Genomic DNA, 41995 nt, shown 5'->3' with positions numbered 1-41995 from the left:
TTTGTTCCTGTTCTTTTTCCCTAATGTTTTATGGTATCAATTTTTTGCGTCCGGCTTCCGGCTGCTTTTTGTATTTGGTATCAAAAGGTCGTTCTGCAGGGTGTGCCAGGAATGATAATTCGGTATCATTTCATCATGCCATGTTTACCCATCAGTGCCGGAACTCCGAAAAGTACGGTATCAATTTCTTTCCCTATAGTTCTTATTGGGTTAGACAACAAGACGCATTAAAATGTATTCTCAAAGTGAGAATGTATTTTAATTTGCGTCATGTTTCCGCTTCTGCAATGCTTACTAAAGTGGAGTTACCTAAAAGGTAGTGGAACTTTACTAAGGATTGCAGAAGGGATAAAGAAACATACCTTAGAAGGGTGGGTGGGTTTACCGATAGCAAAACTATTGGAGCGTAACAAAGTGAAGCGATTAAGCCTTTTTGGTTCTTTTTTGGCGTTTGAAAAAAGAACTCCCCCCAATGAGGGGGGAAGGAACCTTTAAGCAACCTTTGTATTTTTCTCTTCTTCAACTTCTTCCACATCTAGCCTTATATTTAGATGCTGGGCTATGAATTTACTACCTTTAATAGCATCTGCCAATACAGTAAATAAAAATTTAGGTTCTTCTTTTATTGCTTTGCACCATGATTTTAAATAAGCCGCATTTTCTTCTCTGACGGTTACAGAAATACCCAAATATACACCAGACAAAGCCGATATTAATTCTGCTACAAGTTCTTCACGCCCATAATTGAATTTATCATTTTCATAAAATCCTTTTCGATTTAGTCTATTTTTAACACCTGTACTATGTCCCATTTCATGTAATTCTGTACCATAAAAACTTTCTCCGTCCTTAAATTGGCTCTTTAAAGGTAAAGTAATGCTATCATTTGATATTGAATAAAACGCACTATCACTAGAAACCGTTTGAATAGGACATACCCAATTTTGATTCTTATTCATTTCATCAAGTATTGGATTTACATACATTTCTTTCTCTTCTTGTGGCTGTTCCTCTCCTGAAAATTTAGCCTTTAATATATCCCATCTATTGGGATATTTTTCCGCAAAGTTTGTTTGGTCTAAATTAAAAACTTGGAAATATTTTGTATAAGCTGCTAAACGGTATTCTTTTTGTTCTTCTTCTGATAATTTGTTATATTCATCATATGAAATTTTTTCATTTGTCTGACGATGATAAGCACAAAATAATGTATAATAAACAGGAAAAGCAACAGCACCTTTTAGAACATTAATACCTTCGTTTCGTGCTTGATTGAATGTCAAAAAAACAGGAGTTTGATAATTATATTTTTCACACAAAAAATAAAGTAAAAAAGCGTTTCCACCACTATAAGTACGACCTGTTAAATTTTGTGGTAAAAAGTTCTGTTTAGAGTTGACTTTAGAGAACCAAGGTTTTTGCCAATTCATAGACAAGCTTTCAATTTTTTCAACCATAAGGTTTACAAACTTCTCTGCATTTTTATCAAAAGTAGATTTCATAATTTTGTTTGCTGTTCTTTATACTGGCAGCCAAACCAGCTTTAAAAGTTTATTTATCTCTTTATTTTCAATACTCAAAGATAGTAATTTTCTATAAATGTCGCAAATAATAAGACAATTATTTTTGTTAAAAATAGTTTATAATCGGCTGATTTTTAACGTATTATCTTTTCCCTAAAGTTTTATATATTTTGGGTGAGAGATAAGGTTTTATAAACGGAATATTCCCTTTAGGGAACATGAAGTCTATAAAACCGAATATCCAATGCCTTGCTTTTGTAGGTGCTTCATAGAAGCGGTGAAAAAAGCAAAGCATTGGATATACCTTAGAAGGGTGGGTGGGAAAATGCGTTAGGGATTGCAGCGGAAAGCCCACAGCGTAGCGAGGACTTGCAGCGAAAAGCCCGACCTGAAAGGTAACGCCCTATTTATTTCTTCTATTCATCAATCTTACTTTTTCATAACGTAAATACCTATACAAAGTAGCCTTACTTCCAATGTGTAAAATTCTACATATTTCATCTATAGAATAATCCCGATTTTCATATAAACGCTTTGCTGCTATAGCTTTTCTCTTTGCATCTTCCGATAACCCTATAGGTCGTCCCGTAAGTTTCCCTCGTTCTTTTGCAGCTTGTAATCCAGCCCTAGTTCGTTCTACTATTATTTCACGTTCATATTCAGCCAATGAAGCAAAAATTCCAAATTGACATCTTCCTAAAGCACTATTAGTATCAATACCATCAACTATGCTTTTGAATGCAATTTTTCTTTTCTGCAAACAATCAACTATATAAACTAAATCTTTCAAAGAACGTCCTAATCTATCTAGCTTCCAGATAACAAAAGTATCACCTTCTCGCAAATATGCAAGGGCTTTATCTAATTCGGGTCTATCCTTTACTCCTGATACTTTTTCCTCAAATATAAGTTTGCATCCGGCTTCTTTTAAAGCATCTAGCTGCAAATCTAAATTCTGTTCCCTCGTTGAAACACGAGCGTAGCCTATTATCTCCATTTTATTTAAATCCAAGTTTCATAAATTCAACTATTCGCGAAACTATTTTAAACTAGGGCTTTCCCCCCTGTTATTACCTCTAGTACTATTATAAATCAAAAGTACAGAAAAAGGGTCGATTAATGAAACTTTTAAATTTAAGAATATGAGTTATTCACAATTTATCATGGCTGTATTTGCCATTTATGTAGTTTACTACGCTGCAAACATCCTGTATGATGCTTTCCTAAAGCAAAGCAAAACCAATACAGGTGAAGAAGAAGAAATTATTTCAATAGGAGAGGAAGAAGAAATACCTCACAAAGTTGTAGATGAAGATTTTGAAACAGGCTCATACGAAAAAGAAGATGAAAAAAAAGAATCTGAACAGAATTATGTATCTGTAAATGAATCTATTGAAATGGAAGTTGAAACACAAGGTATTCCAATGGAACAACTTCTTGCTAAAGGGAAAAGCATGTTTTCACACGTAAATTTTAACAAATAAACAACTAATTTTTATTCAAATGAAAAAGTTTTTTTCAAAAATTGCTCAAAGAGCATTCGCTTTAGCCATTAGCATAATGGTAGTAACTAACACTTTTGCACAAGGTGCTGCGGGAATTGATGCAGCTAGTTCTGAACTTGCAACCTACATGGACCCCCTAGGAAACATGATGATGATACTAGGAGGTCTAGTAGGATTAGTTGGAGCAGTGCGAGTTTATTTAAAATGGAACTCTGGTGACCAAGATGTACAAAAGGCTGTTATGGGCTGGATGGGGTCATGTATCTTTCTGGTTGTATCAGGTGTTGTCGTAAAAGCATTCTTCGGAATCTAATATGTCGAAAGAGTATCCAAGTTACAATGTATATAAGGGGCTACAAAAGCCCCTTATTTTCAAAGGATTTAAAGGCAAGTTCATATATATCGGTGGAGCTTGTATTATTAGTGCTTTACTTTTATGTGCTATTGTTTCTACTCTGGCTTCTTTTATGTGGGGAGGTATAACTCTTGTAATAGTTATGTTTGGAGGGTTAGGAATAACATCGCAATTACAAAGAAAAGGGCTTCACAGGAAAGATAAACGAAAAGGCATATATATAGTATCACGCACTTTTATAAGAGATAGAAAAAAATAAAGCTTATGAAAAAGAAAAGTGAATTTGAAGCTCCTTATATTGGTATTGAAACAATAGACAATACTCCTATATTCTATAACCGAAGGGGCGACTATTCTGTTATCATTAAATGTGAAAATCCTATAATACAGTATTCAGCAGATATGGATGCTTACTATGATTTTCACCACTTATTTACTAATATCCTCAAAGTATTAGGAACTGGATATACAATACAAAAACAGGATATTCTATGTAAAAAATCATTTTTACCACCCCAGAATAGGAAGAACGACTATTTATCAAATCGTTATTTTGAACATTTTAAAGGACGAATATATACTGATATTTCTACTTATCTTGTTATTACAGGAGAAGTAGAAAGGTCTAAATTCTTTTCTTTTGACCCTCGAAGGTTTGATACTTTTATTAGAAACATCACAAAAGTATTAGGACTATTCGCTAACAGAGGAATAAGAGCTAAACTATTAAATGAAAATGAAATAGAAATATATATAAAAAGATTTCTATCTATCAATTTCAATCAGCAAACAGTAAGCCTAAAAAATATCAAAGCAAGAGAAGAAAATCTTATAATTGGAGAAAAAAACGTACAGTGCATTTCTCTTGTAGATATTGACGAAGTTAATTTTCCTTCTGTTATAAAACCATATAAAGAGGTCAATATTGGGCTAAGGTTTCCTGTTGACTTACTCTCTTTTTTGCATGATACACCAGGTATAGACACAATTATCTATAATCAAGTAATAAATATTCCAGACCAACGAAACGAAGCAAACAAATTAGAAGGCAAAAAGAAAAAACATAAAGGAATGCCTGACCCTGCAAATGATTTATGTGTAGAAGACATAGAACGAGTGCAGTCGGATATTGCCAGAGAAGGGCAAATGCTTGTATATGCACATTATAATATAATTCTTGCTGGTCTTGATGATATTAGTAAGGCTATCAACTATGTTGAAACATCTCTTTTTGATTGTGGCATTATTATTAATAAACAATGCTTCAACCAATTAGAATTATTCGAATGTGCACTGCCAGGAAACGCAATCAACCTAAACAGTTATGACAAATTTCTAACAACTTCCGATGCTGCAATTTGTCTTTTGTTCAAGGAAAAATTACAAGTAACAGAAAACAGCCCTTTTCTTACTTATTTTACAGACAGACAAGGATTGCCTGTTGGAATAGATATGTCCGGGAAAGAAGGTGAGAAAAAATATACAAATAACTCCAACTTCTTTGTTTTAGGTCCAAGTGGTTCTGGTAAGTCTTTCTATGTCAACTCCAAAGTAAGACAATGGGTTTTAGATAACACTGATATTGTATTGGTAGATACAGGGCATAGTTATTCAGGAATGTGCGAATACTATCATGGCAAATACATTACTTATTCTGAAAGCAAGCCTATATCTATGAATCCTTTCCGAATTACTGAAGAAGAGTATAATGTAGAAAAGAAAAACTTTCTTAAATCATTAATTTTCCTGATATGGAAAGGTGCAAATGGTGAGGTCAAAAAGCAAGAAGAAGAAATTATGGATATTACCATAGAAAAATACTATTCTTTCTACTTTCATCCCTTTAATGGTTATTCAGATGCGGAAAAAGAAGCCATACGTGAAAATTTACTACTCGAATTTCAAGTCAATGAAGAAGAATTTGAAAACGAAAGGGAAAAAGAAGAACGCAAGATACTTTCCGAAAAAATAGAGAAATTACAGCAACTAGTAGAAAAAGGAGAAGGCGGAGAAAAAACCAACGCAGAAAAAGCGATACAAAACATTCTCATCGAAAAAGGCTTTACACGCCAAGAGCTTGATAATCCTGAAACTAGATTACTTTCTATAATAGAAAGACGAATCCAGAAGAAGGAAGATATATTGAAAGAAATAAAAGTTGAAAGCTTATCTTTTAACTCTTTCTACGAATTTTCCCTACGCATTATACCTATCATTTGCAAAGAGAACAAAATTGATTTTGATATTACTAACTATAAGTTTCTATTAAAAAAATTCTATAAAGGAGGACAGTTAGAAAAAACTCTTAATGAGGATTTTGACACTTCCCTTTTTGAAGAACCCTTTATAGTTTTTGAAATTGATGCAATTAAAGATGACCCTGAATTATTTCCAATAGTAACCTTAATTATTATGGACGTTTTTATTCAAAAAATGAGATTAAAAAAGAACAGAAAGGCATTAATAATTGAAGAAGCATGGAAAGCCATAGCTAGCCCTATGATGGCTGGCTATATACTCTATTTGTATAAAACAGTTCGTAAATTTTGGGGTATGGCAATGGTTGTTACTCAAGAACTGGAGGACATAATTAGTAATCCTGTAGTCAAAAACTCTATAATCAGCAACTCCGATATTATATGCCTATTAGACCAAAGTAAATTTATAGACAAATATCAAGAAATAGCAAATCTTTTATCCCTAACGGAAGTAAATCAAAAGCAAATATTTACCATAAATCAACTTCCCAATAAAGAAAACCGTAATCGGTTTAATGAAGTATTTATAAAAAGAGGAAATTATGGAAATGTATTTGGAGTAGAGGTTTCTCTACACGAATATTTCACATTTACTACAGAACGAATTGAAAAAGATGCTGTTGGATATTATCATATCATTTATGGTAGTTTCCAAACAGGATTGGATAATTTTATAATAGACCTAAAATCTTCCAAATTAAAAAATATGGATTGGGTTTTACAAGTCAATAAGGTACTAGGGTATCACTCCGATGATGGAAGCCTAAAAGATATACTTAACATCATAGGGGAACAACCATTATATAAGTATATCCTAGATAAATACAAATGGATTACAAACCGTTAAAGATAATATCATGAAGAAAATCCTATTTATTTTAGTGGTAGCATCTACTTTAACCCAAGTTGCATATTCGCAAAAGGCAGTCTTGGATATAACCTGTATGGAAACACTTATAGCTAATCATAAGGTGCAACATACTTCTTTCTCTAAAGTGAAAGAGAATGAAGCTCAAATAAGCCTTATACAAAAACAAATCAGTGAAAAAATGGTTCAGATTGAATTTTTCCAAAGCAAATTTTATAATAGCCTAAAATCTGTAGAAGCCATCATAAAAACAGGAAAAGATATTATCTACTGCACTGATATTGCAGCAGATATTGGTAAATATCAAAAACAAATGGTTGAACTTGCTGTAGGTGACCCGGCTTTATTATTGGTGTCAGCAAAAACAGAGCTAGAATTAGTAAATCGCACTGCGGATTTGACACAATACATTTATCAGGTCGCTATTGTCGGGACAGATGTAAACCTTATGGATAATAAGCAAAGAATAGACTTGCTTAAGTATGTTATTAATGAACTAAGAAACATGAGAGGTATAGCATACGCTGTATGCCGACAGATGAAAACAGCAAAAAGAAATGGAGTATTACAAACATTAGCTCCGGGGGTATTTAAATACAAAGATAATCGTTCAAAATTAGTTGATGATTTATTACAGAATTATAAAGTAAAACCTAAAAGATAATATGAAAAGAGTGCTTTTATTTTTTTCCCTAATGTTGATTATTGGTACTTCTAATACCTATTCCCAAATGCCTGTAAAGGATAAAGGGAAATGGAGCGTGCTTAATAATATGGAATTTATGGATAGAGTACGACTACAACCAGAATGGTATCATTACTGGATATGGTATAAAAAGGTTTTGGGTATTAAAATTCCTTTGCCGGGCTTAGGGTTACACGACAAATACGGGAAGGAAGATAGACGTAATTTCCAGTTACAAGAAATTCCCATGATGGCAGCCGTAGAGTACAATAAATCAGAAACAGAAAAAGAAGGGTATAATGTTGATACCATATATAGACAGGAACTCTTCAAATTTGGAGATAAAGAAATTGATTATCAATATACTTTAACTAAAAATCGTAGAAATGATATTCTTAATGATATAAATAAAAAACTTGTCGAATATTCTTCTAATGGCGGTAATAAAGAACATGTTGAAGTTATAACTGATGAAGTTACTAGAATAAAAAAGAACATAGATATAATCCATGATTCACATATGAGTAACTCTAAAAAAAGGGAAGCCTATTTAGATTTTGATAAAGAACTAATAGAGGTTCTTTCATTAATAACAAGATTGAATAATATAAATAAAACAATAATGAGCCATGAATGAGTTAATAGATAAATTCTTATTTGAATTATTTGATGGACTAAGAGATAAAACAACTGTTCTATTCGGAGAATTTATTGCGGATGCACAAGCATTGGCAGCAATCTTTATGTTGTTATATTTTGGAGTAGAAAGCTTCAAAATGATGAGTGGAGATAAAAAATTAGAGATTATCCCGTTATTGCGTCCATTCGCACTGGGATTGGTTCTTATGTTCTGGATTCCCTTTATTAATCTAATCAGTTATCCCGGAGAGTTATTAACAGCACGAAGCAAGGCTATGTTTACGAATCAGATAGAAGAAGTAGAATTACTTTCTCGTAATAGATATGCACTCATTGATAGCGTAGCAGTAGAGTTATTACATACTTCATTAGAAGTTGAAAGAGCCGAAAATGAAGTTAAGGATAAGAAATGGTATGATTTTAGTATAGACTTCTCAGCTATTGGAGACAAGATAGCTGGATTATATGTATATGTAGTCGCTAAGGTTAAAATGATAATGTTTAATATCATTGAATTTATTGTCGTTACTTTTTGGCAAGTATGTACCTATTTTGTCTTTTTCCTACAAATCATATTCACAGGAATATTAGTTATTCTTGGTCCACTAGCTTTTGCATTCTCTGTTTTACCTGCATTTCGGGATGCTTATATACAATGGATAGCTCGTTTTGTCAGTGTTAGTTTATATTCATGTATTGCATATATAGTATTATCAATTTCTTTAGTAGTAATGCAATATGGGATAGAAAGAGAAATTGAAATTTTAGAATATGCGCTTAGAAATGAAGCTGCATTTGTCATGTATGTCGGAATGACCTCTGGAGGTGTCAATAGCTTCCTTCTTACAGCATTACTTGGAGCATTTGCCATGCTTACAATACCTTTTGTTTCTACATGGATTGTAAGTACAACTGGAGTAGGGCAAGCAGTAGGAGGCATGGTTGGAGGAGCAGCCATCGCAACCAAAGCTGTAGCAGCTCCGGCTACAGGTGGAGCCAGTGCAGCTATGTAAAAAGATTCATTAAATTTTAAATTCACATAATCATGATTATTAAAAACTTAGAAAATAAAATCAAATTAGCCGGAATTTTATCCATTGGCTGTTTTGCAACTAGTATAGTTATTTCAGGTATGGTACTAGCCTTTTGTTTCTCTTTAGTAAAAGCTGAAAGAAAAAAAATATATGTTTTGGATAATGATGTCCCTGTACTAGTAAAACAAACTGGTACAGAAGTCAACTTGGAAGTCGAATGTAAGAGCCACATAAATCTATTCCACACTTTATTTTTCACATTACCACCAGACGATGAATTTATAAAATACAACATGGAAAAAGCCATGTATCTAATTGATGATAGCGGATTAAAACAATATAATAATTTAAAAGAAAAAGGATATTTCAACACCATATTAGCGAGTTCTGCAACAGTAACAATTATGACAGATAGTATCAAGGTGGACATGAACAACCTATCTTTTGAGTACTATGGCATCCAACGTATAGAGCGAGAAACCTCTATTCTAAAAAGGCAACTTGTAACTACAGGGAAATTAAGACAAATTCCACGTACTGAAAATAATCCTCATGGACTTATTATCACAGATTGGAAAACGATACTAAACAAAGACCTAGATTATAAAGTAAAAAAGAATTTCTAATGAAACTGTTTAAACATAAAAAGAATGATAGAAAAGAAAGTATCAAGACTAAAGCCGAGCAAGCTACAGTTGTTCTTCTTACTAAAATATTTCAAAAGTTCGGAGTTAATAACGCTTGTGAACGCTTATTGGCGTGGGCTGATATACACCGTAAAGCTATGTTTGGAATTACGATTTCATTCCTTTCTTTCGTCACAATTCTATCATTAGTAATGCGTCCAGAAAGAAAGCCAATGCAAGTTTTCAACGAAGAAAAAAGCAAAGTACAAATTAACATTGATAGTACCCTACAAAAAAAACAAGTAGGAGTTCACGACTTGTTAGAAGTGATTAAAATGCAAAATGAAATTAATGAGCTAAGAAAAAATGGGAAATTAACTCCAGAAGACACTATACGAATAAAAAATTTATACAATAAATTAAATAAATAGCGTATGAAACAGATTGATATTAAAAAGCCTAAGTACATCATTCCGATACTCATCCTACCTTTTATTCTAGGGATAGGATGGCTAGTTAAGGATATGATAAACTCTGCCCCAGCAGAAGAAACTACATTAGTAGAAACGGAAGAATTAAATCTTGATATTCCTGATGCTAATTTAGAAAAAAGAGAGATAAAAAGTAAATTTGAATCACTCAAAGGAGCTTTCAATAAATCTTCTGATTATTCATCAATACAAACCATAGATAAAGAAGAAGAAGTTAGCGAAATTGAAAGTTCTGGTTCTCTTTACTCCAATGATGAAATAAGGCAAATTGACAGTTTAAATCAAGCTTCTAGAATCCGAGAAAAGGAATTGGAACAACAAATAAAAGGATTTCCTACTATAGATGAATCAAGTCAAACAGAAACTAGGAAAGCTCCTGAAAAATCCAAGATGCAAGAAGAAATGGAGCTTTTTAAAATGCAAATGGCTTATATAGATTCATTACAAAATCCACGTCCTAGAACACCTCAAAAAAAACAAGATGAAAAGCCAAAAGAAAAGGCTATAGAAGTTGTAAAAGCGAAAAATCCCGCAGAAGTATATTTTAATACTGTAGGGAAAGAACAAAAAACTTCACTAATCACAGCTATATTAGATGAAACTTTAAAAGTAACAGATGGTAGCCGAGTACGCATACGGCTTCTAGATGATATAATGATTAATGACGCTCTTTTAACTAAAGGCACTTACCTATATGGGAATGTATCTGGCTTTAAAGCTCAAAGAGTACACATTAATATTTCCTCTATAATGGTTGATGGCAGACAAATGAAAGTAGATTTATCTGTATATGATAATGACGGACAAGAAGGTTTCTTTGTTCCTTCATCAGCTTTTAGAGATTTGAGTAAAGATGTTGGAGCGCAAATAGGAAGCCAAACTATACAAATGAACAGCCAATCAGAAGGAGTAGAACAATTCGCTTTAGGTGCTTTACAAGATGCTTACCGTAGTACAACCCAAGCTCTTTCCAAAAACATCAAAAAAAACAAAGCCAAATTAAAATATAACACACAAGTTTTTTTAGTAAACAACAAAGATAAAGAACAATAATATGAGAAAGATTTTTATTGCATTATGCACAATGGTTTCTGTTATTACAGGAAATGCACAGAACACCCCTATTGGAGAAAACATCGAGCTTGCAGGTGAAAACCCAGAAGAACTAAAGGTTATATACGTCAACAAAGATGTTTCAACGCATTTTATAGCTATGGAAGATATAAAATATGTTGATATATCAGTCAATGATATTGTTGGCGATATTCCTACTGGTAACTCTCTTAGAATAAAGCCCACAAAAGAAGGAGCTAGTGGAGTTATCACCATTGTTACAGAAAGATTTTTCGTACAATATATGCTAGTATATAGTAGCGATTTAGCAAAAGCATACACTCGCTTTAATATCCCTTATGCTGATTTACGTAGCTATATGAATCCAGAAGTGAACTTAACCAAAGCACAAATGTATGATTACGCACATAGAATGTTTATTTCAAAAAATAAATTCTATGATGTTTCCAGTAAAAGTAACCTAATGAAAATTGTACTAAACAATATCTACACATTAGATAAGTATTTCTTTATTGATATTTCTATGATTAATAAAACAAAAATACGATATGATATAGACCAAATACGCTTCAAAATAGAAGATAAAAAACAAACAAAGGCTACTAATTTTCAATCTATAGAAATACTTCCATTGATGCAAGTTAATAAGAATCTTGTTTTCAAGAAGAACTATCGAAATATTTTTGTCTTTGAAAAATTTACTTTCCCAGACGAAAAAGTTCTTACCATAGAAATATCTGAAAAACAGATTTCAGGACGTACTATAACATTAAGAATTGATTATGCAGACATTCTTCATGCAGATGCTTTTACTGAATAAAATTTTACGATTATGAAAAGAATAGCATTTCTTGTTATCACCTTATTTTTTTCCCTAAAGTCAATGGCTGGTGATGGTGATAAGTTTTTTAATATTTCAGGAGGTTGGCAATGGAAAAATACCGTCAATGCAGTTGTAGGGCTGGAGTTTGAAGGTAAATATCACAATGCTTATGAACTATATATTGATTTAGCTACAGCATATGATAAATGCCCGGTATGTAATAAGGTATGCTCTGATAGTTTCTGGAGCTATAAAACATTCGGCATAGGTGCAGCATATAAACCTACAATCTCACGAGGCAAAAACAGTAATTTAAGATGGCGGTTTGGAGCAGATTTAGGAGCTAACAGAAAAGGGTTTCAGGCTTCCATTGATATAGGTTTAGAATATAGCTATTCATTTAGAAATGGAATGCAAGTCTTTGTAATGCAAAAAAATGATTTTGTCTTTTGGACACGTGACCATTTCCGAAATGGATTATTAGTAGGTGTCAAATTTCCAATAAATAATTAAGTATGAAAAAAATATATATAATTCTATTATCCATTATAGGGGTAATATCATCATGTACAAAACACGAAGATATTATAGACACATCATTACAGCCGGGTAGTATCTTATGTAGTGATGGAAGTATAGTGCATCCCTCACTTTTTTCACCCAATGAAAAAGAAGCCATTGGAGTTGTATTTTGGTGTAATGATGGGAATAATCCTGATATAAAAGAAACCGCTTATGCCGTTTCATTAGAAGATTTAGAAGAAAATCCTTTAATAGATACAGACGAGGATATAGCTAATGTTTCGGAAGATGAAAACAGCTTTGATGGAGCAGCTAATACTGCCGCAATAATGAACTTTGCTATAAAAGATAGTTTAGCTTATCCAGCAGCTCAAAAAGCTATAGAATACGCACCAAAAGGTGTTACAGGTTGGTTTATTGGCTCTATCGCACAAAACAAAGCAATCTCTAATAATCTTGAAAAGGTATATTCTTCTTTCTCAATCATTGGAGGAACGCACTTTGATGGTTGGTACTGGAGTTCTACAGAAGATGGAGCAGGAAAAGATACTCCTAAAGTGTTTGCACTAATTTCTTCATTAACAAAAGGAAGAGCAACCAGTACAAGCAAAAGAAATTCATTTAAAATCAGACCTATTATAGCAATAAGATAATCATGAAAAAGAAAATAATTATACTAGCAGCCTTCGTTGTTACATTTTTTACCGCATGTACTTCAACGCATATGATAACTTTCAGTAACGCTGAACTAAGCGACAAAGAAAAAGACATGATAGAAAATAATAGTAACTATTCAACCGCTTCAATAGTTGGTGGAAGTGCAAAATTAGTTAAAGAGGAAAGAGATAAAGCTATCCAAGAAAAGATAGAAGCTAGAAGAAATAAACTAAAAGCTATTGATGGCTTATCAATCTCCAGCTATAAAGATAAAAATGGAAAAGAACAGTTTAAAGCAACAGCTCAAAGTGAAATCCTATTCAAATTTGATTCATATGAATTAAATGAAGAAGCTCAAAAAATGCTTTCTGACTTATGTAATATCATTAGTGAAATACCCAATACTAAGATTAAAATAATTGGGCATACTGACAATATAGGAGAAAAACAATACAATATCATACTTTCTAAAAATAGAGCAGCAGCAGTAGGAAATTACCTTAGAACCGCTGGTATAGAAACAAACAACATAACAGAAGATGGAAAAGGATATAGCGAACCCATTGCAGACAATACAAGTGAAGCTGGACGTGCTAAAAATAGGAGAGTAGAAATATTTATCACAAATGATGAATATTAAAAAGAGAGATTTCTATTAACAAAGACCGGGAGGTAAAACTCTCGGTCTTTGTTTTATAGTCTGGAAAGAAATTGATACCGTACTTTTCGGAGTTCCGGCACTGATGGGCAAACATGGCATGATGAAATGATACCGAATTATCATTCCTGGCACACCCTGCAGAACGACCTTTTGATACCAAATACAAAAAGCTGCCGGAAGCCGGACACAAAAAATTGATACCATAAAACATTAGGGAAAAAGAACAAAGAGAAAACACTATATATAAATAATATATGAATATATAATATATGAACCTATAAACATATAATATATGATTAATATACTCCACTTCCAGAAAGAGCAACACGAAGAATCTTCTTTTCCCTAAAGTTCTTTGTGTCGTTTCTCTCTATATCTGAATACAGAAAAACGGCTGCATCATAAAAGAAACGATACCGACACCATTCAGGAACTATCGCCCATCAGCAAAAGGATTGCATCTAATTGATACCTTTTCTGCCTGCACTGGAGAGAAACCGGGAAGGTATTTGATACCGTACTTTTCCGGGTTCTGCCCGGCATGGACGATAAGAGAACATTATTATGATACCAAAAACTTTAGGGAAAAATAAAACTTCGGCAGTCTATAAACCTAAAACCATTTTTAACAAAAATAATTGTCCTATTATTTGCGACATTTATAGAAAATTACTATCTTTGAGTATTGAAAATAAAGAGATAAATAAACTTTTAAAGCTGGTTTGGCTGCCAGTATAAAGAACAGCAAACAAAATCATGAATATCTTAAGATTTCTTTTAAGTAGCTTTTTATGGGCTATGGGTGGAATTTTTGTATTAGCAATCTATGCGTATAGTGAACTAGTCTATTTGATTTTTATTTGCATTGCAATAGTAGGATTAACCATCTACTACAGAAAATCCATAATAAAAATGTACGCAGAAATCTTTAATGAGTTAGGAATCAATAAGTATGTTATACAAATTAAAAATCTAAAGAAATACAAAGAACCTATTTACAAACTAATCAATACAATAGGTCTATGATGATTGTTTTTTCTCTATCTTTGCTAAAGACATCAGCAAGATAGCTATATAAAATTAGAAAATAAATAGTTATGGAAACTAATCAAACATATCAAAATGAACTTGGTTCGGCTATGCTCCCATTTGTTATGAGAGAATTGGTTGATACAGTCATGAAAAGAAAAACGCTACCTTTAGAAGATGCGTTATACTATATATATTCTTCCAATTTGTACAAGGCATTATTGGACGAGAATACAAAACTGTGGTATTCAAGTACATTATCACTTTATGAAGCATTAGAAAAAGAGAAAACAGAACAGAAGAAAGTACAAAAGGACAATCCAAAGATATTGCTTTTTCAAATGTTTTGTGCTGAAAATTACAGGGAAACTAAAAATATAAGTGCTAAAGAAACTCTTTTGCTGTTTTCCAATCATGGCATTTTTGAATTTCTATATGAAAATTTTGAAATGCTGCACACACAAGATACAGAGTATATATTAGATACTATAATAACTTATATCAATAAAAAGGCATGAAACTATATCACGGCTCAACAGTTACCGTCAAATCCCCTAATATACAGAAAGGGCGTAAAGCTACTGACTTTGGAAAAGGATTCTATACGACAACTAATTTTGAACAGGCTAAGAAGTGGGCAATACTCAAAAGAAATCGGGAACATGGTAAAAAAGCGGTCGTTTCAGTTTATGAAGTCCCCGATAATATTCTTGATAGAGAGTTTTCAGTCCTTCGATTTGATGGGGCTACAAAAGAGTGGCTGGAGTTTGTAGTTAATAACCGCAGAGGAAAAGGAAAAAACAGCTATGATTTAATAATGGGACCCGTTGCCAATGACCAGTTATATGCAACAATCCGGCTTTATGAACAAGGTGTTGTTACGGCTGATGCAGCGATTGAAATGCTAAAGACCCATAAGCTTTTTAACCAACTTTCATTTCATACAGTGAAAGTTATTCCATTATTAAAATTCACAGAATCTATTGAAGTATAAATCATAAAACTATAATGAACCATGAATAAAGAAATGAGCTTGGATGTTGCGCTCGACATTATCGGGACACTCCGCATGATGAAGATAGATGAAATATCAGAAGAGAAGGATGAAAACAGAAAAAAAATACTGCAAAAAGAACTTTCTGTTCTCAACACAGAAGAAAAAATAGCAAATGGATTGTTGCAGTTTGAAGTTTCTGAAAATGTGCGCTTATCAGTCATGGATAAGATACAAAACTATTACGCACCTAAATTGAAAGCATATTATGCAACGCTATGAAGTAGAAGCCATCTTTGAACAAAAAAAAGATGGCTTATTTGAGGACATCAATATATCATCACAAAAGCCTATTGCTATAATCTTAGGTGGACAACCAGCTTGCGGAAAAAGCACTCTTATAAATGTTGCAAAGAAAGACCATCCTAACTTAGATTTTCTCACTGTTAATGGTGACCTTTACAGACAGTTTCACCCCAATAAGGAACTAATAAAAGACCCTATTAAATACCCCATTGAAACCCAGATTTTTTCTAGCGTTTTTACAGAAAGACTAATAGAAGAAGCCATTAAACGGAAATGCAATATTATTATAGAAGGAACTATGAGAAATCCAGATGTACCTTTAAAGACAGCACAAAAATTTAAAGATGCAGGATTTAGAGTTGAAGCATATATTATTGCAGCCCCCAAGGAGTTTACCCAACTAGGACTTTACAACAGGTATCAAGAAGAAGTACTAAGTAAAGGACAAGGACGATTAGCCGATATTGATTCACATAACAAAGCCGTAAATGGACTAATGAAATCTGCAAATCAATTATACAGTGATAAGGCTGTAGATAAGATTTCTATCCACACCTACTTAGCGAAAGAAAGAATTAAAGATTTCAATCTAGTAAATGGTGAATGGAGTTGCAAAAGTATGCCATCTATTTTTATAGATGAAAGTCGTTCAAAACAGATGAAGAATAAAGAAATACTTAACACTAACATTCAAAGAGGAAAAGAGCTTATTGAATCCGTAACGAATCCTGAAGTAAAAAAAGGAATGAAAGAAGCTCTGTCACAACTTCAATCTTCACTAGAAAAAGTTCAAAGACAAGAAAAAGGATTAAAAAAAGGTTTCTTCTGATTCTTCCAAAAAGAGAGGACTGGCTTTTCCAATCCTCTTTTTCTATTTATTTGCGTCTTAACTCATTATCTATTTGCTGTGAAATTTGTCCTTTAACGGTTCTGATTACCTCATTAATATAATCAAGAATTGGCTTAGGGTCTATAGTTTTATCTTTGTATTCCATTTGAAAATGTAAGTGTTCTCCTGTGCTGCGCCCGGTACTTCCACTAATGCCTATTGGTTGCCCAGCTTCAACAGCTTGTTTCGCATTTACAAGCACACTGTATAAATGCCCATAGATAGAAGTAAAATCACCATGACGCACTTCTACATAATTGCCCAACCCTTTATTTTTTCCTGTTTTTACAACCATTCCCGGCATTATCGAATAAACATAGTCGTTGTTGCCTTTAAGGTCTATCCCTCTATGATTTGCTATTTTTCCAGTAAATGGGTCTTTTCTTTTACCATAATGGGAAGTTATCACCATTGAATCAATGGGCAAAGATAAATACCTTCTTTGCTTCCAGTATGCAAGTCGTTCTGTAGTCAAAGCATCATTGACGACAACAGCCTTTTCTTTTTCTTCTATCAATTTATTTTCTGTCGTTGCTAATACAGGTTCCGCTTTAGGAATATCCTTTTTCTGTAATACCGTATTAAACTGACAGTAGCCATTCACTGAAAAAAACAATGAATAAGTAAAAAACATGATAAATTTATTCTTCATATTGATATTTTTATTACTTTTGAGCAAAAATATACATTACATGGATAAAAAGCAAGCTATTTTTAATGAAAATGATATTCCATATAAAGAATTAGAACTAATAGGAATATCAAAAAAACAGATATGGTCTTTGGATAAGGCAAATATCACAGCTCTATTATCTGGAAAGAGAACCAGTTTACTAGACCTTTCTTTTCACGATAATAATGGAGAAGAAATAAGTATGAAAGGAAAAATAAGTTTGTACTGGAAAGATAGCAACAATGCTGGCGTTAAAGTTCATCCAGTCAGACCAGAAATAATGAATGATATAAACCTTAAACCAAAGGAGTTAGAACGACTTCAAGATAACGAGATAATAACAAAAACTATTAACAATGAAAAATATCTCGTACAATTAGACCCTGAAACAAACGAATTGCTTAAAACAAAAATCAAAAGTATTTCAATACCTTCAAACATAAAAGGTGTTGAGCTGGATAAGCAACAAAAGGAAACTCTAAAATCAGGTAAGGAATTAATTTTGAATGTTGACAAAGAAAAAATTGCCATAAGATTAGATTTAAATAATCCAAGAGGAATAAAATTCCTAGACTTCGAGCAGAAACAGAAAATAGCTTATGACCGGCATAACCCACAAATTATAGGAACTATTCATACTGATAAAAACAGAAATGAATATATAGAATACATGAAAGGACAAAAAACAACACTTGGAAATGAATCGCAATCTAAAGTAGAACATAAATTCAAATTATAAAATGGAAGAAAAGAAAAAATTTGAAGCTTTGCAATATAGTTATGAAAATGCCGGACAATTCCGAGCAATAGCAGCAATTCTTGGATATTCAGAAGAATATCGGAATGGTGATATTACCTTTTCCAAAGGTAATGAAACATATACTTATCCACTGAATACACTTAAACTTGGCAATTTAGGAGATAATAGAGAATCTTTATTAGAGCAATCTAAAGAAAGAATAATCAGTTTCTTTGATAAAGAACAAGCTAGCAATAATTTCCAAGAATATAGCCAATATTTACGAGAAAACCACAATGTTGCAATTATAAAATGGGATGATATAAAACAAGGTACTAACAAGAATGAAGGATATAAAGACGGATTTACAGTCATTGACCTTGAAAATAAAATTGCATATAAAGGAGAAGACCTTTATCGATATGCTTATGAACAAAACCAAACCCTAGATGGTAAAGGTTCATATGTTGATATAGACTGGAACAAGTTTAATGAAGTAGGAGTTAAACCGGAAAATTTAAGCCCCGAAGATATTGCAAACATCAAAAATGGGAAAAAAACAGGTATGCTAAATTTTTCCATTGAAGATACTCCCGGTAATAGAACACTTCTAGACAATGAAAAAGTGTCTTATAAAACAGAAAATGGAAAACTCCATTTTGAGGGGAAAGCAACAACTCTTAAATATATAACAGCCGAGAATACACCTGAAAATAAATCTAAATTAAAAACCAACGAAATTGATTTCAAAGAAGAAGGTAAACGCATCAAAATTGATGGTATCAATGCTAGAAAACTAGCAATCGCAGCTATTACAGTAGTTTACCCAATCGCTGGGATTGCTATCTTGCTCATTCCTAAACGACAAGAAATAAAAAATGATTTATCCTTTACTAAGGATGAAATAAAAGCCCTAAAAGCTGATAATGTCGTAGTAAAGACTAATTCAAAAGGAGAAAGAACATTGCACCAACGTGACAAAGATACTAATGAGATAGTATCAATAAAAGCAAAAGACATTCATATTCCCCAAAAACTTGGAGGAATAGAGCTTACTCCTATGCAGCAAGAAAATCTCAAAAATGGAAAAGAAATTACCATTGTAAACGAGGAACTAAACAAAGCTGCAAAAGTAAAACTAGATTTGAATGCCAGAAATGGATTATCAATCAAAGATGCAAATACTATAGAAATTAAAGCGACTGAAAAGAAAGAACAAACAATAGGGAAAGAAAGATATATATCTGATAAAGAAAGATTAGAGTTTGTAGCCCAAAAAGGAGCTAAAGGGATTGATGAAATTTTTAAAGATAAACCCACCGAAATGGCTGCCTTTTTAGAGAAACATAAACTTTCTAAAGATTATGCTTCTTACAAGGAAGTAGAAAAAACATATTCCAGCTCTAGGGAAGCTACTAAACAAACTGTCGGAGAACAAATATCTACCCAAATGGATAAAATAGATAGTTCTATTAAAGCAACAGCGAAGCAAGAAGCATCTATTCTCGGATATGGTAGAACCTACGGAAAAAATAATGATACTCCAACAATGAAACTATAATATTATGCTAACATTTGACGATTATAAGGCTAAAATATCCATCATTCAAATACTTGAAGATTTAGGATATAAACAAGACATTAGCAAAGGAAAGGTTTCGCCTGTTTTTAAACTGACAGACGGAGCAGGTAACAAGTTGGATGAAATCATCATCAAGAATCCTCATAGTGTACAAGAACACTACTATGATAGGAATTATAAAGGTGGAGATTTAATTCAGTTCATCAAAAATCATATTAACGACTTCCCACAATTCCAACATCAAAATACATTTGTGCGAATCAATATGATTTTAGGACATTACGCAAATGAGCCTTATAGTCCTAAATATGAAGCATTCAAAGTTGTAAAAGCAGAAAACAAATCTTTTGACAGAGATAGATATAAAGAATTTCCTACTACACTCGCTGATTTAAGATTTCTCACAAATGAAAGAAATATAAATCATCAAGTCGTAGAAAAGTTTCTACCATTTATCACAAGGGTTAAAGACTTACAAGGAAACGGCAATTATTATAATATAGGTTTTCCCTATATTAATCCAAAAGATAAAGACAACAAAGTAACAAATTACGAATTAAGAAACTATGGATTCAAAGGAATGGCTGCCGGAGGTGATAAAAGTAACTCGCTTTGGATTGCTGATTTTTGCCCACACCCCCAAATGGCAAAACATATATACTTTGCAGAATCCGCTTTAGATGCTATGAGCTTCTATCAGCTCAATGCTAACAAAATCAAATTAGAAGAAAGTGTTTTTTGTAGTGTAGGAGGGTACATTTCAGTTAATCAAATAAAAAACACTTTATTGCGATACCCACAAGCTAAAGTACATACCTGTTTTGATAATGATTTAAACGGTAATTTGTATGACATTAAAGTGTCTGGAATCATTAGTAATACAGAAATGACAATAAAAGAAAATAAAGATGATGTGCTGTTTAAAACTAAGGGTAGAGAATTCACTATTAACAAAAATGACGTTTCACTAGAAAGTTTTAGGGAAAAAAGCAAAATAATAGCTCCTATGATTTCTCATAAAGCAGAAAAAGCAAAAGATTTCAATGAAATTCTAATGAAACAACATGAACAAAAAAAAAGTATTAAGTTATGAATGATGGAACAAACATAGCTTCTGATGATATTATATTAAAGCCTAAATTCCGATATTGGTTAATGAAGAATTTCCTTTTAATCACATTAGCGATTTTCGTATTCATTTTTAGTAAATATATAAGAGAACATGAATTATTAAAATTTATCAGTGGAACGATATTAGTATTGTTGATATTTATAATTTTCTACAGATATATTTCAATGTTACTTTGTACAAAATGGATTATAACTAGAGAGCAAATAAAAATATATCAAGGAGTGCTTTCAAAAAGGATTAACTACATAGAATTATATCGTGTATATGATTATGAAGAAAAGCAAAGTTTTATCCAGTCTTTAATAAACAACACCAATATCTACATTTATTCTGGCGATAAATCAACACCAGAACTACTGATGAATGGTCTTAAAGCTAATAGTGATATAATTCAAACCATCAGAAATAGAGTAGAAGAACAAAAAAAGAAAAAAGGAATATATGAATTTACAAACAGATAATGATATGAAAAGAGTGCTTTTATTTTTTTCCCTAATGTTACTGTTAGGCAACATAAAAGGACTAGCACAATCTATTGTCATTGACCCGGTAATGATTGGAACATTGGTTTATTCCCATCAGGAGCAACAAGGTGTATTGAAAGACATACAAAGTGAGGAAACAAAAATCCGCAACTTTCAAATTTTAATCCAACAAAAAATGAATCAAATTCAATCCTTACAGGAGAAGACATACAACTATCTTTCTACAGTTAATGCAGTTGTGAAAAATGGAAAAGATATTATTTATGCTTCAACCTTAGCTAGAGACATAGCTAAATACCAATCCGAAGCAGCTAAATATGCAGTTGGAGACCCTAAATTATTAACCATAATTGCAAAAACAGAGTATGAGCTTATCAGTCGAAGTGTAGATTTAATGATATACATAAACAATATAGCATTGCAAGGCGGTGAAAAAAATCTTATGGATAATAAGCAAAGGATAGATTTATGTATTCATGTGGTCAATGAACTTAGACGAATGCGAGGACTTGCATACGCTGTATGCCGACAAATGAAATCCGCTAAAAGGGCTGGAGTACTAAAAACACTTGTACCCGGACAATTTAAATATGTAAATAGTGGGAAACAAAAAGTAGATAATATTTTAAACGGTATTAAATGGATTAGTAAAGGAGGATATTAAATGGATAATGATACAATCAAAGATTTAGGCTTATGCCCTATTTGCCAGAAAGGACACATAATGAAAGGCAGTTTAGGATATTCCTGTAATTACTTCAAAAACATGAATGACAAATGTACATTTAATATTTATCATTCATATTGGGGAAAAGAGATTACAGAAGAAATAGCCAGGCAATTAATAACAACAGGGAAAACAGATATATTTCATGACTTCCATAATAAAAAAGGAGTTCCTTTTTCTGCATATCTGACTATCGAAAATGGAATCGTTATTCCTTCTTTCGTAAATGAAGTATTAGAAACTCCGTGTCCTGTGTGTGGTAGAGAAATTGAAATTTTACTAAATGGATATGCTTGTAAAGGGTATTCACAAAAGGACAAGGACAACAACAGAGTTTGTAACCTCTATATACCCAAAACTATTGCACAAAGAGAAATACCATTGGAAGCAGCAGAAATACTTGCCAGAGGAAAAAAAACACCGTTTATGACTGGATTTAAATCAAGAGAAGGAAATGATTTTTCTTCACGGCTGGTTCTAACAGAGAACTTAGATATTTCTTTTGACAATACATTGTGTAAGTGTCCTAAGTGTGGAGGAAACTTATATATAAACAAAAAAGCCTATAATTGTTCCAACTATAGAAATGAAGCCATAAAATGTGATTTTGTCATTTGGCGTGAAATGTCAGGACGTTCTATAACTCCCGAAGAAGCAATAGAACTTTGCGAGAAAAAAGAAACACCTGTGTTAACTGGATTTCATGATAAAAACGGGCAACCGATGGAAAGAAAGCTTGTACTGAACGATGATTTTAAAATAAAACTAATATGAAAATAGAATTTATAATTTATAGCCATTTTTTTAAAGAGAGAGGAATGAAGGTAAAGGGTGATTGGAATTTTCCGCATCTTCCAAGGATAGGCGAAGAAATTTCACCTCACATTATAATGTTTCAGAATGAATTTACCTATCAAAATTTATTAGAATATCTAACAGATGAAGCTAAAAGTGATTTTAATAAATTCAATGATGGTGAAGATGATTTAGAAGGGAATTTTAAAGCATGGGTATATGATGTTATCTGTGAGGTCAATATAGTTGAATCAATACATTATAGACCAGATACAGAAGACTATACCCAAATTATTCCTGAAATTTGTTTAAGTGATTTAAGTAATTAAATATTATTGATATGCAAATGAATAAGACTGATTTAATCAAAATGGTTGCTGAAAAGGCAAATAAACCAACAAAAGAAGTAGCAGAAATAATTGATAGTTTTTTCAAAGAATTATCTCAAAATCTAAGAGAAAAAGATGTTTCTATAAAAGATTTTGGTACTTTCAAAAAGATTATTCAGCCAGCTCGGATAGCTAGAAATCCGGCAACTGGAGAACCTGTAGAAGTTCCAGAAAAGGAAGTTGTTAAATTTAAGCCGTCCAAAAATATACTAAACATGAAATGGCTATGATAGAAATAAACATCCATATTCCTATAGATGGTGTGAACAATATTTCTATACCAATCCAATTACCTGTAGTTCCAAGGGTTGGAGAAAAGATTTATCTATCTGACAAACAAATAAATAATTTGATAAGTCTATTAGAAGAAGAATATTACCACAATCCACAAACAGAAGAATGGAAAGAATCAATAAGACGGTTCACCAATATTGAGGAAGTAGCATATAATGCTGCAAATGGAACGATACACATTGAATTATCAACTATTTAAAAGAAACAATATGAAAAAGTATTTATCATTAGTAATGATTGGTTTAAGCCTTATGTTGTCTGGATGCAATAAAGACGATAACAACGACCCTGATACTCCACCTACAGGAGATACAGGAAAAGTACGTTATGAAGCTACCGTAAGCGACCCAGAAAATTTCAAACTTCTAATACATTATACAGTAGGAGTAGATATTTCTTCCGAAGCTCCCGAAGAAGCTGCCAAAGAAACTATTGTAGAAAGTCCATTCACATTTGAGCAAGAAGCCAAACAAGGAACATATTTATGGCTATCTGCCTACCCTATACCTAAAGATGAAGAAAACCTTGAAAATTTACAGCTACCTAAGACAGTCGAAGTAAAAATTTTTATTGATGATAAGCTGCATAAGTCTAACAGTGGTGAAAATTATGCAATGGTTCAACATATATTCGGACAGGAAAATTACCAGTAGAATTGATACCTTTTCTGCCTGCACTGGAGAGAAACCGGGAAGGTATTTGATACCGTACTTTTCCGGGTTCTGCCCGGCATGGACGATAAGAGAACATTATTATGATACCAAAAAATAAAAACCAATACCACTCTCACTGCATAAAAGAGTGGTATTTTCATTTGAATTAATAAAATGAAAGACCAAAAAAGATTATTACACAAGTGCCTATTAGAAGACATTCCAGCTTTTGTAATATGCGGAACAGATATTTGTTCCGTCCAAGCAATGGAAGCATATTACCAGATAGCAGTAGAAAAAGGTTGCAATAGCAATTTTTTAGAAGACTTGAAATTAGCTATAGAAGATTTCAAGGCTTTTCAATGTGAGGAACCTGAAAAAGTTAAAATACCCGATTAAATCATGGAAGAAAGCAAAGAATTACAAAAACTATATGGATTCATGCAAGCATTCATTTATATAACTGTTTGCATAGAGATTCTACTATTTGTTCATTTTCCCTTTAGTGAACAAATTATGCCCTTATTATCAAAAATGGCAAAAATTCCTATCTATTCTAATATTCTTTATAGTAAACTATTTACATTCTTTATTATAATGGTTACTTGCATTGGAACACGTTCAAAAAAGGATTTAGAATTAGACCCGACTAAACAAATCATTTTTCCTTTAATCTTTGGATTCATAATGTTCTTTGGAAGTATATGCTTTCTTTTCTTTAAAGAAAAAGGAGAAACTAGTTTAGAATGGTATAATATAGCTTACATTATACTATCAATAATTGGAGCGACATTAATAAATTCAGCTCTAGATAACATTTCCAAACGTATTAAATCAAACTTTATGAAAGATAGATTTAATATAGAGAATGAAAGCTTTGAACAATCTAAAGACAAGGTAGAAACAGAATTCTCTGTCAATATTCCGATGAAGTTTTTCTACAATAGAAAGTGGCATAATGGGTGGCTGAATATATGTAACTGTTTTCGTGGAACTTTCGTAATAGGAACGCCTGGAAGTGGTAAATCTTTTTCTGTTATAAATTCTTTTATAAGACAACATTCAGCTAAAGGATTTGCAGAAGTTGTTTACGACTTCAAATTTCCTGAACTTGCCAAAATTGCATATTATAATTATCAAAAGAACAAGCAATTAGGAAAAATACCAAGTAATTTCAAGTTCAATGTCATTAATTTTTCTGATATTGAATATAGTAGAAGAATAAACCCATTGAAACGAGAATATATAGAAATCCTAGCAGATGCAACAGAAACGGCAGAAGCATTATATGAGAGTTTACAAAAAGGCGACAAAGGAAGTGGAGGTAATAGCGATTTTTTTAAAACATCAGCAGTAAACTTGTTAGCAGCTTCTATTTATTTTTGGTCTAGATACGAGAATGGCAAATATTCAGATTTACCGCATGTACTGGCTTTCCTTAATCAAGAATATGACGTACTTTTTAAAGTCCTCTTTTCCGAACCTGAATTAAAATCACTAGTTTCCCCATTTGAAGCTGCATATAAATCAGGAGCAGTGGACCAATTAGAAGGACAGATGGCAAGTCTAAAAGTACAGTTATCAAGACTGGCTACTAAAGAATCTTTTTGGGTATTTAGTGGCAATGATTTCAATTTAAAAGTATCAGATAAAAAAGACCCTAGTTATCTTATCATTGCAAATAACCCTAAAACACAAAGCATGAATAGTGCTTTAAATGCACTTATCATTAACCGATTAACTAGACTTGTCAATACAAAAGGTAACTACCCTACTTCAATCATAGTAGATGAATGTCCCACATTATATTTTTATCAACTTGCAACACTACTTTCTACTGCACGTAGCAATAAGGTTTCAATTTGTTTGGGATTACAGGAACTACCGCAATTAGAAGAACAATACGGCAAAGCTACCGCAAAAACTATAACTTCTATTATAGGTAACACTTTATCCGGGCAAGCTAAAGCTCCTGAAACTTTAGATTGGCTACAAAAACTATTTGGAAAAGTTAAGCAAGTAAAAGAAGGTGTTACTATCAGAAGAAACGAAACAACAATTAATATGAATGAACAAATGGATTTTGTTATCCCGGCATCCAAAATATCTTCATTACAAGCTGGTACATTAGTAGGGCAAGTTGCATTAGATTTTGGACAAGAAGATAATTTTCCAACAGCGATGTACCATTGCAAAACCAATTTAGATTTAAAAAAAATTAAGAAAGAAGAAGAAGCCTACAAAGAACTGCCAAAAGTATATAACTTTGGGACAGCAGATAATAGAGAGAAATTACTGCAAAAAAACTTTAAGAGAATATACGACGAAGTAGAAACAGTAATAGAACAATATGTATAACATTACATTACCAATTTTAGGCACAAGGTTAAAGCAAATCCGAGAGCATATAGGATATTCCCAAGCTCAATTAGCAGAACAGCTGAACTGTAAACAAAATGCGATTTCAAATCTTGAACTAGGAAAAGGGGGCAGCCTAAAACTTTTATTTCAAGTGCTGAATTTTTATTCTAACTATGTTTTTATAGATTTAATATTTAGTGAAAAGTTTTATCTGATTTCTAATACAGAAGAAGATGAAGCGCAAAAAGCCAATTATAATTCTGTTATAATAGAAATTATAAGACAATCAGAAAAAAACTATGAGGATGCTATGTCAAACGCTAAAAAAGAGCTAGAAGCTAATCTTCAAAAAGCCATCAATTTATTACAGCCCTAATAAAATAAAAGAGAGTACAAAATACTCTCTTTTATTTTCCAATATTACTTTAAAGAATTTGTGATACCTATTCTTTTGGAGTTCTGGCACTGATGGGCGTATATAGCATGATGAAATGATACCGAATTATCGTCCCTGGTACACCCTGAAGAACTCCTTTTTGATACCAAATACAAAAAGCTGCTGGAAGCCGGACACAAAGAATTGATACCATAAAACTATAGGGAAAAAGAAGAAGGACAAAATGCCATATTATATCTTGAGTTCAAGTTATAAATGCAACTTTTAAAGAAAAGGATTAATAGCTGCATAAGTAATATTTTTTTCAGAGAGAAAAGAGAGACAATTCCCTCTGTTCTCTGCTGAATGGATAAATGTTACTATCTTTGTTTTTATTGTCCGTCCAAAGAAATAAAAGTTGTAGATGAGTAAACATATAACCGAAAAGCAAAGGTATGCAATTTCTAAGATGTTGCAAGTTCCGATGAGTAAAAAAGATATAGCTGAAGCTATTGGAGTTGATAGGAGTAATATTTATAGAGAAATAAAACGCAATTGCGATAGTCGTAGTGGAAAATACAACCCTGATCTTGCCCAAAGAAAGGCAGATAAACGTAAGGTTGAAAAGAAGCGAAAGGAGGTATTTACACAAGCTATGAAGAAGCGTGTAAAAAAGCTTCTACGAAAGGACTTGAGCCCAGAGCAGATAGTGGGCAGAAGCCAAGTAGAAAATATAGCTATGGTATCTCACGAAACTATATATTGTTGGATATGGCAAGATAAACGACAAGGTGGGGATCTTCATAAATCTCTTAGAAGGCAAGGACGCAAATATTCAAAGCGTGGTTCTAAAAACGCAGGTAGAGGATTTATTCCGAATAGAGTGGAGATTGATCAGCGACCTTCAATTGTAGAGCAAAAAGAAAGATTTGGTGATTTAGAGATAGATACAATTATTGGAAAGAATCACAAAGGTGCTATTCTAACCATTAATGATAGAGCAACAAGCAGAGTATGGATACGTAAGCTATCAGGGAAAGAAGCCATCCCTGTAGCAAAGATTACAGTATGGGCATTACGAAAAGTAAAAAACTTAATACACACAATAACGGCTGATAATGGAAAAGAATTTGCAAAACACGAGGATATAGCACAAAAATTAGATATTAATTTCTATTTTTGTAAGCCATACCACTCTTGGGAGCGTGGTGCCAATGAAAATACTAACGGTCTTATCAGGCAGTATATCCCAAAGGGTACGGACTTTAGTGAAGTAACCAACAAGCGTATTAAATGGATTGAAAACAATCTAAATAATAGACCTCGTAAAAGACTTGGATACCTCACACCAAACGAAAAATTTAAACAAATTATTAATATGAATTCCGTTGCATTTGGAACTTGAATTCAGCAAGAAATAAGTAATGATAAAAAATAAACTGCCCGTAAGATACACGGGACAGCATTTTACTATAGATAAAGTGCTGATAGATGATGCAATTAAAATTGCGAAAATAAATGAATCCGACACTGTTATAGATATTGGTGCCGGAAAAGGATTTTTGACTGTTCATTTAGTTCGTCAATGCACAAATCTAATTGCAATAGAGAATGATAAATCGCTATTGTCCATTCTAAAAAACAAGTTTTCTAACAACACGAATGTCAAAATTATTGATTGTGATTTTAGATGTTACACCATACCAAAAAGAAATTTTAAAGTTGTGTCTAATATCCCTTTCAGAATAACTTCTGAAATTTTAAAATCCTTGATGTTTGATAGTGTTGAGCATTTTATGGGTGGTTCATTGATAATGCAACTTGAACCTGTCCAAAAGTTATTTTCAAAAAAAGTTTTCAATCCATATATTGTGTTTTATCATACTTTTTTTGATTTAAAACTTATGTATGAAATATCTCATGAGAGTTTTTTGCCACCACCAAAAGTCAAGTCAGCACTTTTAAAGATTGAAAGAAAAAAAATGTCAATAAGTTATGAATTGAAAAGAAAATATCTGAATTTTCTCACTTTCTTGTTGCAAAAACCCGATTTGCCAGCCAGAACTGTATTAAAGACAATATTCAGAAAAAGTCAAGTCAGAGTTATTGCTGATAAATATGGAATAAATCTTAATTGTCAAATTGTTAGTTTGGCTGCAAAACAATGGGAATGTTGTTTTTTGGAAATGTTGGAGAGAGTTCCTGAAAAAAACCATCCCTCTTAATTGTTAGTTGATTAGAGTCTGATTCAGTAAAACAAAATTATTTTTTTTACTGAATCAAGATTAACTGTTTAATACACCATTTTAGTCATTAAGTAACTTCTATTTTACTTCCATGTAATATCCACAGGATTGCGTCTCGGAATAGAAGTTATTTTATAACTTGAATATCCAAATAGCATTGGACAAGCCGCTTTACGTTCTTCTGGTATTGATAACAAATCCTTTAATGGTTTATAATTGTCTATAGCCAACTTTACGAATCCAGCCCAACATGTACCGATACCAAAAGCGGGCGCAGCAATATCAAAATGAGTCAAAGCAATAATTGCTTCGGTAGGGTCATCAATTGGCTCAATAGGAACATGTGCAAAAAGTAAATGGGGAGCATTATGGCAAATCAAATCCAAACCACTATCCCAAGTTGAAATTATTGCAGGTACATAATCTGCTAGAGGATGTGATGTGTTTTGAATAGTTCGCATCCAATCAACGGTTAAACTTGCAACACGATTTACCTCTGATGGTTTATGAATAACAATCCATTTTACTGGTTGTCCATTCCCTCCAGATGGAGCATAACGGGCTATATCAATAACTTTAGCAATTAACTCTTTATTAACTGTCTTTGAAGAATAATGTCTCACAGAACGTCGACTTTTTATATACAATGCTATATTCTGTGGTTCAATCTGACTATCCAAAAAAGACGTATTAATTTTTTCGTCAAGAAGGAAATCTAAGGTAAGAGCCTTCTGTGCACAAAAAGACTCACAATGACCACATTTTAAACAATAATCCAATTTTTCTTCAGGTATGGTTGGATAATTTAAGGCTGTCGATTTATCAATGATTCCCATTACACATACAGTTGCGCAAGTATTGCATTTAGAACATGTTTTTCTGTCTATAAGAATTTGTGGCATTTTTGTCTCCTTTAAATTTTATTCATTAATACTACTTGTTTGAATCTGATTGTCAAGCTATTTAAATGCAATGAAGTTTTTTAAGCTTGTGCATAACGGCTGGGGGTGTGGCAAGTGTGGGAGAGCGTGTTACGTTTTCGTCCCCCGACGAAAACGCCCGAGCGGGCGAAACCGCTCCGAAGTTCCAATGTCAACCCACATTGGCTACACCCCTTGTTACAAGCTGCCATTTTGTATTAATTTTTGTCCATTAGATTCTTTCATTAAGTTGTCCCAATCAAAAGGTGTTTTCAAGTATGATTCATCATTTCCACCAATAGGTTCAAAATTCTTTAATACCTTATCTTCTCCAGTGGGAAAGTTATTATCTTCGTAATATTGATTCTCAATAAATAAGTTTTTTAAACTTTCTATCAAATCTTTATCGAACCTGTCAATATAATCTAAATATCGGATACCATGAATACAATACTCCTCATTAGCTTTAATCTCTTTCCCTTTCAATGGTTTTTCTACAATCATATAAACCTCAATCCCATTTAAGAAATCATCGGTTACCTTAATTTTTGTCTTATTCCCTAATTCAACTTCATTATTGGAATTCAAATAGTATTGCAAATCAATTCGAGCCTGATAATCATTTGTATAATTTTTATTCAATCCCTCATATAGCACTTCAATAATGCTTTGATAATGATTAAATGCATCCTTTCTAGCTTCAATAGGTGATAAATTGCGAAACTCTTTTCTTGTATTCACATAAGCATCTGAAAAATCAATACCTTTTAACAAATTATCAAGTTTGTTACCAATTTTTCTTCTCCAAAATTTTGATTCTACTACGTAATGTATATAAATAATATGAATATGTGATTAATATCCTTCACTCCCCGAAACCCAGAAAGAGCAACACGAGAATCTTCTTTTCCCTATGTCCATTTCATAAAAATGATACCAGTATAATAACAAATACTTATAATATGAAAAGAGAGCATCCAAATACATACCTTTTAACAATACAATCGAAATCAATCTATCCTATCTAATTCTATTATAGCTACTTTCTCTTTATCTGGACTTGCTTCATTTTGTATAAGAGTTATATGTTTTTGGGTATAGCTTTTAATAACCCAAGGAGCACCACCTAAATATAAAGCATTGCTATTAAATATGATATATTTTCCTTCTATTTTGTAAGTAATATCAATTTCATCGTAACTTTCCCAATTTACTTTCCCCGATTGAGTATCTATAAATTGCATACCTACTCCCATATTGGGAACTACCCAAGCATCACAACGACCTGTACCACGCCATGAGGTTTGATATAGTTTTTGGGGAGTAAGTTCTCCTATTTGTACCTCTGGATTTTTATCATCACAACTTGTAAAACTTATGTTTACTAAAAATAATGCCCAAAGCATTAATAAGCAAGATTGTTTAAAATAATGTACCATGTATTAAAATAGATTATATTAATATAAATACCAGACTTCAAAATTACAATCCTATAATTGTGTATAGATTTGCTAATGTTGCTATTGAAATCTGTTTTTCTACTAAATTAGAAGCCCATGAACTAAGACCATATACTTCCAGCAAACTCTCATCTCTTTCATCTGCAAAAAATGAAAAACAGAGTTTGGTAGTTGGGTCGTATAAATATTCCATATTAGTTGCCTCATGATAGTACTTACAGAAACCTTTTTCATTGAAGTTCTCCAAAACCATACATAGCGGAGAACGCATTTGAGGATTAATACGCTTTCTAGTATTATAACTTATCTGAATATCAGAGCTGAAATACCTTGATATTTCTGCCGATATAATTTGGGCTTTTTTGATAAAAACATTATCATCTTCATTTTGCCTTAATTCCGCATCCGTAGCATTACTTTTACTCAATACTATTTGGTCACCCTGTCTTGTTGTTAACACAGCAGCTACATCATATAAACTTTCTCCCGAAGCAGATGTCTTTGTCAATACTCTTGCAATCGTAATAGACGGAGTATAAAGTCTTGTAACAGGAAGAAGAATTTCCTTAGAAGTATCATCAAAACGTCTTTGAAAGTTTCTTTCCAGTACAAAATCCGACATTGGATATAATCCTTCTTCTATTAAATCAATCACTGTATGATTTTTTGAATCATTTAATGATTTTCTCCAAGATTGCAAGTTTATATTTATGTCTTTAAGTGCCATTGTAGTATTCACTACACCTGTTTCATCTTGAATACCACCCAATGTTTTTACACGTATAAATATATCTTGTCTTTTGTAAACTGTAGAATCAAAAGTACCATCCTTTCCATTAAATCCGAACGACCCATTAAGTGAATCACCTTTATATACAAGTGAAGCATTAATATTTTTCTCTAAGGATTTAGTTTTCTGTTCAACATTCGTATTTGAATCCGCATTACCCATATATTGCGCAAAAGCTCTTCCACCTGTATAATAACCAACAACAACAAAATCTCCATATGAATCAATGATAGATGATATAGGAGAGGTATATAAATTATTAATAAAAGACCTTCTTAAAAACTGCCTTGCAAACACTTTATTAGAACCATTGGAACTTAACAAGGTAAATTTGCCATGAGCAAACAATATATTCATTTCCCCATAAGCTTGTTCTTTTGATTCATTAATAAAAGTTCTAAATGTTTCGGTTGTCGTTTTCTTTTTCCCTATAGAAAAAAATCCTAGATTTAAAGAAAATCCACTTTTCACAGTTTTACTTATTGATGAAAAATGCGTATAATTATTAAAATCATAATAAGCAAACGATGACTGGTCGTTCCAGTTAGGATAATTTTCATCAATATATGATTCATCATATTCTTTTAGAGATTCAATATCAAGTATGGAATGCGTAAAGTTATCAAAATCACTTGGTATATAATTCCCCTTAAGCAATTTATAACCATAACCTAGATATTTATCAGTTCCCCCAATCATCTCACCACTTCTTGTCAACTCTTCATCAAAAGAAGGTTGTCCTGTAATAACATCTGGAAGAGATGGATTACGTTCTTGAAGAATCACATCATCACATGAATAATCAGTTTCAACCACTGTATTTTGCTGTGCGCATAAGTTCAAATCCTCTGAACAAGCTATAAACAATGGAGCTATAACAGATAAAATTATTATATATAATATTGATTTCATAATCTTTTCTTATTGCAGATTATTATTAGATAAACTTTTCATATATTCTTCTAAAGGAATTGTTACTATTTCGTCTGGTTTTGCCTTTGATGTAGTATTTATTATTCCATACCAAGAACCTTTAAATTTAACTTCTCTATCATTAGCCTCATTTCCATTACGATAAGTCATAGTAATAGTATAGTCAGCCTTTACACTATATTTCTTTAAATAAGTCGTTACTTTAATTAAAGATGGCTCATCAACTTCTACCGGAATAGTCACCGATAATGTTTTAGGTATCTCATACGTTGTGGAAGTATAAGGAGCTCTAGGCAAAAATATTGTTGAATCAGGCATTTCCCCACTACTAAAATTGCCAGGGGCAATAAATTGCCCGGCTATTATTGCAGGACGTAAAAACATTTGTTCTTCATTTGCCATTGGAATTTTCAAAGCTCCTTTTTCTGTATAACAAGAAGTATCTTTTACATCTTTTTTTGCATAAATTGTAATATTTGATGGTCCAGCAACTGCTCCTGTCTGACCATTTGAATACACAACAACAGGGTCTAATTCCGTCACTACAGCTTTAGGTTCAAATGCTATTTCTTTTACTTTAAATTTATCCTGAAACTCTAATAGAAACTCTTGCTGTGGTTGCTTATTATATTTTGCATACCCTACCTGCCCATTACTCTTTACTTCTATAGAATAATTAAACACACTCCAAGGATTATTGGGGTCTGCCGTTCCTAAATATGTCTGATTTTCAATATTAAAATATCCTTTATATGTTGATGGTATAAGGTCCCAACTTCCAGAACTTATATCTTCCGAGTCCCAAACAAAAACAAGTTTATTGTTTGGGTCATTGTTATATTGACCACAAACCAATGGCTTATTATAAGACTTTGAATAAATCAAATATGGTATTCCACTACTAGGTGGCAAAATCTTTAAATAGAATTTTGAAGAACTATAAGCTGAAAGTATCAATTCTTTTCTCATTCCTTGAGTAGAAAGATAAGGCTGTCCAACCACTCCACCTCCTCTGACTTTCAACGCAAAAGGAAGCTCTCTAACAGCATACATATTTGATGAATAAAATTCATCTGTCTCAGGATAATAAGAATAAGATTTCGTTTCTGGCTTTTTTTTAAACTCATCTATATTAGAAAACAGACTCACAGAGTCAGCAACAGAGATAGCTCTTGACTGGATTGAACTTTCTGATGTTTCCGAAAAATCATATAAAAGTTCAGAACTTTTTTCACAAGAGACAAGACCAATAGTCATTGCTCCTACCAATAATTGACTTACGCCCCAAAAAGAATAGAATTTTTTTTTCATAAATATAGTTTTAAAATTATGTCCTTAGAAACAAATACACAATAGAGTTCACGTAGATTTACTTTCTGACGCACGCGAATACGCCACATATACAAAAGGACGAAGAGAAAACAAATCCATGATGCCAAAAACTTTTAGGTAAATATATAAATAGCTCTTACAGCATATTACGTTAAGAGCTATTTATCCCAAAAAGTCAGTTATATTTTACTTAATTTCCCGAAAGACTTAGCCAAAGACGAACTGTTCTTTTAGCCTTATTCTGTTCTCCTTCTAGAATCTTTGCATCACCTTTCTTATAGCTTATTTTTAATTGAGAATCAGTCTGTATAGCATCATATAGAGGAAGCAAAAAGAAATTATCTTCATCTAAAAGTTTTTCCATTATTAACGGAATAATATTTTTACCCATCGCTTGCATTTCTTTAAACTGTGGTAATGTTGTATAAGCGAGAGTACTTGAACTATATTTAGTTTGTGGATTTATTGAAATTTCTTCGTTCCATGAATTAAACAAATCGTTAAACTTAGTCTTTACCTCACAATTAATATTTGCAGCTTTATCAATGACAGCTTGTTTTTCTGCATCAGAAAGTTCAATATCTTCTTGTGCTATCTGTTTTGCAAGTTCCTTTATCTCCGACATATCAGTCTTTGTTCTACTCTCGATAAAAGAAACCAAAATTCTACCATACAAAGTGCCAGATAGCTCACTCCTTTTATGGGTAATACGCAAATAACGCCCAAGTTTTGACTCCCAAGTACCGCTACTATATACAACACTTCCATGAGTCATATCTATACTACTTGTTCCCCAACCATCAACAGTAGCATTGCTACCTTCTGTACTAGTCTGTTCATAATTACAAGACGAACCATATAAAGTTTTAGCATTTTTATACTGTTCTATAAAATCATTGTAAAAAGATTCTGGGTCAATCCATTTGTTAGTTATCCCCATAGAATAAGCAATACAATTATATGTACCTGTTGCTTCTCCTGTTACAGAAATATTATTTACATCTAAATTTGGGAAATCCTTTTTAAGATTATCCTTTTCCGCTTGTGTAGGAACCCTTCTCATAGAAGCAGCTCTAGTAGTAAGTTCGTTTGGATTGGCATTATCCTCCACAGAACCAATCTCTTCGTTTTGCTGACAAGCAATAAGACTAAAAGAGAAACCTAATAAAATTAAAATTTGTTTTCTCATAAAACGATATTTTTAAGTTAGTAATTATTCAGCAAATGCATTTGCATATCGCAAATATACAATACAAATTGTATATAATATAAGAATTATATTGTTTTTTCCACTGTTAATGCTTAAAAACATAATATATTTGCTATTTTTGCAATATACAATCTAAATTATACTAATATGGAAAAAACTTATCATTCATTAAAAGACTTTGAACTATCCTATGGGAAAAATGCTATTGAGAGAGCAAATGATTTCCAGCAGTACATTGAGCAACTAAATGATTTCGGATGTAAAAGCTATTGGATAACTTCACATACAGGTATCGGTTCAACAATGGCAATTGAAGGCTTCAACGAACCTGTTATTGCATTTATTTCTAATGATTATTTAGGTATGTCACAAAGAGAAGAAACTAAACAAGCAGGTATAGATGCTATAAAAAAATATGGAACAGGTGCTTGCGCTGCACAAGTAATAGGTGGTTATCTCGACATACACCAACAGCTAGAGAAAGAAATAGCTTCTTTTGTAGGACAAGAAGAAGCTATTTTATTTTCTTCCGGATTTGGAGCAAATGCCGGAATACTAAGAGCCTTATTGGGTCAAAATGATATTGCATTGATAGACCCTTATATCCACACAAGCGCAATGGCTGGACTAAAAGGAACAAATATAAAACGAATTGGGCATAACGACCTAGAATATTTGGAGAAGGTACTAAAAGAAGTCAAAGGGCAATATCAAACTAAACTTGTAATAATAGATGGTGTATATTCCCAGGATGGGGATTTGTCTTTACTTCCGGAAATTATTACTCTTTGCAAGACTTATGAAACCATGCTGATGTTAGATGATGCACATGGAATAGGAGTAATGGGAGCCAATGGCAGAGGAACAGCTGAATACTATAACTGTTTAGGTCAAATTGATATTATTACTGGCACATTCAGCAAGTCATTTGGTTGCGTAGGGGGATTTGCAGCAGCTTCGAAGAAGATAATACAATACTTGAAATTTTATGCGGACAGCAATGTGTTTTCAGCAGCCCCTACCCCACAAGTCACAGCATCCATACTAAAAGCTTTAGAGATTATAAAAAAAGAACCACAAATAAGAACCAAACTTTGGGAAAATACGAACTATCTTAGAAAACGGTTGAAAGAAGAAGGGTTCGACATAGGAAAATCTGTTTCCCCTATTTTTCCTATTATGATAAGAGATAATAAAAAGGTTTACGAAATTGCTAAAATGTTGCAAGAAAAAGGTATCTTTACAATTGGAATTGTATATCCGGCTGTAAGAACCAAAGAAGCAAGATTAAGGGTCAGCGTTCTTGCCACGCATAAACTTGAACAATTAGAATCTTTAGTCAATACTCTTAATGATATAAATAAGAACATAAAAATAAAATAATAATGAAAGAAAGGAGAAAGCGAAGAAGTGCCAAAGACATAAAGGAAAGCATTATTAATGCGGCAACCCATTTAATTGAAACTGAAGGATTTTCTAATCTAACAGTTACAGGTATTATGCGACAAGCTGAAATTGAGCCTGTACAATTCTATAACAGATATGATGATTTGAATAAGTTCATTGACGAGTATGTAAAAAAATACGACTATTGGTTTAGCGATATTGTAAAATCACAAAAACAATCTAGTAACGATAAAGCACTATATATGAACATTCTTGTAGGTTTATTTCAATCTTTATCAGAAAATAAAATCATGCAAGAACTTCTAAAATGGGAACTAGCTAATAACAATGAAACTAGTCAACGTACCGCTCAACTACGGGAATTGCACACGTTACCTTTATGCCAAAAATTCTCAAACATATTCTCCAATACAGATATTGACATTGTAACTATATCTGCACTAATAATAGGAGGAATATATTATCTTATTTTGCATGATAAACTTTCAACTTTCAGTGAAATAGACTTAAAAAAAGAATCTGACAAACAAAAAGTTATTAAGGCTATAAGCAAATTGTCAGACATTTTATTTACGTTTATACCTTCTTCTATTACTAAAGAAAATATTGATATTATAATAAAAATGAGAGAAGATAATATTCCTGTAGAAAAAATAGCATATTATACAGGAATCCCTAAAGAAATTATTGTTTCTATCTAAAATATCCGTCCAATGAGGAAAAACCCATTGGACGGGTCTATAGCCTAACCAAAAATCTTTTGTTTCACAAAACGACCCTTTTTCTGTACTAAAGAAAACGGTTCTTTTTTTGCTTAATCAAAGAACTTATGTCGCTACGGTGTTTAGTTAACCAATCTTCCAAAATAAACGAAACTAAAGATGAAATAGGTATTTTGGCTTTAGCTTTGAGCAACCCAAACACCTCTTTTACATCTGTATCAACATATAGAACTTCCTTGCAATTATAATTTTTTCCTTTAATGTACTCTAATAAGTCCGTCAAATCCATTTCACTAGAGCCATTAAAATTAAAAACTTCCGAAGAAGTTGTTTCCATTTCTACATGAAGTGGTTCTTTCTCCTCTTCAACTTCATATTTAGCTTCTTGAATAGGAGCTTCATTTATACTACTCCCATGCAATTCTTCACCTCTTATCATTTTAGCTATTTCCAGAACACTAGAAATACCTTCATTTTGCTTTTTCCTTAATTTATCAGCCATGTGCAAATATATACAATAAATGAATAACTTTATAACAAATATCTATTAAAAGAATATTTTATTTTATTGCTCCTTCTTGAATGATATAATCATAAGCATTCTTCACCTTATCAATACACTCATTACTAATTGCTAATGTATTTATACGTTCCATAGCAACAGAAGCTGGTATTTCATCTGTAACAAAACCAACTTGCTTAAGAATATCAACTACCTGTTCTTTTGTTTCATATCTTACCGCAGTTCTCATATTGTTAGGTAAAAAGAATATTTTAGCTTTTACATTTAAATACTGTAACACTTGGATAAAAAAACCTGTACTATCCATTGTAAATTTATCGTATTTAAATGGGCATATTATTATATCCGCAGCTTTAAGAATAGTTCCCAGAGCATCATCATCAATCTTACCAGGCAAATCTATTAATAGATTTCCTTGCTCAACCTTAGTAAAATCACTAATAATTTTAGCAACATTAGATATATCGGTTTGTATAACCTCATATTTAGGTTCATTATCATAGGTCGCAATATCTTCTTTTCTTCTATCCGATAATGAACGCTGAAAATCTAAATCCAATACTAGAACTTCTTTTCCTTTTTCTACTAGATAGTTGGCAAATTGTATGCAATTAGTCGTTTTACCACAACCGCCTTTCTGATTCCCAAATAATATTATCATATCTTACTTATATTTATTAATTTTGTTGCTGTCCTCTTTTCTTTTTCCTATTAGGAGATTTATCTTGCTGTACATTTATATGCTGGCTAAGAATATCACAAATAGCATCAATCAGATTAAATCCCCTTGCCAGTTCTGAATCTTGTTCAACATTTATTCTTTCCATCTTATCAAGAGTAACTAGAGTAATCCTATCTTTACTATAGCCATCTTTTATAATATTGATTCCTAAATCATCAGTACTTACGATTACTTTATTCTTTTTATCTATTAGATAAACTAAATTATCATCTTCAACAAAAAGAATTCCTTTTTCTCTTAATGTAGAATGTAAATCTGAACTATGAGCCAAATAACTATTTATCATATCAGTATAGACAGTATTTTTTTTATCCATATGCTCTTGAATCAAAATATCATCTTTTTTCACATGATAAATTCTACTTAACAACTCGGCTTCTTTAAGTGTAGCAACATTAAATTTATTTGCTTCATACACTCTGCTATTATATCTAAGTTCTTTCAACAGTTTTTTATCAAGAACCAATAAAGCCTTATCATCACCATTTATAAATATTGTGCCATTCATTGAAAACCTATAACCGTAATCTAACATTAATTTCTTGAAACTATCCATTGTATATTTTGTTCCATCTTTCAAAAGAAGATTAATTATACTATTACAGTGTTCAACTTTTGCTTGTTTATTAGGCTCTACTAAAAGTTCCTTCAAATCCATAACTTCCCCACCTTTCAAAACTCTCTTATTTCTATAATCAATTAATGTATATCCATAAGGTTTAGTATGTCCTTTTCCTGTATGAAAGACTAAATTTATACCAAACTTATCTTTCATCAAAGTTTGAAGTTCTGTATAGGAAAGTCCTTGCTTATATTTAAATAAAAGAGCTGTTATCTGTTTTCTTCTTTCTTCATCAGGTGTATATTGTTTAGCTTTATCTTTTATCTGCTCTAATTGAATTGAAGCGTGCTTTTCACCACCCTTATACAAAATTAATAATCCATCCTTTTCTCTTAATTTCCATCCTGATTGTTCAAGTAACAACTTATATTGCTGCACTGTAGAAAAAGAAAACTCCATGTATTTTGAAATATCATCTTTAGCCTTCAAAGCTAAATCAACATTCATTATTTGATTTATGACTTTCTGTGAGCGCACAGCTTCCATATTATCTTTTACCTTCTGTCCGTTCTTCTGTACTCGTGTAGAAACAATATGTACATGATTATTTTCTGTATCAGAATGAAAATATATCATATAAGGATTATTTCCATAACCCATTTTATTTATATATTGCAAAGCTACATTTTTCAAATCCTCTGCCGAATATTCACGCCCCTTACATGAAATCACTGCATGAAATTGTTTTGCCTTGACCGCTGGATTAGTCCTACAGACAGATTCCATATAAGCTATATAATCCGACTTCTTCAAATTATCTGGATTCATAGCAAAATTTTCTGCAACAAGAAGTTCACTCTTGCCTTCCTCATTCTTTCGCTCATTATAATCAATACCAGCGAAAGAAGTTGCCGCTTTTAAAACTACTACTACCATATTTATAACTTCACACCGCAAATATACAAACAAATATTCAATAAAAGAATATTTCAATATAATTTATTCATACAATAAATATACAAATATTATATATTCATATATTATTTATATATATAATATTTTCCCCTAAAGTTTTTGGTATCATAATAATGTTTTCTCTTCGTCCATGCCGGGCAGAACCCGGAAAAGTACGGTATCAAATACCTTCCCGGTTTCTCTCCAGTGCAGGCAGAAAAGGTATCAATTAGATGCAATCCTTTTGCCGATGGGCGGTAGTTCCTGAATGGTGTCGGTGTCTTTTCTTTTATGATGCAGCCGTTTTCCTGTATTCAGGTATAGAGAGAAACGACACAAGGAACTTTAGGGAAAAGAAATAGTAACGCTGTCTTTATCACTAAAATTATATATATAAATATTATATATACATATATTATTTGATTGACATCAACTTACGCCAAGTAACATTCAATTTATCTTGCATAATTACATAGTCTGCCATTTTCTTTTCTACCTCATTAAGAACCTCTTGATTAACTTCTTCCTTATGAATATTTACATACCTAGCCAACTGATTTATATTATTTCCTATACGTTTCATTTCCAAACAAATTTCATCCATCGAACGAATAAATTCTTTAGGGTCAATAAGACCAACTCCTTTCCTAAAGACTCTCTGTCTAAAATAATCTGACATACATTTGCTAGATTTAGAAGCTTTAGTTAGTTCTTCATATTCTAAATTCGTTAAGCGAACTTTCACTATTCTATCTCTTTTATTTGCTTTCATACTATGATACTAAATAATATATGCCCCCAAGTTGCGAGGGGGCTAAACTCCTGATTTATCAGGCAAGATTTGGTTTTTGTGTCCACAAAAACACATCTTGCTATTAATTTCTACAAACGCAAATATATAAATTACTAAACACCCTCCCAAACAAAAGGGAAAAAAATACAATTAGATAAGTTTTTTTGGTATCATAATAATGTTCTCTTATCGTCCATGCCGGGCAGAACCCGGAAAAGTACGGTATCAAATACCTTCCCGGTTTCTCTCCAGTGCA

Annotated in this window: 49 protein-coding genes and 1 pseudogene; 36 read left to right on the top strand and 14 right to left on the bottom strand. The window is 32.2% G+C overall.

Annotated features, from left to right (window positions below; translation table 11 throughout):
- Nucleotides 1–320, top strand: a pseudogene (locus BLW31_RS24630) (hypothetical protein); the annotation flags it as partial.
- 171 nt (nt 321–491) lie between these two features.
- On the opposite strand, the gene BLW31_RS21550 reads toward BLW31_RS24630, so the two are convergent.
- Nucleotides 492–1502, bottom strand: coding sequence for an ArdC family protein (locus tag BLW31_RS21550; protein ID WP_005780952.1), 1011 nt, complete (start codon nt 1500–1502; stop codon nt 492–494).
- Between the two features lie 424 nt (nt 1503–1926).
- Nucleotides 1927–2520 (bottom strand): recombinase family protein, encoded by a 594-nt coding sequence (locus BLW31_RS21545; RefSeq protein WP_007559111.1) that lies wholly within the window; start codon nt 2518–2520, stop codon nt 1927–1929.
- A 145-nt stretch (nt 2521–2665) separates the two neighbouring features.
- Here BLW31_RS21545 and BLW31_RS21540 point away from each other — a divergent pair, with 145 nt between their 5' ends.
- The 18 genes from BLW31_RS21540 to BLW31_RS21445 all read left to right on the top strand — a co-directional run bounded on the left by BLW31_RS21540 (nt 2666) and on the right by BLW31_RS21445 (nt 16879).
- The gene (locus BLW31_RS21540) at nt 2666–3007 is read left to right on the top strand and encodes a hypothetical protein (RefSeq protein WP_007559113.1); all 342 of its coding nucleotides are present in this window, start codon (nt 2666–2668) and stop codon (nt 3005–3007) included.
- A gap of 19 nt (nt 3008–3026) precedes the next feature.
- Entirely contained in the window at nt 3027–3341 is a 315-nt protein-coding gene (locus BLW31_RS21535; protein ID WP_004295370.1) for a DUF4134 domain-containing protein, read from the top strand.
- 1 nt (nt 3342) lies between these two features.
- Nucleotides 3343–3642, top strand: coding sequence for a hypothetical protein (locus BLW31_RS21530; RefSeq protein WP_004295371.1), 300 nt, complete (start codon nt 3343–3345; stop codon nt 3640–3642).
- 5 nt (nt 3643–3647) lie between these two features.
- On the top strand, nt 3648–6488 hold the full coding sequence (locus BLW31_RS21525; protein ID WP_007660146.1) for a TraG/VirB4 family ATPase: 2841 nt from the start codon (nt 3648–3650) through the stop codon (nt 6486–6488).
- Between the two features lie 10 nt (nt 6489–6498).
- The gene (locus BLW31_RS21520) at nt 6499–7173 is read left to right on the top strand and encodes a hypothetical protein (protein ID WP_004295374.1); all 675 of its coding nucleotides are present in this window, start codon (nt 6499–6501) and stop codon (nt 7171–7173) included.
- Nucleotide 7174: 1 nt separating this feature from the next.
- Nucleotides 7175–7831 carry a hypothetical protein gene (locus BLW31_RS21515; RefSeq protein ID WP_007559119.1) on the top strand — a complete coding sequence of 219 codons (657 nt, stop codon included), beginning with the start codon at nt 7175–7177 and terminating at the stop codon, nt 7829–7831.
- Complete coding sequence (locus tag BLW31_RS21510; protein ID WP_007559121.1) at nt 7824–8846, top strand: TraJ family protein; 1023 nt, start codon at nt 7824–7826, stop codon at nt 8844–8846. Before BLW31_RS21515 ends, BLW31_RS21510 begins: the two co-directional genes overlap by 8 nt.
- Before the next feature lie 32 nt (nt 8847–8878).
- Nucleotides 8879–9493: a conjugative transposon protein TraK gene (gene traK, locus BLW31_RS21505; RefSeq protein ID WP_005647312.1), complete on the top strand. Its 615-nt coding sequence runs from the start codon at nt 8879–8881 to the stop codon at nt 9491–9493.
- Nucleotides 9493–9924: a hypothetical protein gene (locus tag BLW31_RS21500; RefSeq protein WP_007559125.1), complete on the top strand. Its 432-nt coding sequence runs from the start codon at nt 9493–9495 to the stop codon at nt 9922–9924. The genes traK and BLW31_RS21500 overlap by 1 nt, the downstream gene beginning before the upstream one ends.
- 3 nt (nt 9925–9927) lie before the next feature.
- Entirely contained in the window at nt 9928–11037 is a 1110-nt protein-coding gene (gene traM / locus BLW31_RS21495; RefSeq protein ID WP_007559128.1) for a conjugative transposon protein TraM, read from the top strand.
- Between the two features lies 1 nt (nt 11038).
- The gene (gene traN, locus BLW31_RS21490) at nt 11039–11878 is read left to right on the top strand and encodes a conjugative transposon protein TraN (protein ID WP_004295380.1); all 840 of its coding nucleotides are present in this window, start codon (nt 11039–11041) and stop codon (nt 11876–11878) included.
- Between the two features lie 12 nt (nt 11879–11890).
- Nucleotides 11891–12394: a hypothetical protein gene (locus tag BLW31_RS21485; protein WP_007559132.1), complete on the top strand. Its 504-nt coding sequence runs from the start codon at nt 11891–11893 to the stop codon at nt 12392–12394.
- A 2-nt stretch (nt 12395–12396) separates the two neighbouring features.
- Nucleotides 12397–13056 carry a hypothetical protein gene (locus tag BLW31_RS21480; protein WP_007559134.1) on the top strand — a complete coding sequence of 220 codons (660 nt, stop codon included), beginning with the start codon at nt 12397–12399 and terminating at the stop codon, nt 13054–13056.
- 2 nt (nt 13057–13058) lie between these two features.
- On the top strand, nt 13059–13700 hold the full coding sequence (locus tag BLW31_RS21475; protein WP_007559135.1) for an OmpA family protein: 642 nt from the start codon (nt 13059–13061) through the stop codon (nt 13698–13700).
- Nucleotides 13701–14818: 1118 nt separating this feature from the next.
- Nucleotides 14819–15268: a DUF3791 domain-containing protein gene (locus BLW31_RS21460; RefSeq protein ID WP_010539473.1), complete on the top strand. Its 450-nt coding sequence runs from the start codon at nt 14819–14821 to the stop codon at nt 15266–15268.
- On the top strand, nt 15265–15744 hold the full coding sequence (locus BLW31_RS21455) for a DUF3990 domain-containing protein (RefSeq protein WP_005647329.1): 480 nt from the start codon (nt 15265–15267) through the stop codon (nt 15742–15744). The genes BLW31_RS21460 and BLW31_RS21455 overlap by 4 nt, the downstream gene beginning before the upstream one ends.
- A gap of 21 nt (nt 15745–15765) precedes the next feature.
- The gene (locus BLW31_RS21450; protein ID WP_005647331.1) at nt 15766–16026 is read left to right on the top strand and encodes a hypothetical protein; all 261 of its coding nucleotides are present in this window, start codon (nt 15766–15768) and stop codon (nt 16024–16026) included.
- Nucleotides 16013–16879 (top strand): zeta toxin family protein, encoded by an 867-nt coding sequence (locus BLW31_RS21445; RefSeq protein WP_007559145.1) that lies wholly within the window; start codon nt 16013–16015, stop codon nt 16877–16879. Before BLW31_RS21450 ends, BLW31_RS21445 begins: the two co-directional genes overlap by 14 nt.
- A gap of 46 nt (nt 16880–16925) precedes the next feature.
- Here the strand turns inward: BLW31_RS21445 and BLW31_RS21440 are convergent, their stop codons facing one another.
- Nucleotides 16926–17591, bottom strand: a complete 666-nt coding sequence (locus tag BLW31_RS21440) for a M23 family metallopeptidase (protein WP_007559149.1) — start codon at nt 17589–17591, stop codon at nt 16926–16928.
- Nucleotides 17592–17631: 40 nt separating this feature from the next.
- On the opposite strand from BLW31_RS21440, the gene BLW31_RS21435 reads away from it, so the two are divergent.
- From BLW31_RS21435 to erm, 15 genes are all read left to right on the top strand, one after another.
- A complete protein-coding gene (locus BLW31_RS21435; protein ID WP_029425721.1) occupies nt 17632–18351 on the top strand; it encodes a DUF4099 domain-containing protein in 720 nt (239 codons plus the stop codon).
- 1 nt (nt 18352) lies between these two features.
- Complete coding sequence (locus BLW31_RS21430; protein ID WP_007559152.1) at nt 18353–19912, top strand: DUF3945 domain-containing protein; 1560 nt, start codon at nt 18353–18355, stop codon at nt 19910–19912.
- A gap of 4 nt (nt 19913–19916) precedes the next feature.
- Nucleotides 19917–21026 (top strand): toprim domain-containing protein, encoded by a 1110-nt coding sequence (locus BLW31_RS21425; protein WP_007559154.1) that lies wholly within the window; start codon nt 19917–19919, stop codon nt 21024–21026.
- Nucleotides 21023–21526, top strand: a complete 504-nt coding sequence (locus BLW31_RS21420; protein WP_005647342.1) for a PH domain-containing protein — start codon at nt 21023–21025, stop codon at nt 21524–21526. The genes BLW31_RS21425 and BLW31_RS21420 overlap by 4 nt, the downstream gene beginning before the upstream one ends.
- Nucleotides 21507–22214 carry a hypothetical protein gene (locus tag BLW31_RS21415; RefSeq protein ID WP_007559156.1) on the top strand — a complete coding sequence of 236 codons (708 nt, stop codon included), beginning with the start codon at nt 21507–21509 and terminating at the stop codon, nt 22212–22214. Before BLW31_RS21420 ends, BLW31_RS21415 begins: the two co-directional genes overlap by 20 nt.
- Complete coding sequence (locus tag BLW31_RS21410) at nt 22215–23051, top strand: topoisomerase C-terminal repeat-containing protein (protein WP_007559158.1); 837 nt, start codon at nt 22215–22217, stop codon at nt 23049–23051.
- Nucleotides 23048–23401, top strand: coding sequence for a hypothetical protein (locus tag BLW31_RS21405; RefSeq protein WP_004295339.1), 354 nt, complete (start codon nt 23048–23050; stop codon nt 23399–23401). Before BLW31_RS21410 ends, BLW31_RS21405 begins: the two co-directional genes overlap by 4 nt.
- Nucleotides 23402–23412: 11 nt before the next feature.
- Nucleotides 23413–23691, top strand: coding sequence for an HU family DNA-binding protein (locus BLW31_RS21400; protein WP_004295340.1), 279 nt, complete (start codon nt 23413–23415; stop codon nt 23689–23691).
- Nucleotides 23682–23954 carry a hypothetical protein gene (locus BLW31_RS21395; RefSeq protein WP_004295341.1) on the top strand — a complete coding sequence of 91 codons (273 nt, stop codon included), beginning with the start codon at nt 23682–23684 and terminating at the stop codon, nt 23952–23954. Before BLW31_RS21400 ends, BLW31_RS21395 begins: the two co-directional genes overlap by 10 nt.
- A gap of 10 nt (nt 23955–23964) precedes the next feature.
- Nucleotides 23965–24408 carry a hypothetical protein gene (locus BLW31_RS21390; RefSeq protein ID WP_007559162.1) on the top strand — a complete coding sequence of 148 codons (444 nt, stop codon included), beginning with the start codon at nt 23965–23967 and terminating at the stop codon, nt 24406–24408.
- A gap of 174 nt (nt 24409–24582) precedes the next feature.
- Nucleotides 24583–24807, top strand: a complete 225-nt coding sequence (locus tag BLW31_RS21385; protein WP_004295344.1) for a hypothetical protein — start codon at nt 24583–24585, stop codon at nt 24805–24807.
- 3 nt (nt 24808–24810) lie between these two features.
- On the top strand, nt 24811–26766 hold the full coding sequence (locus tag BLW31_RS21380) for a type IV secretory system conjugative DNA transfer family protein (RefSeq protein WP_004295345.1): 1956 nt from the start codon (nt 24811–24813) through the stop codon (nt 26764–26766).
- Nucleotides 26759–27145 carry a helix-turn-helix domain-containing protein gene (locus BLW31_RS21375; RefSeq protein WP_007559164.1) on the top strand — a complete coding sequence of 129 codons (387 nt, stop codon included), beginning with the start codon at nt 26759–26761 and terminating at the stop codon, nt 27143–27145. Before BLW31_RS21380 ends, BLW31_RS21375 begins: the two co-directional genes overlap by 8 nt.
- A gap of 424 nt (nt 27146–27569) precedes the next feature.
- Complete coding sequence (locus BLW31_RS21370; protein ID WP_004343809.1) at nt 27570–28550, top strand: IS30 family transposase; 981 nt, start codon at nt 27570–27572, stop codon at nt 28548–28550.
- A 19-nt stretch (nt 28551–28569) separates the two neighbouring features.
- The gene (gene erm, locus BLW31_RS21365) at nt 28570–29370 is read left to right on the top strand and encodes a 23S ribosomal RNA methyltransferase Erm (protein ID WP_010539471.1); all 801 of its coding nucleotides are present in this window, start codon (nt 28570–28572) and stop codon (nt 29368–29370) included.
- Nucleotides 29371–29474: 104 nt separating this feature from the next.
- On the opposite strand, the gene BLW31_RS21360 is transcribed toward erm, so the two are convergent.
- The 7 genes from BLW31_RS21360 to BLW31_RS21335 all read right to left on the bottom strand — a co-directional run bounded on the left by BLW31_RS21360 (nt 29475) and on the right by BLW31_RS21335 (nt 36015).
- Complete coding sequence (locus BLW31_RS21360; RefSeq protein ID WP_004342663.1) at nt 29475–30293, bottom strand: nitroreductase family protein; 819 nt, start codon at nt 30291–30293, stop codon at nt 29475–29477.
- An 80-nt stretch (nt 30294–30373) separates the two neighbouring features.
- A complete protein-coding gene (locus BLW31_RS24565; RefSeq protein WP_157998596.1) occupies nt 30374–30523 on the bottom strand; it encodes a hypothetical protein in 150 nt (49 codons plus the stop codon).
- Nucleotides 30510–31085, bottom strand: a complete 576-nt coding sequence (locus BLW31_RS21355; RefSeq protein ID WP_010539470.1) for a hypothetical protein — start codon at nt 31083–31085, stop codon at nt 30510–30512. The genes BLW31_RS24565 and BLW31_RS21355 overlap by 14 nt, the downstream gene beginning before the upstream one ends.
- A 236-nt stretch (nt 31086–31321) precedes the next feature.
- A complete protein-coding gene (locus BLW31_RS21350; RefSeq protein WP_005780925.1) occupies nt 31322–31750 on the bottom strand; it encodes a hypothetical protein in 429 nt (142 codons plus the stop codon).
- Between the two features lie 43 nt (nt 31751–31793).
- The gene (locus tag BLW31_RS21345; RefSeq protein ID WP_007559167.1) at nt 31794–33473 is read right to left on the bottom strand and encodes a BSAP5a family pore-forming toxin; all 1680 of its coding nucleotides are present in this window, start codon (nt 33471–33473) and stop codon (nt 31794–31796) included.
- A gap of 9 nt (nt 33474–33482) precedes the next feature.
- Entirely contained in the window at nt 33483–34805 is a 1323-nt protein-coding gene (locus tag BLW31_RS21340) for a BSAP5b family pore-forming toxin (RefSeq protein ID WP_005647361.1), read from the bottom strand.
- A 211-nt stretch (nt 34806–35016) separates the two neighbouring features.
- A complete protein-coding gene (locus tag BLW31_RS21335; RefSeq protein WP_004295351.1) occupies nt 35017–36015 on the bottom strand; it encodes a DUF7689 domain-containing protein in 999 nt (332 codons plus the stop codon).
- 168 nt (nt 36016–36183) lie between these two features.
- Between BLW31_RS21335 and BLW31_RS21330 the strand changes: the two genes are divergently transcribed.
- The gene (locus BLW31_RS21330) at nt 36184–37419 is read left to right on the top strand and encodes an aminotransferase class I/II-fold pyridoxal phosphate-dependent enzyme (protein WP_007559081.1); all 1236 of its coding nucleotides are present in this window, start codon (nt 36184–36186) and stop codon (nt 37417–37419) included.
- Between the two features lie 2 nt (nt 37420–37421).
- Nucleotides 37422–38144 carry a TetR/AcrR family transcriptional regulator gene (locus BLW31_RS21325; protein ID WP_007559082.1) on the top strand — a complete coding sequence of 241 codons (723 nt, stop codon included), beginning with the start codon at nt 37422–37424 and terminating at the stop codon, nt 38142–38144.
- 88 nt (nt 38145–38232) lie between these two features.
- On the opposite strand, the gene BLW31_RS21320 is transcribed toward BLW31_RS21325, so the two are convergent.
- From BLW31_RS21320 to BLW31_RS21305, 4 genes are all read right to left on the bottom strand, one after another.
- Nucleotides 38233–38667 carry a hypothetical protein gene (locus tag BLW31_RS21320; protein ID WP_007557648.1) on the bottom strand — a complete coding sequence of 145 codons (435 nt, stop codon included), beginning with the start codon at nt 38665–38667 and terminating at the stop codon, nt 38233–38235.
- Between the two features lie 58 nt (nt 38668–38725).
- On the bottom strand, nt 38726–39349 hold the full coding sequence (locus tag BLW31_RS21315) for a ParA family protein (RefSeq protein WP_004295355.1): 624 nt from the start codon (nt 39347–39349) through the stop codon (nt 38726–38728).
- 16 nt (nt 39350–39365) lie between these two features.
- A complete protein-coding gene (locus tag BLW31_RS21310; protein WP_007559083.1) occupies nt 39366–40928 on the bottom strand; it encodes a relaxase/mobilization nuclease domain-containing protein in 1563 nt (520 codons plus the stop codon).
- 433 nt (nt 40929–41361) lie between these two features.
- Nucleotides 41362–41718, bottom strand: coding sequence for a plasmid mobilization protein (locus BLW31_RS21305; RefSeq protein ID WP_007557662.1), 357 nt, complete (start codon nt 41716–41718; stop codon nt 41362–41364).
- Nucleotides 41719–41995 lie beyond the last annotated feature (277 nt).

Origin of the sequence: Bacteroides faecis MAJ27, from assembly GCF_900106755.1 — a bacterium.
Taxonomy (GTDB): domain Bacteria; phylum Bacteroidota; class Bacteroidia; order Bacteroidales; family Bacteroidaceae; genus Bacteroides; species Bacteroides faecis.
This window is presented reverse-complemented; position numbering and strand designations above follow the sequence as displayed.

Excerpts from the sequence above, each read along its gene's own strand:
- BLW31_RS21530 (WP_004295371.1), top strand. The coding sequence starts at position 3,343 with ATGTCGAAAGAGTATCCAAGTTACAATGTATATAAGGGGCTACAAAAG.
- BLW31_RS21335 (WP_004295351.1), bottom strand. The coding sequence starts at position 36,015 with ATGAGAAAACAAATTTTAATTTTATTAGGTTTCTCTTTTAGTCTTATT.
- BLW31_RS21310 (WP_007559083.1), bottom strand. The coding sequence starts at position 40,928 with ATGGTAGTAGTAGTTTTAAAAGCGGCAACTTCTTTCGCTGGTATTGAT.
- BLW31_RS21370 (WP_004343809.1), top strand. The coding sequence starts at position 27,570 with ATGAGTAAACATATAACCGAAAAGCAAAGGTATGCAATTTCTAAGATG.
- BLW31_RS21385 (WP_004295344.1), top strand. The coding sequence starts at position 24,583 with ATGAAAGACCAAAAAAGATTATTACACAAGTGCCTATTAGAAGACATT.
- BLW31_RS21380 (WP_004295345.1), top strand. The coding sequence starts at position 24,811 with ATGGAAGAAAGCAAAGAATTACAAAAACTATATGGATTCATGCAAGCA.
- BLW31_RS21405 (WP_004295339.1), top strand. The coding sequence starts at position 23,048 with ATGAAAATAGAATTTATAATTTATAGCCATTTTTTTAAAGAGAGAGGA.
- BLW31_RS21345 (WP_007559167.1), bottom strand. The coding sequence starts at position 33,473 with ATGAAATCAATATTATATATAATAATTTTATCTGTTATAGCTCCATTG.
- BLW31_RS21535 (WP_004295370.1), top strand. The coding sequence starts at position 3,027 with ATGAAAAAGTTTTTTTCAAAAATTGCTCAAAGAGCATTCGCTTTAGCC.
- BLW31_RS21460 (WP_010539473.1), top strand. The coding sequence starts at position 14,819 with ATGGAAACTAATCAAACATATCAAAATGAACTTGGTTCGGCTATGCTC.
- BLW31_RS21545 (WP_007559111.1), bottom strand. The coding sequence starts at position 2,520 with ATGGAGATAATAGGCTACGCTCGTGTTTCAACGAGGGAACAGAATTTA.
- traM (WP_007559128.1), top strand. The coding sequence starts at position 9,928 with ATGAAACAGATTGATATTAAAAAGCCTAAGTACATCATTCCGATACTC.
- BLW31_RS21390 (WP_007559162.1), top strand. The coding sequence starts at position 23,965 with ATGAAAAAGTATTTATCATTAGTAATGATTGGTTTAAGCCTTATGTTG.
- BLW31_RS21350 (WP_005780925.1), bottom strand. The coding sequence starts at position 31,750 with ATGGTACATTATTTTAAACAATCTTGCTTATTAATGCTTTGGGCATTA.
- BLW31_RS21400 (WP_004295340.1), top strand. The coding sequence starts at position 23,413 with ATGCAAATGAATAAGACTGATTTAATCAAAATGGTTGCTGAAAAGGCA.
- BLW31_RS21540 (WP_007559113.1), top strand. The coding sequence starts at position 2,666 with ATGAGTTATTCACAATTTATCATGGCTGTATTTGCCATTTATGTAGTT.
- BLW31_RS21485 (WP_007559132.1), top strand. The coding sequence starts at position 11,891 with ATGAAAAGAATAGCATTTCTTGTTATCACCTTATTTTTTTCCCTAAAG.
- BLW31_RS21330 (WP_007559081.1), top strand. The coding sequence starts at position 36,184 with ATGGAAAAAACTTATCATTCATTAAAAGACTTTGAACTATCCTATGGG.
- BLW31_RS21410 (WP_007559158.1), top strand. The coding sequence starts at position 22,215 with ATGGATAATGATACAATCAAAGATTTAGGCTTATGCCCTATTTGCCAG.
- BLW31_RS21450 (WP_005647331.1), top strand. The coding sequence starts at position 15,766 with ATGAATAAAGAAATGAGCTTGGATGTTGCGCTCGACATTATCGGGACA.
- BLW31_RS21395 (WP_004295341.1), top strand. The coding sequence starts at position 23,682 with ATGGCTATGATAGAAATAAACATCCATATTCCTATAGATGGTGTGAAC.
- traK (WP_005647312.1), top strand. The coding sequence starts at position 8,879 with ATGATTATTAAAAACTTAGAAAATAAAATCAAATTAGCCGGAATTTTA.
- BLW31_RS24565 (WP_157998596.1), bottom strand. The coding sequence starts at position 30,523 with ATGGCAGCTTGTAACAAGGGGTGTAGCCAATGTGGGTTGACATTGGAA.
- BLW31_RS21440 (WP_007559149.1), bottom strand. The coding sequence starts at position 17,591 with ATGAAGAATAAATTTATCATGTTTTTTACTTATTCATTGTTTTTTTCA.
- BLW31_RS21435 (WP_029425721.1), top strand. The coding sequence starts at position 17,632 with ATGGATAAAAAGCAAGCTATTTTTAATGAAAATGATATTCCATATAAA.
- BLW31_RS21360 (WP_004342663.1), bottom strand. The coding sequence starts at position 30,293 with ATGCCACAAATTCTTATAGACAGAAAAACATGTTCTAAATGCAATACT.
- BLW31_RS21445 (WP_007559145.1), top strand. The coding sequence starts at position 16,013 with ATGCAACGCTATGAAGTAGAAGCCATCTTTGAACAAAAAAAAGATGGC.
- BLW31_RS21315 (WP_004295355.1), bottom strand. The coding sequence starts at position 39,349 with ATGATAATATTATTTGGGAATCAGAAAGGCGGTTGTGGTAAAACGACT.
- BLW31_RS21420 (WP_005647342.1), top strand. The coding sequence starts at position 21,023 with ATGAATGATGGAACAAACATAGCTTCTGATGATATTATATTAAAGCCT.
- BLW31_RS21550 (WP_005780952.1), bottom strand. The coding sequence starts at position 1,502 with ATGAAATCTACTTTTGATAAAAATGCAGAGAAGTTTGTAAACCTTATG.
- BLW31_RS21320 (WP_007557648.1), bottom strand. The coding sequence starts at position 38,667 with ATGGCTGATAAATTAAGGAAAAAGCAAAATGAAGGTATTTCTAGTGTT.
- BLW31_RS21475 (WP_007559135.1), top strand. The coding sequence starts at position 13,059 with ATGAAAAAGAAAATAATTATACTAGCAGCCTTCGTTGTTACATTTTTT.
- BLW31_RS21305 (WP_007557662.1), bottom strand. The coding sequence starts at position 41,718 with ATGAAAGCAAATAAAAGAGATAGAATAGTGAAAGTTCGCTTAACGAAT.
- BLW31_RS21520 (WP_004295374.1), top strand. The coding sequence starts at position 6,499 with ATGAAGAAAATCCTATTTATTTTAGTGGTAGCATCTACTTTAACCCAA.
- erm (WP_010539471.1), top strand. The coding sequence starts at position 28,570 with ATGATAAAAAATAAACTGCCCGTAAGATACACGGGACAGCATTTTACT.
- BLW31_RS21340 (WP_005647361.1), bottom strand. The coding sequence starts at position 34,805 with ATGAAAAAAAAATTCTATTCTTTTTGGGGCGTAAGTCAATTATTGGTA.
- BLW31_RS21415 (WP_007559156.1), top strand. The coding sequence starts at position 21,507 with ATGAATTTACAAACAGATAATGATATGAAAAGAGTGCTTTTATTTTTT.
- BLW31_RS21430 (WP_007559152.1), top strand. The coding sequence starts at position 18,353 with ATGGAAGAAAAGAAAAAATTTGAAGCTTTGCAATATAGTTATGAAAAT.
- BLW31_RS21375 (WP_007559164.1), top strand. The coding sequence starts at position 26,759 with ATGTATAACATTACATTACCAATTTTAGGCACAAGGTTAAAGCAAATC.
- traN (WP_004295380.1), top strand. The coding sequence starts at position 11,039 with ATGAGAAAGATTTTTATTGCATTATGCACAATGGTTTCTGTTATTACA.
- BLW31_RS21455 (WP_005647329.1), top strand. The coding sequence starts at position 15,265 with ATGAAACTATATCACGGCTCAACAGTTACCGTCAAATCCCCTAATATA.
- BLW31_RS21515 (WP_007559119.1), top strand. The coding sequence starts at position 7,175 with ATGAAAAGAGTGCTTTTATTTTTTTCCCTAATGTTGATTATTGGTACT.
- BLW31_RS21325 (WP_007559082.1), top strand. The coding sequence starts at position 37,422 with ATGAAAGAAAGGAGAAAGCGAAGAAGTGCCAAAGACATAAAGGAAAGC.
- BLW31_RS21525 (WP_007660146.1), top strand. The coding sequence starts at position 3,648 with ATGAAAAAGAAAAGTGAATTTGAAGCTCCTTATATTGGTATTGAAACA.
- BLW31_RS21480 (WP_007559134.1), top strand. The coding sequence starts at position 12,397 with ATGAAAAAAATATATATAATTCTATTATCCATTATAGGGGTAATATCA.
- BLW31_RS21500 (WP_007559125.1), top strand. The coding sequence starts at position 9,493 with ATGAAACTGTTTAAACATAAAAAGAATGATAGAAAAGAAAGTATCAAG.
- BLW31_RS21510 (WP_007559121.1), top strand. The coding sequence starts at position 7,824 with ATGAATGAGTTAATAGATAAATTCTTATTTGAATTATTTGATGGACTA.
- BLW31_RS21425 (WP_007559154.1), top strand. The coding sequence starts at position 19,917 with ATGCTAACATTTGACGATTATAAGGCTAAAATATCCATCATTCAAATA.